The sequence below is a fragment of the Candidatus Methanoperedens sp. genome, from assembly GCA_027460535.1.
Taxonomy (GTDB): Archaea; Halobacteriota; Methanosarcinia; order Methanosarcinales; family Methanoperedenaceae; genus Methanoperedens.
The window spans coordinates 57,672-115,342 of the sequence record JAPZAR010000030.1 but is presented as its reverse complement, the minus strand read 5'-3'; the positions used below and the strand labels follow the sequence as shown (position 1 = coordinate 115,342).

General features: G+C 44.4%; 53 protein-coding genes (2 of these 53 cut by a window edge). 22 read left to right on the top strand and 31 right to left on the bottom strand.

What is annotated here, in order from left to right:
- Positions 1–776 carry the 3' portion of a tRNA guanosine(34) transglycosylase Tgt gene (tgt, locus tag O8C65_14175; protein ID MCZ7358068.1) on the top strand. It extends 376 nt beyond the left edge of the window, so 776 of the gene's 1,152 nt are visible here — the last part of the coding sequence; its start codon lies beyond the left edge, outside the window; it ends in the stop codon at positions 774–776.
- Here tgt and O8C65_14170 read toward each other — a convergent pair.
- Positions 742–1,140, bottom strand: a complete 399-nt coding sequence (locus O8C65_14170) for a response regulator (protein MCZ7358067.1) — start codon at positions 1,138–1,140, stop codon at positions 742–744. The genes tgt and O8C65_14170 overlap by 35 nt on opposite strands.
- A gap of 55 nt (positions 1,141–1,195) precedes the next feature.
- The gene (locus O8C65_14165) at positions 1,196–1,687 is read right to left on the bottom strand and encodes a hypothetical protein (protein ID MCZ7358066.1); all 492 of its coding nucleotides are present in this window, start codon (positions 1,685–1,687) and stop codon (positions 1,196–1,198) included.
- 332 nt (positions 1,688–2,019) lie between these two features.
- Here O8C65_14165 and O8C65_14160 point away from each other — a divergent pair, with 332 nt between their 5' ends.
- The 3 genes from O8C65_14160 (at position 2,020) to O8C65_14150 (ending at position 6,553) form a co-directional block, all read left to right on the top strand.
- A complete protein-coding gene (locus O8C65_14160) occupies positions 2,020–3,510 on the top strand; it encodes a hypothetical protein (GenBank protein MCZ7358065.1) in 1,491 nt (496 codons plus the stop codon).
- A gap of 143 nt (positions 3,511–3,653) precedes the next feature.
- Positions 3,654–5,831, top strand: a complete 2,178-nt coding sequence (locus tag O8C65_14155; protein MCZ7358064.1) for a PAS domain S-box protein — start codon at positions 3,654–3,656, stop codon at positions 5,829–5,831.
- Positions 5,831–6,553 (top strand): response regulator, encoded by a 723-nt coding sequence (locus tag O8C65_14150; protein MCZ7358063.1) that lies wholly within the window; start codon positions 5,831–5,833, stop codon positions 6,551–6,553. Before O8C65_14155 ends, O8C65_14150 begins: the two co-directional genes overlap by 1 nt.
- A gap of 2 nt (positions 6,554–6,555) precedes the next feature.
- Here the strand turns inward: O8C65_14150 and O8C65_14145 are convergent, their stop codons facing one another.
- The 3 genes from O8C65_14145 to O8C65_14135 form a co-directional block, all read right to left on the bottom strand.
- Positions 6,556–7,086: an epoxyqueuosine reductase QueH gene (locus tag O8C65_14145; GenBank protein MCZ7358062.1), complete on the bottom strand. Its 531-nt coding sequence runs from the start codon at positions 7,084–7,086 to the stop codon at positions 6,556–6,558.
- A gap of 73 nt (positions 7,087–7,159) precedes the next feature.
- Entirely contained in the window at positions 7,160–7,417 is a 258-nt protein-coding gene (locus O8C65_14140) for a hypothetical protein (GenBank protein ID MCZ7358061.1), read from the bottom strand.
- A complete protein-coding gene (locus tag O8C65_14135; protein MCZ7358060.1) occupies positions 7,414–8,415 on the bottom strand; it encodes a hypothetical protein in 1,002 nt (333 codons plus the stop codon). Before O8C65_14135 ends, O8C65_14140 begins: the two co-directional genes overlap by 4 nt.
- A 204-nt stretch (positions 8,416–8,619) precedes the next feature.
- Here O8C65_14135 and O8C65_14130 point away from each other — a divergent pair, with 204 nt between their 5' ends.
- Positions 8,620–9,381 carry a hypothetical protein gene (locus tag O8C65_14130; GenBank protein MCZ7358059.1) on the top strand — a complete coding sequence of 254 codons (762 nt, stop codon included), beginning with the start codon at positions 8,620–8,622 and terminating at the stop codon, positions 9,379–9,381.
- Positions 9,382–9,387: 6 nt separating this feature from the next.
- On the opposite strand, the gene O8C65_14125 is transcribed toward O8C65_14130, so the two are convergent.
- Positions 9,388–10,398, bottom strand: a complete 1,011-nt coding sequence (locus O8C65_14125; protein ID MCZ7358058.1) for a TRM11 family methyltransferase — start codon at positions 10,396–10,398, stop codon at positions 9,388–9,390.
- Between the two features lie 7 nt (positions 10,399–10,405).
- Positions 10,406–11,215: a tRNA pseudouridine(38-40) synthase TruA gene (gene truA, locus O8C65_14120; protein ID MCZ7358057.1), complete on the bottom strand. Its 810-nt coding sequence runs from the start codon at positions 11,213–11,215 to the stop codon at positions 10,406–10,408.
- A 334-nt stretch (positions 11,216–11,549) separates the two neighbouring features.
- Between truA and mdh the strand changes: the two genes are divergently transcribed.
- Genes mdh through fen form a run of 3 tightly spaced genes read left to right on the top strand, consistent with a single transcriptional unit; the run spans position 11,550 to position 13,856 of the window.
- Positions 11,550–12,482: a malate dehydrogenase gene (gene mdh, locus O8C65_14115; protein ID MCZ7358056.1), complete on the top strand. Its 933-nt coding sequence runs from the start codon at positions 11,550–11,552 to the stop codon at positions 12,480–12,482.
- Between the two features lie 60 nt (positions 12,483–12,542).
- Positions 12,543–12,830, top strand: coding sequence for a hypothetical protein (locus O8C65_14110; protein MCZ7358055.1), 288 nt, complete (start codon positions 12,543–12,545; stop codon positions 12,828–12,830).
- Positions 12,831–12,842: 12 nt separating this feature from the next.
- The gene (gene fen / locus O8C65_14105) at positions 12,843–13,856 is read left to right on the top strand and encodes a flap endonuclease-1 (GenBank protein MCZ7358054.1); all 1,014 of its coding nucleotides are present in this window, start codon (positions 12,843–12,845) and stop codon (positions 13,854–13,856) included.
- A gap of 36 nt (positions 13,857–13,892) precedes the next feature.
- On the opposite strand, the gene O8C65_14100 is transcribed toward fen, so the two are convergent.
- The 4 genes from O8C65_14100 to O8C65_14085 all read right to left on the bottom strand — a co-directional run bounded on the left by O8C65_14100 (position 13,893) and on the right by O8C65_14085 (position 17,232).
- Positions 13,893–15,224 carry a radical SAM protein gene (locus tag O8C65_14100; protein MCZ7358053.1) on the bottom strand — a complete coding sequence of 444 codons (1,332 nt, stop codon included), beginning with the start codon at positions 15,222–15,224 and terminating at the stop codon, positions 13,893–13,895.
- 24 nt (positions 15,225–15,248) lie between these two features.
- A complete protein-coding gene (locus O8C65_14095; protein MCZ7358052.1) occupies positions 15,249–15,515 on the bottom strand; it encodes a hypothetical protein in 267 nt (88 codons plus the stop codon).
- Positions 15,512–15,715, bottom strand: coding sequence for a hypothetical protein (locus O8C65_14090; protein ID MCZ7358051.1), 204 nt, complete (start codon positions 15,713–15,715; stop codon positions 15,512–15,514). The genes O8C65_14095 and O8C65_14090 overlap by 4 nt, the downstream gene beginning before the upstream one ends.
- 206 nt (positions 15,716–15,921) lie before the next feature.
- Positions 15,922–17,232: a glycosyltransferase 87 family protein gene (locus O8C65_14085; GenBank protein MCZ7358050.1), complete on the bottom strand. Its 1,311-nt coding sequence runs from the start codon at positions 17,230–17,232 to the stop codon at positions 15,922–15,924.
- A 256-nt stretch (positions 17,233–17,488) separates the two neighbouring features.
- Here O8C65_14085 and O8C65_14080 point away from each other — a divergent pair, with 256 nt between their 5' ends.
- Positions 17,489–18,307, top strand: a complete 819-nt coding sequence (locus tag O8C65_14080; GenBank protein MCZ7358049.1) for a DUF4062 domain-containing protein — start codon at positions 17,489–17,491, stop codon at positions 18,305–18,307.
- Between the two features lie 216 nt (positions 18,308–18,523).
- Here the strand turns inward: O8C65_14080 and O8C65_14075 are convergent, their stop codons facing one another.
- Positions 18,524–19,354 (bottom strand): hypothetical protein, encoded by an 831-nt coding sequence (locus O8C65_14075; protein MCZ7358048.1) that lies wholly within the window; start codon positions 19,352–19,354, stop codon positions 18,524–18,526.
- 75 nt (positions 19,355–19,429) lie between these two features.
- Here O8C65_14075 and O8C65_14070 point away from each other — a divergent pair, with 75 nt between their 5' ends.
- A complete protein-coding gene (locus O8C65_14070) occupies positions 19,430–20,788 on the top strand; it encodes a radical SAM protein (protein MCZ7358047.1) in 1,359 nt (452 codons plus the stop codon).
- Between the two features lie 17 nt (positions 20,789–20,805).
- On the opposite strand, the gene O8C65_14065 is transcribed toward O8C65_14070, so the two are convergent.
- The 12 genes from O8C65_14065 to O8C65_14010 form a co-directional block, all read right to left on the bottom strand.
- A complete protein-coding gene (locus O8C65_14065) occupies positions 20,806–21,222 on the bottom strand; it encodes a hypothetical protein (protein ID MCZ7358046.1) in 417 nt (138 codons plus the stop codon).
- An 8-nt stretch (positions 21,223–21,230) separates the two neighbouring features.
- Positions 21,231–21,395: a molybdopterin-dependent oxidoreductase gene (locus tag O8C65_14060; protein MCZ7358045.1), complete on the bottom strand. Its 165-nt coding sequence runs from the start codon at positions 21,393–21,395 to the stop codon at positions 21,231–21,233.
- 66 nt (positions 21,396–21,461) lie between these two features.
- Positions 21,462–22,994: a glycosyltransferase family 2 protein gene (locus tag O8C65_14055; GenBank protein ID MCZ7358044.1), complete on the bottom strand. Its 1,533-nt coding sequence runs from the start codon at positions 22,992–22,994 to the stop codon at positions 21,462–21,464.
- The gene (locus O8C65_14050) at positions 22,991–23,302 is read right to left on the bottom strand and encodes a hypothetical protein (protein ID MCZ7358043.1); all 312 of its coding nucleotides are present in this window, start codon (positions 23,300–23,302) and stop codon (positions 22,991–22,993) included. The genes O8C65_14055 and O8C65_14050 overlap by 4 nt, the downstream gene beginning before the upstream one ends.
- Before the next feature lie 90 nt (positions 23,303–23,392).
- Positions 23,393–24,376 carry a hypothetical protein gene (locus O8C65_14045; GenBank protein ID MCZ7358042.1) on the bottom strand — a complete coding sequence of 328 codons (984 nt, stop codon included), beginning with the start codon at positions 24,374–24,376 and terminating at the stop codon, positions 23,393–23,395.
- Entirely contained in the window at positions 24,377–25,498 is a 1,122-nt protein-coding gene (locus tag O8C65_14040; GenBank protein MCZ7358041.1) for an ABC transporter permease, read from the bottom strand.
- Positions 25,491–26,249, bottom strand: a complete 759-nt coding sequence (locus O8C65_14035; GenBank protein ID MCZ7358040.1) for an ATP-binding cassette domain-containing protein — start codon at positions 26,247–26,249, stop codon at positions 25,491–25,493. Before O8C65_14035 ends, O8C65_14040 begins: the two co-directional genes overlap by 8 nt.
- A gap of 64 nt (positions 26,250–26,313) precedes the next feature.
- On the bottom strand, positions 26,314–26,778 hold the full coding sequence (locus O8C65_14030) for a VTT domain-containing protein (protein MCZ7358039.1): 465 nt from the start codon (positions 26,776–26,778) through the stop codon (positions 26,314–26,316).
- 208 nt (positions 26,779–26,986) lie between these two features.
- Positions 26,987–27,154: a hypothetical protein gene (locus O8C65_14025; GenBank protein ID MCZ7358038.1), complete on the bottom strand. Its 168-nt coding sequence runs from the start codon at positions 27,152–27,154 to the stop codon at positions 26,987–26,989.
- 78 nt (positions 27,155–27,232) lie between these two features.
- A complete protein-coding gene (locus tag O8C65_14020) occupies positions 27,233–28,426 on the bottom strand; it encodes a hypothetical protein (protein ID MCZ7358037.1) in 1,194 nt (397 codons plus the stop codon).
- The gene (locus O8C65_14015) at positions 28,423–29,100 is read right to left on the bottom strand and encodes an ABC transporter ATP-binding protein (protein ID MCZ7358036.1); all 678 of its coding nucleotides are present in this window, start codon (positions 29,098–29,100) and stop codon (positions 28,423–28,425) included. Before O8C65_14015 ends, O8C65_14020 begins: the two co-directional genes overlap by 4 nt.
- A 54-nt stretch (positions 29,101–29,154) precedes the next feature.
- The gene (locus O8C65_14010; GenBank protein ID MCZ7358035.1) at positions 29,155–29,478 is read right to left on the bottom strand and encodes a hypothetical protein; all 324 of its coding nucleotides are present in this window, start codon (positions 29,476–29,478) and stop codon (positions 29,155–29,157) included.
- Positions 29,479–29,678: 200 nt separating this feature from the next.
- Here O8C65_14010 and O8C65_14005 point away from each other — a divergent pair, with 200 nt between their 5' ends.
- The 4 genes from O8C65_14005 (at position 29,679) to O8C65_13990 (ending at position 44,997) form a co-directional block, all read left to right on the top strand.
- The gene (locus tag O8C65_14005) at positions 29,679–29,855 is read left to right on the top strand and encodes a hypothetical protein (GenBank protein MCZ7358034.1); all 177 of its coding nucleotides are present in this window, start codon (positions 29,679–29,681) and stop codon (positions 29,853–29,855) included.
- A gap of 38 nt (positions 29,856–29,893) precedes the next feature.
- Positions 29,894–30,262 (top strand): helix-turn-helix domain-containing protein, encoded by a 369-nt coding sequence (locus tag O8C65_14000; protein MCZ7358033.1) that lies wholly within the window; start codon positions 29,894–29,896, stop codon positions 30,260–30,262.
- Positions 30,263–30,596: 334 nt separating this feature from the next.
- Positions 30,597–44,552, top strand: coding sequence for a DUF2341 domain-containing protein (locus O8C65_13995; GenBank protein ID MCZ7358032.1), 13,956 nt, complete (start codon positions 30,597–30,599; stop codon positions 44,550–44,552).
- A 229-nt stretch (positions 44,553–44,781) separates the two neighbouring features.
- Positions 44,782–44,997, top strand: coding sequence for a hypothetical protein (locus O8C65_13990; protein MCZ7358031.1), 216 nt, complete (start codon positions 44,782–44,784; stop codon positions 44,995–44,997).
- Positions 44,998–45,402: 405 nt separating this feature from the next.
- Here the strand turns inward: O8C65_13990 and O8C65_13985 are convergent, their stop codons facing one another.
- From O8C65_13985 to O8C65_13975, 3 genes are all read right to left on the bottom strand, one after another.
- Positions 45,403–45,840: a PIN domain-containing protein gene (locus O8C65_13985; protein MCZ7358030.1), complete on the bottom strand. Its 438-nt coding sequence runs from the start codon at positions 45,838–45,840 to the stop codon at positions 45,403–45,405.
- Positions 45,791–46,048 (bottom strand): AbrB/MazE/SpoVT family DNA-binding domain-containing protein, encoded by a 258-nt coding sequence (locus tag O8C65_13980; GenBank protein MCZ7358029.1) that lies wholly within the window; start codon positions 46,046–46,048, stop codon positions 45,791–45,793. The genes O8C65_13985 and O8C65_13980 overlap by 50 nt, the downstream gene beginning before the upstream one ends.
- 166 nt (positions 46,049–46,214) lie before the next feature.
- The gene (locus O8C65_13975) at positions 46,215–46,337 is read right to left on the bottom strand and encodes a hypothetical protein (GenBank protein ID MCZ7358028.1); all 123 of its coding nucleotides are present in this window, start codon (positions 46,335–46,337) and stop codon (positions 46,215–46,217) included.
- A gap of 175 nt (positions 46,338–46,512) precedes the next feature.
- On the opposite strand from O8C65_13975, the gene O8C65_13970 reads away from it, so the two are divergent.
- The 5 genes from O8C65_13970 (at position 46,513) to O8C65_13950 (ending at position 48,353) form a co-directional block, all read left to right on the top strand.
- Positions 46,513–46,740 carry a hypothetical protein gene (locus O8C65_13970; protein ID MCZ7358027.1) on the top strand — a complete coding sequence of 76 codons (228 nt, stop codon included), beginning with the start codon at positions 46,513–46,515 and terminating at the stop codon, positions 46,738–46,740.
- A complete protein-coding gene (locus tag O8C65_13965; protein ID MCZ7358026.1) occupies positions 46,730–47,119 on the top strand; it encodes a type II toxin-antitoxin system VapC family toxin in 390 nt (129 codons plus the stop codon). The genes O8C65_13970 and O8C65_13965 overlap by 11 nt, the downstream gene beginning before the upstream one ends.
- A gap of 289 nt (positions 47,120–47,408) precedes the next feature.
- Complete coding sequence (locus O8C65_13960) at positions 47,409–47,708, top strand: nucleotidyltransferase family protein (GenBank protein MCZ7358025.1); 300 nt, start codon at positions 47,409–47,411, stop codon at positions 47,706–47,708.
- Entirely contained in the window at positions 47,705–48,037 is a 333-nt protein-coding gene (locus tag O8C65_13955) for a DUF86 domain-containing protein (protein ID MCZ7358024.1), read from the top strand. Before O8C65_13960 ends, O8C65_13955 begins: the two co-directional genes overlap by 4 nt.
- Before the next feature lie 148 nt (positions 48,038–48,185).
- Entirely contained in the window at positions 48,186–48,353 is a 168-nt protein-coding gene (locus O8C65_13950; protein ID MCZ7358023.1) for a hypothetical protein, read from the top strand.
- A gap of 440 nt (positions 48,354–48,793) precedes the next feature.
- Here the strand turns inward: O8C65_13950 and O8C65_13945 are convergent, their stop codons facing one another.
- Complete coding sequence (locus O8C65_13945) at positions 48,794–49,303, bottom strand: MarR family transcriptional regulator (GenBank protein ID MCZ7358022.1); 510 nt, start codon at positions 49,301–49,303, stop codon at positions 48,794–48,796.
- A complete protein-coding gene (locus O8C65_13940; GenBank protein ID MCZ7358021.1) occupies positions 49,300–50,040 on the bottom strand; it encodes a hypothetical protein in 741 nt (246 codons plus the stop codon). The genes O8C65_13945 and O8C65_13940 overlap by 4 nt, the downstream gene beginning before the upstream one ends.
- A gap of 89 nt (positions 50,041–50,129) precedes the next feature.
- Here O8C65_13940 and O8C65_13935 point away from each other — a divergent pair, with 89 nt between their 5' ends.
- Together O8C65_13935 and ilvD are read left to right on the top strand one after the other, a co-directional pair.
- Positions 50,130–51,353: an amino acid permease gene (locus tag O8C65_13935; protein ID MCZ7358020.1), complete on the top strand. Its 1,224-nt coding sequence runs from the start codon at positions 50,130–50,132 to the stop codon at positions 51,351–51,353.
- A 1,510-nt stretch (positions 51,354–52,863) separates the two neighbouring features.
- Positions 52,864–54,525: a dihydroxy-acid dehydratase gene (ilvD, locus tag O8C65_13930; GenBank protein MCZ7358019.1), complete on the top strand. Its 1,662-nt coding sequence runs from the start codon at positions 52,864–52,866 to the stop codon at positions 54,523–54,525.
- Positions 54,526–54,969: 444 nt separating this feature from the next.
- On the opposite strand, the gene tatC is transcribed toward ilvD, so the two are convergent.
- Positions 54,970–55,677 carry a twin-arginine translocase subunit TatC gene (gene tatC / locus O8C65_13925; GenBank protein ID MCZ7358018.1) on the bottom strand — a complete coding sequence of 236 codons (708 nt, stop codon included), beginning with the start codon at positions 55,675–55,677 and terminating at the stop codon, positions 54,970–54,972.
- A 72-nt stretch (positions 55,678–55,749) separates the two neighbouring features.
- On the opposite strand from tatC, the gene thiL reads away from it, so the two are divergent.
- Positions 55,750–56,718: a thiamine-phosphate kinase gene (gene thiL, locus O8C65_13920; GenBank protein ID MCZ7358017.1), complete on the top strand. Its 969-nt coding sequence runs from the start codon at positions 55,750–55,752 to the stop codon at positions 56,716–56,718.
- Here the strand turns inward: thiL and O8C65_13915 are convergent.
- On the bottom strand, positions 56,715–57,671 hold the end of the coding sequence (locus tag O8C65_13915) for a beta-CASP ribonuclease aCPSF1 (protein ID MCZ7358016.1). It continues 957 nt past the right edge of the window; 957 of the gene's 1,914 nt are visible here — the last part of the coding sequence; its start codon lies off the right edge, out of view — the gene reads right to left on this strand; it ends in the stop codon at positions 56,715–56,717. The two genes, thiL and O8C65_13915, sit on opposite strands and share 4 nt — an antisense overlap.

Here is a 57,671-nt window from a genome sequence, read left to right as displayed (position 1 = left end):
AAATATGCCTTGAAAACCAGAAGATTTTGGAAAGCGATGTCGCCATGATACTGGATGAATGCCCTGCATATGGGAGTGATTATAGCGCAGTGGGGGCTTCTGTCGAGCGTACGATCCGATGGGCGAAAAAGGCAAAAGGAGTACAGAAAAACGAGAACCAGCTATTTTTTGCAATACTTCAGGGAGGTACCTTTGCAGATCTTCGGAAAAAATGCGCAGAGGAGCTTGTGGAGATGGATTTTGATGGATACGGGATAGGAGGGCTTTCAATCGGTGAGCCGAAGGAATTAATGAATGATGTGTTGAAACACAGCATACCTTTAGTTCCTGAAAATAAGCCGCGCTACCTTATGGGCGTGGGTTCACCCGTGGAACTGCTTGAGGCTATAGAATCCGGTGTGGACATTTTTGACAGCGCCTATCCCACGAGGAACGCCAGACACCAGACCCTGATGACAGGAAGGGGAAATATAGACATAGCCCGTGGGAAATTTGCCATGGATTTTGCGCCTGTTGATGAGGAATGTGGATGCTACACATGCAGGAACTACACAAGGGCGTATCTGCACCATCTTTTTAAGGGATCTGAACTTCTGGCGCTGCGTCTGGCATCCATCCACAACCTTTTCTTCATGCAAAAAATTGTGAAATCCGCGAGAGATGCAATACTTGAGGATGGGTTTATCGAGTACAAGAGATGTATTACCTCTGATTTTAAAACGCCTTGTGTACCTGTATCATCTATGCTGCCGGTACGGAAAAATACTGGTTTTTAGCTTTCAGCAATGATCTCAATTTAACACCCAATTCGCGTATCTCAATTGGTTTGCTCACGAAATCGTCTGCACCGGCCTCTATGGCTTTCATTTTGTCCTCATGCTCTTTCAAGGCCGTTATCATCACGACGGGTATGGACTTCGTCTTATTGCTGCTCTTAAGGTTCTTACAAACCGAATAACCGTTCATATTCGGCATCATTACGTCTAATAGTATAAGGTCAGGCAAGGTTTTTTCCACCTTGATCAAAGCCTCTATCCCGCTGGATGCTTTAATGACTTCGTAATCCTTTGAAAGGATCCCTTCCATCAATTCAATGTTCAACGGCTCATCATCCACAATAAGTACTTTTTGCTTTTTCATGTTTTCACTTCCTCTTTTATTTTTACTATTTTTAAAATGTCCATTTGATCCATTCTTAGTGTGCCTTTCCATCAACAAAACTTCCGATCTCGGTCAATATAAACATCAAAATCAAGTATGCCAGTATTAACGCTCCGGGTTCAGTCGGGATTTGGCCTGCCATAGCTGTAATGTTGGCATTCACTGCCATCAGCCCGCCAACGGTAATGGCAATTAAGAACCCATTAACGGTCCAGTACATATTGGGGGAATTGAGCTGAACAATATAAGTTGCAGCAAGAATTATGAAAGTAAGCCACATCTTGCCGGTCATTACACCCTCAATACCCCGGGCCATGAATAAAATCCTCACGATAGGGTTTGCCTCCATACCGATCCCTTTTGAGTTCATCATCAGCGCGCCTGTTATACCATCACCTATTCCAAAAGCAAGGAAGGCCGTAAGATAAAGGATATGCTGTAGCTTGATCTTCTTCATTGCAAGGATTATTAGCAGCCTTATAATATCAATGAGGTCGGTGGTTACGCCCTTCTGAGTATCTGCCAAGATGATCGTCTCCTGAAGAATTAAGCTTCAGCCAATCAAACAGTTACACAACAGAATATTGCGAATTGCTACAAGAGTTGGTAAATTCCGGGAGATAATGTGCATAATCCGGTAATATGGACCTAAGAATTGTAATTGAAAATATGAGGTGCCAAAATCCTGGTCTCATCCGATTCTGCAAATGTCAGGTAATAACTAAAGTTATTTTTATTACATATTTAAAAAATTTAAGATGAAAAAGTTATTAAGCAATTAATAATTATAATGATAATAATGAAAAGGGAAGATAAAGAGACTGATAGATTTCTCCGCCTCTGTTCATTCTGGTTTGATTGCACATGATTCTCAGGAAAAACATCTCTCTAAATGAAGAATATCTGGGAAAACTTGAACCACTGATGCAAAAGCACAATGGAAATCTCAGCGCGGTCATACGCGAGGTGATCGATCTCGCCGATGCTGCATTCCAGGATCCCGATTCCGTCAAAAGACTCATTTCGGGTTTAAGAAAGGAGCAAAACCTGACATCATCAACCCTTATATGGGCCCTAAAAAATCTTACAGGCAGGCTTCCCGATGATGAGACTGTTAACAATATCATCGGTGATTCAATTTCCTCCCTTTCTCTTCTGGAAAAGCGCTTGAATGAACTTGGAAGTGAGATCTATTGGGATTCGTCCATTAAGATCAGTTATGATAATGACTTTCAACCCGGAAGCGCCAGTGTGTCCATAACAGGAAAGAACCCTGATATTTCAAGGTTTCTGGCCGCTATCATTGCTGAATTCTCCGCAAAGAAATATGATTTAGGCGTATCAAAAATTCGAAACGCAAATGGCTCATTTGAAATGAACCTGATAAAAGGCGAAAATGGTTGGGCCAATAAAAGCGTAGCCGAGAATTTCGGGTACCTGGATTTTGCTTTAGCTGAATTGCAGAAAAAACACGATTTCTGGAACATAATAATACCCCTTTATGCAAGGATGAACTATGATATGGTGGCAATACCTGGGCAGCTTTTTGAAGAAATACTGGCAGGAAAAACCGCGCCTAAACTATCGATCTGCATTGAGCGGTTTTGCGGTTGTCCCATAAATCAGATCCCGCCCGAAGAATTATTGAAAAAAATCACGGTCCTCTATAAATCCACGGGTTTGATCCAGGACATGACCATAGATAAGGAATCTATAATACTACACCATGGGCTCTCCGACACCGATGCCATAAAAAAACTGGCCGACATGTTTGTTGAATTATTAAGCTCAAATGGTCATACATATAGTTCTACAATTGGTGAGAACCTTATAGTTCTCAAGCAGCTTCCCGAAATGGGCAAGATACTGCTACGAATGGTAGAGGACTTTAAAGCCAGGGATGAGTCAGGTACAGATTATCATAAAGACCTCCTGAAAATGTTAAATATGCTGAAGAATGTCCCATCGAATGAGGATTTCATAAAATCGCTTGGCGGCAAATTTGGCAAGAAAATAATACAGGATTACGAAAAAGAAAGAAAAATTGACGTCTGGGATGCTGCCATATTTTTGAAATACATGCAAGAGATGAGCACTGTCCTATCCCAGGAATCAAAATGGTCAAGCGTGAGCGAGAATGTCATCTGTGGTAAAATTGCCTCTTGCCATCTGGCAAAAGGTGATGCCAAGAACGATAATATCAATTGTACTTTCATAAAGGGATTATATGATGAATGGATTTCCCATGCTTTTGGGAAGCAGATTGAAAGAGTCCATACAATGTCGCAAACTACAGCTTCTGAAAACGAATTTTGTGAGATCTATGTCGCTTTCAAATTATCAAAATAAAGGTTGGCGGGGAAAAAAAATTGATATAGGGATGGATAGGAGACTATCGCCAACCTCTAACCACAATTATGCTGCACAAATGGATAATGAATGTTGAGAATAAAAATGCTAACAAACAAGTTGAATGAAGAGGACGGAGATCAATGGCTAGAACAAACCACATATTGACAGTGCTGATTATCATAGTTTCGATGCTGCTCATTGGGGATGTCATCGAAGCATACATGTCTGTTTCCCATTTAGTAAGCAACTATTTTGAAGTCGCAACACAGCTTTTACCAATAGTTCTGGCCTTTTCAATTTTTGCCATAAACTGGTTGGCATATAGCAAAAGCAGGGACAACCATTCGCTTTTCCTTGGAGCAACATTCTTGGTCATAGGGATATTTGACCTGTTCAATATGCTTTCTTACCCGTACATGCCGGATTTTGTCACACCTAACTCCGCGGTGAAGGCAGAAATGTTCTGGGCTGAGGCAAGAATCATCTCTTCGATTTTATTTCTTGCTAGTGTGTATATTTATAAAGATGCATTTCCAAAGATGATTAACAAACCCGTCATTTTTACATGTGCCGTGGCTTTGCCATTAATATCTATGGCTCTTATATTTCTATACCCATCCTATCTGCCCAGGATGCATAACCTGGATGGGGGCCTTTCCACTGCAGGGATAATGATATTGGTAGTATCTGGATCGTTGATCGTATATACGATCTACCTATACATACTAAAACTTCAGAAAACCGGACAGACCAGTATTATTTGTCTAATATACGGTCTGGTTATCATTGTTTTCAGTAATTCAGTATATCTCTTTTATGATTATTCAGGGCACTTGCTAAAAGCCGCTGGATTTTATTTTATATATTTTGCCCTTTTTAAATCTTCGATACAACAGCCGTATGAAAAGATAGCTGACGCAGAACACAAGCTTCGCTATGTTGCAGAGGAGAGGTATAGGAACCTGTTTGATAATGCCAATGATGCAATCATAATAACCGATATTGGGGAAAATATCACATCCTGGAATAGGAGCGCTGAAACCATTTTCGGATGGACGTCCGAAGAAGTAACAGGAAAAAGCCTATCGCCATTGATAGTCCCCTCACACCTTCAGTCAGAAAGGCAACGCATAATAGGCAATGTCCTGTCAGGAGGAGCTGTAGCTGGATTTGACACTGTACGACTGCGAAAGGATGGAAATAGCATAAATGTAAGCATGACTATTTCTCCCATTCGGGATTCAGATGAGAAAATAGCCGGGCTCTCAAGCATAATAAGGGATATTACTGAGCGTAAAAAAGCCGAGGAGGCGCTCCAGGAGAGTGAAGATCGCTTCCGCAGACTTGTAGAGCTTTCTCCTGATGCTATAGCTATTCATAGCTCTGGCAATATCATTTTCATAAACGCCGCCGGAGCCCAGCTTCTGGGTGCAACCGATCCTGGACAGCTCCTTGGAAGACCAATAATGGATTTTATTTATCCTGACCACCAGGAGATTGCGGAAAAACGATATCGGATGATAATAGATGATGGAAATGAGGCACCTCTGAAAGAAGTGAAATTTGTCAGGATAGACGGAACGGTAATCGATGTTGAAGAGGTAGCAATTCCATTCACATATCAAGGAAATCCTGCCGTACAGATGGTCATCCACGATATCACAGAGCGCAAGAGAGCTGATGAGCAGATAAGGTCATCCCTTGCAGAAAAAGAAGTTCTTCTTCGAGAAATCCATCATCGTGTCAAGAACAATATGCAGATCATCTCAAGTCTATTGAGCCTCCAGTCAGAATCCACCAAGGATAACAATGTTATCGAAATGTTCAAAGAAAGCCGCAACAGGATCATTTCAATGTCCCTTATCCATGAGAAGCTGTATCAATCCAATAATTTCTCAAAAATTGATCTTCGGGGATATGTAAATGATCTGGTAAGCGGTCTGTATCAGTCATACGGGACAAATGCAGCCAAGATCAAGCCTATAGTTGATGTGGAGGATGTATCGCTCGCTATAGATTCTGCCATTCCATGCGGATTGATCATCAACGAGCTTGTATCGAATTCATTGAAATATGCCTTCCCTGGAGACAGAACAGGGGAAATAAAAATTGTCCTTCGCTCATCAGGTGACAAATCTATTGAACTTGTGGTGAGCGATACGGGAATCGGTATCCCTAAAGACATGGAACTTAAAGATGTTAAATCACTGGGATTGCACATGGTCACGATACTGGCTGAAAACCAGCTTCATGGTAAGATAAATCTCATGCGCGACAATGGAACAGAATTTCAAATCAAGTTTAGAGGTGAGAATTGATGGCGGGAACACAGATAATGATAGTTGAAGATGAAGTCATTGTTGGAGAAGACATCAAGAGAAGTCTAATCAATCTGGGATATCATGTCCCTTCAATAGTGTCTTCAGGAGAGGATGCTATCCGAAAGGTAGAGGAGAATAGTCCGGACCTGGTGTTGATGGATATTTTGCTCCATGGTGAAATGGACGGAATTGAAACCGCAAGCCAAATACGTTCTCTTTTTAATATTCCGGTTGTATATCTGACCGCCTATTCAGATGAAAAAATCCTTGAACGTGCAAAGGTTACAGAGCCTTTTGGGTATATAATCAAACCCTTCAAAGAACGGGAATTACAGATAAATATCGAGATCGCGCTGTATAAACACAAAATGGAAGGGAAATTAAAGGCGAGCAGGGCATGGTATTACGTTACGTTAAAGAGCATCAGCGATGCCGTGATCGCCACAGACCCGAAGGGTTGCGTCCTGTTTATGAATCCAACTGCTCAGTCCATGACCGGATGGTCTCTTGATGAAGCAAAAGAGAAGCCTCTTAAAGATGTTTTCGATATTATAACTGAAAAACCTGATGATAAAATGGATCAGACTGTATTGATCAGAAAAAACAAAACCATGATACCGATTGAAAGCAGCGGCGACACCATCAAAGACGAGATAGGAAATATCATCGGCATTGTCCTTATATTTCGCAAAATTAAGGAAGGAAAAATTAGTGCGTGAACTTATTTTAACTTAAGATATCGTTCTTTTTCACTGAAAATACATCCGCAGTATTTTTGCATGTAAAGCTCAAGTCCCTTTGCCATTTCACGAGATTCTCTGTAACCATCCCTGAAATCTTCATAATAGAACTCAATGCTGTGTTCATCCGCAGCCTTCTCTCCCGCGTGTACAAGCATATCATGCTTCTGGTAGGGAGATATCAAAAGTGTGGTAGTGAAAGCAGAAAATCCCAGTAAGACTGCTGTTCTTGCCGCTTCACCTAGCCGGGAGGTATAGCAGAAAGTGCATCTGTCATCTGCCGCAAGGGCACCGCGAAGATAGCTTTCAAGGTCGTAATCATCCCTGTAGATTATCCGGGTTCCCTTCAGTTCCGCATATTTCTCAAGTGAACCCATCCTGTTTCTATATTCTGAATAAGGGTGTATATTGGGATTATAAAAAAAACCTGTCACCTCATGCCCTTCCTCAATCAACCGTTTGTGAGGATACGTAAAGCAGGGCGCACAGCAGATATGGACAAGTATTTGCATATATCAGGATTATGTGCCCCTTGGCTTAATCTTTATGTGTAATAAAAAAAGGGTAAACGCGAACGCGTTTACCTTATATCGAATCGGAGAAAGAAATATCCGCATTTGAGTCGGCGACCAGGGAATCCATCATTGTGAGGTCATTCTCTGTCCCGAACTGGTCTTCTCCTGGAGCCGCTGGTGTTCCCGTGGGCGCTACCGTTGCGCCGGCCGGGGACACTGAAGTCTCGACAGGCGGTACAGGAGCATTTGTGGATGTTTGCTTGTTGCCAACACAGCCCAGGGCCGAAGCTGCGACCACGAGCACAATTAAGATGTATATTGCTTTCATTTCTTAATCTCCATTTTCCTGCCTGAAAGGGATGTCAGTGTGCTGCCTGAAAGTGTCTGGGTCGGTGTTCCTGTAACCGTGGTTCCCGGCACGCCCTCACCGGACTTGCCCGTTCCGTCAACTGTGGCTTTGTTGCCTGCCAGTTTTCTGAAATCTCTGACGAACTCTATCAGTTGCCTGCTTGCAGCTCTCAGGTCTTTGATGGTTTCTCTTTGCGATTTATCGACCTGCAGCATGAATGCTGCTGCATCCTTGCTGTTTGTAACCGTGCCGTTGGGTGCAAATCCATTGGGGTTCGCAAGCAATACGGCAGTTGCCTGCTCACTGTTTTCTGCATTGTTCATTGAATTCTTGAAATTCGCTTCATCGGTCTCAAGTTTGGTTGTATCCTTCCCCTGTGATTTCATTTTCTGGATTGCCGCATCCAGTCTTGCCGTGGCATTATTTCCCTTTGTAATGAAATTGTTTATCCTTTCGTTGAGTATCAGTCCGAAATAGTAACGCGTTTCGAGCCTGATGGTGTTCCACTGCTCCTTTAAGGCCTTATTGGCGTCTTTCAGTTCCTGCATGGTACTGGCCTGCTGTACATTCGTTCGTATCTGTTGCAGCTGGGCAATATGGCCATCGATAATTGCAACCGCATCGGTTGGGATCGCTCCTTTATCTGTTTGATTTTGCGCCCTGGTTTTCAGGACTTCAAGATTTGCAATGGCATGATCTATCGCATTTTCAAGATAATCCTGGGTTTTCTGATTGAGCTCTTCCTGGGATTTATTATCTTTTGCATTCTTGAGCTGTGCATAAGCTTTGTCGAAAGATTGCTTTGCTACCTCGAATTTATCTCTTGTTTCCTCGTATCTCTGCTTTTGTATCTGGTATTGACCCTTTGCTATTTGTTCCCCGGACGACTGGGCTGCCGCAATTCCGGAGAACATGCTCAGTATGAACAACGCCGCAATGAGGGATGTTAATATACTGAGCCCTTTTCTATTTTTCATTTTTTAGTCCTCCTTCTTATTTTTACAATCGCTGGATTATCTTGCGATTGGGTACCCAATACTATAATGACTGGATAGATAAATATACTTTTATGCGATAGAAAAATTAAGTTTTTTAAACCATGATAATCCTTTACAAACCTTTATAAATGCTCTTTTTGCTTTATAATAAACTATATATACTTTATTTTAAAATTAGAATATGTGCGAACGAAACGATGGTTATTCCTTCTCATCTTGCTGTCAACCACTCTCATTATCCATGCACATGCAGCAAGAGTGTACGGAACCATCTACGAATGGTCTGATTTTGAAAAACCTTTTAAAAATACAATAGTTGAACTTCTTGACAATTCCACACGTGTTCAGGTCAATGTTTCGACAACAGGCATGTATTCTTTTGACAGACTTGCCCCGGGCAATTACACGATCAAGGCCAGATACTTCCATAACAACATCCTTGAATATGAAGGCGAAGAGAATCTCCTGATAACCGGTACAGATGTATCCGAAGACTTCAATATAGATCTTCTGCTTTTCCCACCGATCGATTCGGAGTACGAATATCTCGGCGATATGAATCTTACTTCTGACTTGGATAGAAAAAGTGGAAGTAATACATATACCTACATTATAATAATCGTTATTTTGATTGGTTCTGCCTTATCAATTTTTTTCTGGATCAGGAAAAAAAGGCATGGGGAACGAATTGTACACGAACCCGGAGCACAATTGGCTGAAAAATCCATAGAAACCAAAAAGATCGACCTTCCTGAAGACCTCAGCAATATCTATGATACCATAATAAAAATGGGGGGAAGAACGACCCAGAAAGAGTTGAGGAAAAAATCTGCCTTTTCCGAAGCAAAGGTCAGTCTGATGCTGGACGATCTGGAAAGCAGAGGATTGGTTAAAAAAATAAGAAAAGGCCGCTCTAACATAATATTAGCTGAAAATCAAAAATAGCGCTTGCTACTTTTCAAGAACGCATATCCGCCTTGTAAGACTCCTGTGCACTCTCTGCTGGTGAACCTCGACAATTGTGAAACCCGCCTCTATCGCGAAATCATCCACCGGACGTTCCGAAATAAAAACTGCCCTTTTTTCTTTCTTCAAAACCCTGTGTATCTCTCTTAATGAAGATAGAAGCAGGTGCTGAAGCGATTCTGCTTTGATAGCCGCTGACCTGCCGTATGGTGGATCGGTGACAACCGCATCCACGCTCTCATCGCGGAGCGCGAGGCGGCACGCATCCTGGTACATAAGAGAATAACTGACATTATAATAGTCCAGGTTCATTTTGGCGCCTAGCAGCAATTTTCTCTGCATATCCCCTCCGATCACTTCCATACCAGCAAGCCCTGCCTCAACGAGTATGCCTCCTGTCCCGCAGAAAGGATCGAACAAATTCCCATCCGGCCTTGCTATGTTCACAAGGGCACGGGCAACCCTCGGCATCAGGACGCCGGGATAAAAAAACGGCTTATAATGGGGTTTTCTGGCATCGTAAGCCCCCCTGTCAATCGAGCCGGCAATATATCCGAAAACGCTTTTATCTTCTGTGAGAAGTATCCTGAACTGTAATTCTGGATTTCTAAGGTCGGCACGAGCCCCTCTCCTGTAAAAAATCCCACCCAATCGCTGCTCCATCAATTCCGTATTTATCCCGGAGTATTCTCTCACACGCTTGACCCGGATACTGTATGTCCCATTAAAGTCTATGAACGATCTATTCACAGATTCTACAATATCTTCCTCACCCGGCCCGCCTATGTTCAGGACTTTGATGATATGATGGGTCATCGAGAGCCTTTTTGAGAGAATTTCAATGATTTTATCGGCATTATTTTTCAGGTCGATTATCAAACAAGCATCGAGTGCGAGATGAATCTGAAAATCAGCTTTCAATGCTCCAAGGCACGCAATAACCTCAGATCCCGGAATGGTTCTGTGCTCACCTGAAAGTTCAAAAGCCAGCAACATATGGCATCTATACGGTCATGCTTTCCTTAAATTCTCTGAGCATTTCAGCCATAACCCCATGCCATAAGAATTGCTCCCCGAGATTCTCAGAGATTACTTTTTTGGCGTAAGCATCCTCAACCCATGTTATTTCCTGGTACTCGATATTTTTGAAAACAAGCCCGTACGCCGGAGCTGGCTCAAGACCTTCACTGAACTCTGCCGGATCGAGCATCTGTTCAAGCCACGCAATATCCCTTGACCCGCAGCCAATCATTTTCATAGCTGTTGCTATTTTTCTTACCATATGCCAGAGAAAATAGTTTGCGCTTATCTCCATGATCGTGAATTCCCGTTCCACTCTCATCTTTATCTTTTCTATTTTGCATACGTTCGTCCTTTCCTTATCCGGGGTGGCAAAATTGGAGAAATCATGCACACCTTTCAGGAGCTTTGATGCGTTCCGAAGAACGGATATATTATATTTCCCGCACATGATATACTTGTATTCCCGGTTCAGGGCATCCCGGCGCGGGTCAAAATCCGATGGGACCTCTGCTCTTGCCCATGTCCAGATCGTAGATGGAAGGTTACTGTTGATGGCCCTTGGTATTGCAACATCGGGATTATCGGTATCGAATGCTATCACCTGGCCGAGCGCGTGAACACCTTTGTCGGTCCGCCCCGCCGCAATATAGTTGGCTTCATGAGGATTTTCTATTATGTCTGCCTCTTCAAGCGCCCTGAAAATTTCCCCTTCAATGGTTTTTACATCGGGCTGGACCTGAAAACCGTGATAGTCATTGCCGACGTAGGCAACTTTTAGAGCAATCCGCATATATTTTAAATTGATTCGTTGATATATAAATATTGCTAAAAAACTGAATATCTCCTGCAGCCTTTAGTCTGCATTGTTTTTCAGTTCCGTTAAATATCCCAAAGAATCGCAGAAAAATACACAAATATTATCATGTTTTGAATCCTCTAAGAAAACCAATGTGGATACACGTAGATGAACCTAGATTTTTTATCATGTGTATGCGTTCATCGGCGTTATGCTCGCCGCGACGCATAGACACGTATGGCTGAAGCCATACGTGGATGCGCCCTCCAGAGGCGCAACTCTGGGCGTTCATCTGCGGTTTAACATTCTAAGAAATAGGTGAATACATATGCCAAAAATCACAATAATCGGCGCAGGCGCAGTTGGCGCTACTGCCGCGCAAAGAATAGCGGAAAAAGAACTCGGGGACGTTGTACTGACTGATATCGTTGAGGGCTTACCGCAGGGCAAGGCCCTTGACCTCCTTGAAGCAGGGCCTCTTCTCGGATATGACTCAAAGGTGACAGGCACGAACGATTACAGGGATATAGAGGGCTCGGATGTGGTTGTTATCACGGCAGGCATTGCAAGAAAACCCGGAATGACCAGGGAAGACCTTCTGAAGATAAATACCAAAATAATCAAGGAGGTTTCGCAGAATATTGCAGAATATGCCCCGGATTCGATAGTTATTACGGTCACAAATCCGCTCGACATAATGACTTATGTCACAATGAAGACCACGGGCTTTCTGCCTAACAGGGTTTTCGGGATGAGCGGTGTCCTGGATTCGGGAAGGTTCGCCACTTTTATCTCGATGGAACTCGGCTGCTCCGTGCGTGATATAAGTGCGATGGTGCTGGGAGGGCATGGCGATACGATGGTTCCGCTTCCCAGGTTCACAACAGTATCAGGTGTTCCGATCACAGAATTAATGGATGAACCATCCATTCAGCGCCTTGTGGACAGGACTGTCAACGGCGGGGCGGAGATAGTCAATCTCCTGAAAACCGGAAGTGCCTTCTATGCGCCTTCCGCTGCTGTGACCAGAATGGTAGAGGCAGTGGTAAAGGATACTAAGAGGATCCTTCCCGTATGCGCCTATCTGAATGGCGAATATGGCAAAAAGAATATATATCTTGGGGTTCCAGTTAGGCTTGGAAGACGTGGTATAGAAGGGATAATTGAGTTAGATCTCAATGAAGGGGAGAATAAGGCTCTGGAAAGATCCGCAGAAGCTGTCACATCTGGAATAGCTTCTCTCAAAGAGCTGTCCGTATAGAAAAGGAAAAAGATATATGCATGACGTATATATAGATGAACATCATAATGAGGCAATGCGTTGAACCTTAAGATCAAGCCAATCGGAGTAATCAAAAAAGCTAATTCCGGATTATCTGACGTTTTAATATATTCCGATTTTGAACAGGTACTTTCCAGCATTATGGAAAAATTCCAGAAAGGGGCAAACCTGCTGATAGTACATAAGAACAATGATATCACAGATCAACATCAGGTTCAGGTTTCGGCCGCCGAATTGATCAACCGTAGAGGCAATCTTCTGACCGTAAAAGGTATAGAAGCAGATAACGATTCTGTAATAGATATCAGACTGGGCAATGTAATGTGATCTGAGGCAACTATGGGGGTTGACCTCGGGGATCTTTTTGAGAAAAAAGAAGTAGAGCTTTCAGATCTAAAAGGAAGAGTCATCGCCATAGACGCGTACAACACCCTTTACCAATTCCTGAGCATAATCCGCCAGCGGGATGGCATGCCGCTCATAGACTCGCACGGCGAAATAACCTCACATCTCTCGGGGTTCTTATACAGGACAACGAATCTCATCGAAGAGGGTATCAAACCGGTGTTCGTCTTCGACGGGGCTCCTCCTCAATTTAAAAATACGACCATCGAGGCAAGAAAAAAAGTCAGGATAGAAGCCGCGAAACGATGGGAAGAAGCCCGCGACACAGGAGATGAAAATGCGTTAAAATATGCCCAGGCATCATCTCACATAAAGGGAAATATGGTGGATGATGCCAAGAGACTTCTCGGATTAATGGGACTTCCGGTGGTCCAGGCGCCTTCCGAAGGCGAAGCGCAGGCTGCATTCATTGTGCAGAATAAAGAAGCATATGCGGTCGGCTCCCAGGATTATGACGCACTCCTATTCGGTGCACCTTTTGTCGTCAGGAACCTGGCTGTTACTGGAAAAAGAAAACTTCCCGGAAAAAGTGTATACCTCGATGTTAAACCTGAGATCATAGACCTTGAAAACGGGCTCCATAAACTTGAGATCTCAAGAAAGCAGCTTGTGGATATCGCCATCCTCGTAGGGACGGATTATAACGAAGGGATCAAAGGGATCGGGCCGAAGAAAGCACTAAAATCCATAAAAAGGCATGGCAGAATTGAAGGGGTGCTTGCTGAACTTAATGCCGATATCAAAGGGCTTGCAGAGATAAGAGAACTGTTCCTCAATCCCGACGTAACAAGGGATTATGAACTTAAATGGAAAAAACCCGATGCAGCAGCGATAACTGATTTCCTATGCCGGGAGCATGATTTCTCGCAGGAGCGCGTATCCAAAGCTGTGGAGCGCCTGCTTGATGCTTCCGACCAGGGCCAGCAGACGCTTGAGAAATGGTTTTAAGGGTCACGAAAATTACCATGTCCCAGTCTATTCGATTTATCGAAGCATTCTGAACACGCCATCAGTGACCGCTTCGAATCCATCAGCCAGCCTGACGTACCCGTTTTTCCTGAGCCTGTGCTGTATCATGCCTTTATTGATCGCAAACCGCAGTTTCACCTGCGAAAAATCGCCCCTGAACATGAGAAGATTATGCCCCGCCATCTTCCACTCATCGCGTGTAAGCCTGTCTTCAAGCCTCTTGTAAAGTGCTGTGCCGGGCAGGGGATACGGTAATGTGTAAGACAGGTAATCCGAGGGCAGGTGCGTGGAGAAGCGAATCGTCCTGAGTATGGTTTCTTCGGTTTCACCGGGATAGCCCACGATGAAAAATGTTCCTGCCTCGATCCCTGCCTTCTTTGCCGCAGAAACTGCACTTTGCGCTTCCGCGACAGTGAATCTCTTTTTCAGCATACTTAAAACCCCGTTGTCCCCGGATTCTATCCCGAAGAGCACCCTGGCACAGCCTGCATCACGCATATTCTTGAACAGCTCGAAGTTTACATTGTCAACCCTGCAAAGGCAGTCCCATCTGAATACAAGCCTGCGCCTTTTTATCTCATCGCAGAGTTCCATGATCCTTTCTTTATTGAGCGTGAAGACATCATCGGAAAACCATATCCTGCTGTAACCAAGCTCCAAAACCTCTTCAATCTCACTAACAACATCCTGGAAACTCCTCTCCCTGTAGCGGTTCCCGAACACGGGACGTGCGCAGTAGTCGCAATTGTAAGGGCAGCCCCTTGTTGTTAAGACAGGCGTGCAGGTATACCCAAATTTTTTTTCCCAGTACCTCATGTACTTCTTGTTCTCAAACAGATCACGGGCAGGATGCGGGATGGAATCGATGTTCTCTTCATACTCCCTCAAGTCCATTCTTATTGTTCCGCTCTCATCCCTTAGCGCGATACCCTTTATACCTGAAAATCCCTGCCCGGCAAGATGCGTTTTTACGAGCTCAAGCATGGTTTGCTCTCCCTCTCTTAAAACCACGATATCAAAATCATCAAGGAATTTTCCGGGCTCCGATGTCGGGAATGGCCCGCCTGCCACAAGAAGAGGCTTATCCGGACGATTTTTAAGAGCCCTCGCGATCCTGAGCGCATTATCTCTCATCGTGACCATGCAGTATATGCCTACCACGCCAGGTGAAAGCTCCTGGGCTTGTTTTATAAGTTCCTCCGGCGGCATGAATGTTCCATCGAGTATTCTGACGCTTATCCCGCTCTTCCTGAGAACGGAAGCCAGGTACCCGAGTCCAAGCGGCGGGAAAAGCCAGAGCTTTCTCCATCCCGGCTCGCTGTGAGAGTATGGATAGATGAGAAGCACATCAGTTCTTGGACTCGTAGTAGTTCACCTCAGGAAAGCGGTATGAATGGTTATCATTCTCAAGGCTGATAAATATTTCATTATTTCCTGTTTTTGCGGCGCTATCATATCAGCATACATTCCCTGTGACAGCACCATTGGAGATGGGTGCCAGGTGCCGTCGTCCCCATAGTAGTTCGGGCGCTCGATCGATCCCGAAAAATTGGCAGCCAGGAATAGAACGCCGTTTTCCTTTGAGATGGATATTCCGTTGAGTACCGGAGAGCCTTCTCTGATTTTTGGCGGTTTCATGTACTCTCTGCGGAAATGCCACCGGCGATGTTTCTGTCCCATGAACCCACAACCACTTCCTTGGTCCCATCTTTGTTCAGATCTCCTATTGCAGCAGAAGCAAATATCTTCCCTCCGGTATGTTTCGGAAATCCGGAAAGCGTAGAGCCGTCGGCCTTGAATGCATAAACACTGCCGCCCCAATCTCCTGCCCTGACCATAGGCTGGTAAAGGTATGAATAGAGGCTAAAATAAAAAGGAAGAGCTATGATAAGCGAGGCAAGTACAATCGGCCACAGGCCCTTTGATTTTTGAAACCTGCACCCCCGCGAATAAACATACTTAATGGTATTGCAAGGCTGAAATATCTGAAGGATCCCGTGCTGCAGTCAAGCTATGCTTCATATCGAAACTATTAATGCGACAATCAACTTTCGCTAAGTGAGGTGATTCTATTGAACCTGCTCCTCGATAAGTGCCGGTTCAATTTGATAACGATATACCAGCCCGTGACCTGCCACACCAGAACTGTAAGATAACCTGCCATCAGCCTTACGCCACGTATCTTATGGTCAATACCCGATAGGTCTCCAATAACCTGTGGATATATCAGTGCAAAGAGCTGCGGGATAGATGTATTTAAGAATGCAAAAACGAGAGGTACAGACCAGGCGAAAGTATAGACCTTCCATGATATGTTATTCAATGTCATCACAATTACCAGGAATGGTATGAGCAGGTCAAGATTGGGCTCTGAAACCCAGGCGCGAGTGAGCAGGAATATCAGGATTATGCTACAAGCGCCCCGTGTCATTTCCTCTGGCGAATTGAACCGCGGATGCAGGAAGATGTAGCCTAATGCTACAGCAGGTATCCATACAAACCCGAGCAGGTACATGGAATCAGGGATATGGTATGTACCCTGCAGGGCTTCCATGAAACCAAAGATGGATAAACCTCCTGCAACCGTTTCGTGAGCATCCCAATTTCTCAATACAGGCCCAGGATTCCAGTTTAACAGGTAGAACGGCACTACTGTTAGAACAAGAATCGATGCCAGAGAGATTATGAGATATTTTGCGCAACTTTTCATCGACCCACGGGCTGTGTATATTATCGGAAGGGGAAGCAGGGGCAGGGCAATAGGTTTCAGGGAAATAGCAAGCGCAAGCAGGACAGCAGACCTGCCGGTCATTTTGCGATGCAGGTAATGAAACGATAATATCACAAGGAAAGCAACGATCCCGTCGATCTGGCCCCAGGCAGAGGTGGTGATCAGAATAAATGGATTAAATAGCATGAGAAGCCACGCTCTTCTGGCTTTTATTCGATCGATCTTCAGATCGTGCAGCAGCATATTTCTTACAGCATAGGCAAGGAATATGTTTGCCGCTATTATAGGGAGCTTGATCGCGAAGTTATACAGGAACAGGTCATGGACGATTTTATAGGAAAGCAAATAGATGAGCCCAAGGATTATAGCCCACGGAGGAGGATACCCTATGCCTGGGGTTATTCCCTGGAATATCTCGTGATTGAAAATGCCACCAAGATAGTGCTGTTCATAGGGATTCAACCCCCCGGCAACAAGATACCCTGTCCCCATTGATATTCTTATGTCATAGAAGTGACCCAGGAAAAAGGCGAGGGGAATCTGTATCATCAGGCTCAGAAGTAAAGCCAATTCATCTCGCGGAAGTAATGATACAATCCTGTGCCTAACGGTTTCTGCGTACACGTTACATCTCTTTATTGCTGATATACTTAAGTCGATATCACCTTAGAATAAAGTTTTCACTATTTTTCTATTTCCTTTTAATAATTCTCCGGTTTCACTAGATATATCTATTATGCCCTTCGGGGAATTAGCGCATTTTTCAAATCCTTAAATAGATATATTGGAATAAGCCTTATTTACATATAGTCCATAGAAACCTCAGGGCTCTGTACGAAATGTGGAGAGCATCACTAAATAAGAATGGGTAAAAAGTAGGATGATCCAAAAAAGGAAAAAACCTCAGGTGTTTATAAGTTCAACGATAAATGAACTAAAAGATGAACGGCTTATTGTCAAAGAAAGCTTGAATCAGTTTGGATTTGAGCCTGCAATGTTTGAAGAATGGGGCGCCCGATCATCAGGACTTAGACAAACATATATTGATGAGGTCATGAATTCTGATTTGTACGTTGGAATATTTGACAAAAAATATAGTGGTCCCACCATTGAAGAATATGAAACAGCTAGAGCTCATAATATAGATACAATTATTTATATTAAGAAATTTAATCTAGGCCGAAGAGAAAAGAAATTGCAATCTTTCATAGAGTCGATTTCTGATCCCGATGAAGGACATGTTCTTTGTTATTTTGATGATATTATGGACTTGAGGGCGAAGTTAAAAAATGATTTGTCATGGTGGATTGCAAGAATTGTCGTTTGTAAAACCAGTAATAAATCAAAAGAAGACAGATATACTGAATTGGAGATGAAATTGGCCTTGGATTCGTTGATTGCGAATAAAATTATTATAGTAACAGACGATATATGTAGACTTACTAAAGATTTCCTAAATGAAATTCTTGAAAATTTAAGGATAGATATGGATATGACAAAAACGCCTTTCAATTCTGTAAATGTTAAAACGTGTCTGATTAAAGCTATGATTATTTCATTATTGAAGAGAATGAAGAAAATAGATCAGACAGTTTTACATTTTTATGTTAATATAGTTAGTATTATTCTTAGTGGTGGATCGTTTTCAGATTTAATAGCTGATATAGAAAATAAGATAAAGGATAATGTAGGAGGATAAAGCCCAGTAATGGCGAAGGATGATATATGTGTGTGTCTTTGAAAAATCCATAAGCCTTATTTCAGGTTGTTTTTACGTCAATCAATCAGATGTGCAACACATTGACCTAACTACCAACAAGAATTGAAACGGTCACCCGTTCGTCACTTCTGTTTTCAACCGCATTTTTTTGAACGGCATCGACTGCTTCATTGCCAGAACTGATCTGCGGGGATATTAGTTTTTGCTGAAAACATCCGTGATTTCAAGTGTGTAAGTGAAATCTCGAGTACCTGGCCTCAAAGAATAGTTCAAGCCAGACCAGGAGAGGCAGCGCTTCACATGCTCCCTCCCTGAGATCAGTGATGAGCCGTTGATCTTTTTAAGAGCGAACGTGAGTGACCCCTTAACATCAGAAAAGGAGGCATTTTCTGAAATCACTTGCCTCCATGCTTCGATCCTGTCGTCCGTAACCTCTTCTCTGTCAAAGTATCTCCTGAAAAAATCCCCATCCTGTTCGTTCAGGATCAGGATCTCTTTGCATCCCCGGGTATCCAGTCCTGTTAGATCGACCTTTATCTGCATACTGCTCGATAGAGTGTAGGTAATATTGACCATGCCCCTTGACCTGACCTTGACGAACTCAGTGCGCAAACCGAGCGTTCTCCTGAATTCAATTATCTTCTTAAAGATGGGGCGGCATTTGAACCTTAAATACGACCACGTAAAGATCCTGTGAAGAATGGAAAAAATTTGATCAACATACGGTCCACTGGTACCGAATCTCTTTCGTGATACCGAATCCATCAGAAAGGACTTCATTAGCACATTCGGCTCATATAAATATACCTTGGCAGATGTTGAGAAAAAAGTATGATCAGCATACCTGACGACAGGAGCCCCGAAGCCAGCTCCCTCACCGATCAGCTCTTTGCGATCATGCATGAGCACAACGCCTTTCTGGAGGTTTGCAATCTCCAGGTTGTGGGGTCTTGAATCCGGATAAAGTCTGAGGGATACTCTGTCGGATAGCCTGATAGTAATGGGCTCTGTTAGCTTTGTAGCCATTGAATGATCATCCGTTCATCTGCAGGGTATGAAATAAAGCTATTTGTAGGGATAGATGTATTGTAGCGAGGTCATATGAAAAGTGCAGTAACACTTGTCTATCCTTATATTCTACCTGACGGCGATAATTCGATATTCAGGTTTCCTCCGCTCGGGCTGGGATATATAGCAGCGTACCTCAAAGCGAATGATGTCGGTGCGGAAATCATAGATTGCACCTTCCTCAGTCAGGGAAAAGCACTGGAACGGATCAGGAATGCGGGTTCCAAAATAATTGGCATCTATTCGATGTTTTCAATGACCGAAAAGGCCAAAGATTTAGCAAGGCTTGTGAGAGACGATTGCGAGTTACTTGTGGCAGGGGGACCCCAACCCACGCTGAATCCGACAGAGTTCCTCAGATATTTCGATGTTGTTGTGATTGGAGAGGGAGAGCAAACCATGCTTGAGCTCCAGAGAGCAGTTGAAGGAAAAGGAGACCTGTCTGGAATAAGGGGTATAGCCTATCGGGATGGGAGCTGCATAAAATATACAGAAAAGAGAAAACCTGTTACTGAGCTGGATGACATTCCAATGCCCAGCAGGGAACTTTTTGACAACAACGGATATAAAGAGCATTATAAAAAAAAGTTCGGCTACACCATCACATCTCTGATGACCTCAAGGGGGTGCCCATTCAAATGCGACTTCTGCAGCCAGCCTGTATTCGGAAATACGTTCAGGGCAAGGTCGGCGAAGAATATCGTGGACGAGATGCAGAGCATCATTGCGCTCGGATATGATAGGATCTGGTTTGCTGACGACTGCCTGACCCTGAACCGCGGCAGGATACTCGAGATTTGCAGAGAGATAACTGAGAGGGGCATGGAAATCGAGTGGGAATGCCTGTCAAGAGTTGATACAGTGGACAGGGAAGTGGTTGAGAACATGAAGCGGGCTGGATGCGTAAGCATCTTCTTCGGTATAGAATCGGGAAACGATTCAGTTCTTGAACTTATGAATAAGAGCATAACAACTGCGAAGGCGCGAGAAGCCATACATGCTGTCAAGCAGGCGAATATCAGAGCAGGAGCATTCTTCATCATAGGCTATCCGGGCGAGAGCGATGAAACCGTACTTGATACTGTGAGGTTTGCCACATCGCTGCCGCTGGATTATCTGTCGTTTACACTACCCTATCCCATTCCAGGAACACCTCTGTACGAAAGGGTCAAGGACGATGTTATTTTAGCAGGCTGGGAAGAGCATGCGAGCAAGAGTATGCTAAGGCACAAATTGTTGTTCAGGTCGCGGTTTTCCGAGACCAAGCTGAAGTTCGCGATAGTTAAGGCTATGGCGCAGCACAAGCTGAGGAGACAATTTGGCGAGAGAGTCGAAATAATAGTAAAACCACTGGGGTTCATAACAGATGTTGTATTCAGGCTGATGCGTTAAAAGCACATGCCACGAGTTCAGATCAGCCCTGCGATCTGTAAATATATCAACAAGCCGAGAATAAAACTGGTGACCCATAACAGGAAACTCAGGCGCATCCACAATCGCAGATTCAGGGGCTTCTTATTCAGGATGAACGCCATACCGGTCGCGATTGCAGAGATTCCGGTCAGTACGTGCAGAGAGGTGGAAAACATGCTGAATGAAAAAATCTCAAGAGGCGATGTCAAGTATATAAAAAGCGAGGGAGCCATTACGAATATAAGTCCTGCGGCGTTCAGAATAACTACCGCAGTCATGATCCCTGAATGTTTGATAAAGCGCTTTTTAATGCCTGACATTGCTCCGAAAATGAGCGCTGTCAGGACTATAATTTGAAGCAGCAGATTGAGGTCAGAGGAGACCGGTGCGCCTGTGCCGATAATCGCGGACATGTACCAAATCAATGTCCTGCATTCCATATAATAGCTGGTGCAATGAAATTCAGTAACCTGTTCTTCACTTTCAAGCTTCGGAGTTCATCGTAGCTGATGGTGAGCGGTTTGCTCACAAGCCCATCGATTGTAAGCTTCCAGATAACGGGATCAAACGAAGGTACCTCCTCGATACTCCTTATCCTGAAATGTGTTTATTGTTTTTAGTCCTATACTTTTAAGCAGGCTTAAGCCTGCAATTATTGCACCAATAAAGATGCCAAGATATAAAAAAAACCTCCGCCGGCTGCCGCCGCAACAATAAGAATGCCTGCAACAGCCAGCTTCGGCATTAGGGAGCGGGGGATAGAATGCATGATAGTAAGCCCTGAAACATAGAAATAACCGATGACGTAGAGGGCAAGGAACGGTACCAAAAAATAGCTTCCCGCTCTAAGTGAAAAGTAAAGAGCGACAAGGGCATAAGCACCCAGGCCAGCCTCTATGACCGTGATCATCGGAAAACTGAGCTTGTATTTTTTTCCTTCCCACTCATCCGTATCCGTCTCGATTCCAAATTTTGGTGTGCGCTGGAACGTACCCTTCCTGTTAAACAGTCCTTCAATCACCGCTTTTGTGTTATTGACCGAGATTCCCGTCCCTAGGAAGGTCAGAACTGGAAGATATTTCATACGGGTCTTCCATCCTTTGTACAACTCCCTCTGGGAGAGAGCATACATGGTCAACGGCCCAAATGTCCCGATTGCTAAAAAGTTAAAATAATAAAGGGTGGAGAGGTGTTCACTTGCAAGCAAAATGAGAGGCAGAATCAGGAGCAAGAGCATTACCATCAAGGGATGGACAGCATAGTAGGTGAGGTGCACAAGCGCCTGGAACTTCTTAAAGATAGAGACATCGGAAGACAATACTCTGGGCAATAATTTCCTCGAACATTGTATTGAACCCTTGGCCCATCTGAACTGCTGGCGTTTGAATGCGTTTATCTGCACAGGCACCTCAGCAGGAGATACCACATCTCCCAGAAAGACAAGCTTCCATCCCCGAAGCTGCGCCCTGTAGCTTAAGTCCAGGTCTTCGGTGAGAGTATCATCTTGCCATCCTCCTGCATCTTCGATGCATTGCCGCCTCCATATTCCTGCTGTCCCATTAAAGTTCAAAAAAAGCCCTGAACTGTACCTTGAGTTCTGCTCTATCTGGAAATGTCCGTCTATTCCAATGGCTATCACTTTTGTGAGAAGGGAGTAATTCTCATTTATGTGTCCCCAGCGGGTCTGTACCATTCCAACCTGGGGGGCTGAAAAATGTGGGATACACTTAATGAGAAAATCACTATCGGGCAAAAAGTCTGCGTCGAAAACCGCGATGAATTCGCCGTGTGCGCCTTTCAAACCTTCCTTAAGCGCCCCAGCCTTGTATCCATCTCTTTTTGTTCTATGGAGACAGTAAATATTCAGCCCCTGATCCCGAAACTCACGGACGCATCGTTGTATAATGTCTGTGGTTTCATCCGTGGAGTCGTCCAGCACTTGTATCTCAAGATTCTCTCTCGGGTAATTTAACGCGGCAACTTTTCTGATCAGGCGCTCCACAACATAGAGTTCATTATAAACAGGAAGCTGGACAGTGACTGTTGGGCAGAAAGAAAAATTTGGTTTTTTCTCGGTTCTTTTCCGAGTGTACAGGTAGGCTAGCACGAAACAATTATTCCCATAAATGAAAAGAGTAAATAAGATGGCGATGTAAACCACAAGCAGCGCATCGAGGAGGGTCATATCCTATCCCCAAAAAGAGCATAAGCTTCAGTTTCATATCGCGGGCCCGCTGCTCCGTTGCATAAAAGCCGCCTTTTCGTTTCAGGGAGAAGGCATTCGCTTCCTTTCAGGCAATACATCCCTTCCTGATGCACTACTTCGGGCATGGTCTGGAGTTCCCGGAATACCGTCTCCTTCTGGATTTCTCCACCGATCAGAGTATTCGAGTGATGCAAAATGTTGAGAGCATACCCTCTTCTTTCTGCAAGATGCAAGGTCAAAAGAATCCTGGCTGCAAGATTGCTGTCTCTGTTTTCCCTGTTGAACATAATCACGTTTGGGTTTTTTACATTTTACAGGTATTGCAGATTTAATAAAGTATCTTTTTTGCCGGGCCGAGAAAATACTCAAGATTTCTCTTAATACAACCATCCAAATAATCTCTGTGAGAGCCCGATCTCCTTCACCTCAACAGGCGCCTGCATAGTAGTTGAATATACGGTATCTCCATCCAGGTTTTCGTATCTTATCACCGTGTCCACTCCATAGGTCTTGGGCACAGCCTTGCTATCTGCCTTTATTTTATAGCTGGCAACTACTGTATCACCGGGCTTTATGGTATAGAGGAATGCCTGGTCGTCCGTGGTGCTCAGGGGGTCTGATGGGTTGATTATTGCCTTTGCATTCGTTGCTTCTTCCTCCCCCGTATTTTTAATCGCTATCTGCACGACATCTTCCCTTCCGGGATAAAGGCTGCCTGTGGTTCGCACCACCTCAAAATCCGCCTGCGTTTTTACCTTGAATTTCAGGGTCTGGTTCTGGCCAATCATCGAGTACCAGTAGCTTGCATCGTATGTTTGCGCAGTGGCATTGGGATTTGAGATCTGCACATATTTCTGATAATCATAGGTTAGATTTAAGTAGAGATTATATAAGCCTGCCTTGGCTTTCTTGGCGATTTTTATATCGAATTTTACCGGAGAAAGCGTATTCTCTCCGCTCTTTATTGAACCGACCTGCTGGGCGGGAGACATGACTTCAAGCGGACCTCTCGGATCAACTGAGAGCGCTACAACTATGCCGGTTGCATCCACTATCCTGCTTTCAAGCTTTATCTGGGTCTGAGCGGCATATATTTCATCAGCTGTTGTAGGGGTATGGTCTCTCTCAAATCCTAAATATTTGCCCCGGTTCATTAAATCAATAGGCAGAGTAATGGTCTGGTCCCTATCGAATTCATTGGTGCCGACAATGGTAGCATTAATATCCGGGCTGCCGTATGTATAATAGTAATGTGACCCAAAATCAAAGCTTCTGGGCACATTATATGTGCTGGGGGTATCAGCGCCCGCTGCTGCGGACATCAAAACCAATAGAAATAAGGTGATCAAAATTTGTTTCATTTATGCTTCCCTCCTGAAAAGATAGACACCTAATGCAAAATAAAGAATCGCAAAGAAAATAAGTATAATCAAATCATTGGCTATAAAAGCTAGACCCTGACCCTTGATCATAATGGTACGCATTGCATCGTTAGCATACGTGAGAGGCACCATATACGCTATCCAGCGCATCCAGTCGGGAGCTGAGCCCAAAGGATAGAAAACGCCTGTGGCAAACATGGAAGGAAATGCGACTAACATGCTTATCGCCTGAAAAGAGATCATGTCCTCTGATATGGCAGATATAGCCATTCCAAGACCTACCGCGCCAAAAGTGAAAATGATAAGCACCAGAGCCACGAGGAGCCAACTTCCATTCATAGTGACGCCGAGGAGAACAATTGCGCCGAGTATCAGTACCACAGCCCTGGCAAGCTGCAATACAAGCTGATGCAGAGTTTTGCCGAGAATAATTGCACCCCGGCTCACTGGTGTCATCATAATACGAACCAAAGTGCCGTCCTGCCGCTCTCCTGCTATCGCATAACCCATGGTCTGAATTGTGCCGAAAAATACTGTAAGTGCAATAACAGCAGGTGTGAGAAAGTCGATGTACTCCAGCTTTCCGTAAATATCAGGAATATTCAACGAAACAAGCGAACCTGACGTTCCTGCAAATAACTGTTTCATGAAATTAATGATTATGCCGCTTGATGTGGTGTCTGAGGAATCGGTCAGCAGTGTCAGGGTCACGTTCTCATTTTTTGCAACGCGTTCACTATAATCCGGCGGAATTATGAGGACGGCTTTATACAACCCACCGTCTATTTTTCTCTCAGCCTCGGATTGGGACATATCCTTCGTATAGGTTATGGAGAACATTCTGGGATCCCCGTATTTGGGGATGAAGCTTCCGATTTCCTGGACAAGGGAACTTGAAGCTGTACCTATGTCATCATTGATAACGAGAATGTCGGCATTTTTGATTGTGCCGCCCATGCCATAGCCGAAAAAGACGATCATGACTATCGGGAACATGAACATCGGGATCATGAATGCTTTTTTCCTGAGGATCTGCCTGAACTCCTTTATCATAATTATCCAGGATTTCCTGATTTCCTTTTTTAAATCCAATTCAATCACGTATCTCCTCGCCTGTCAGATGAATGAAAACTTCTTCAAGACTCGTGCTATTTGAAGCCTTCTTAAGATTCTCAGGCGTATCTAAAGCCATCAGTTTACCTGCATTCATTATCGCGACCCTGTCGCAGAGTTTATCTGCCTCGTCCATATAATGTGTAGTGAAAATAAGAGTTTTTCCTTCCTTATTGAATTTCCGGGCAAGTTTCCAGATAGCTTGTCTTGTCTGCGGGTCAAGCCCTGTGGTCGGCTCGTCCCAGAAGATTATCTGCGGGTCGTGTATCACTGCACTGATCACGGAAAGGCGCTGCTTCATGCCGCCTGAAAAGCCGCCTGTAAGACGTTCTGCATGAGTTTCAAGATTGACCAGTTTCAGGTAGTACTCAATCCTTTCTTCCTTGACCTTTCTGGGCACGTCATAAAGGTTTCCCATAAGCTCCAGGTTCTCCCTGGCTGTAAGGTCAGGGTAAAGGCTGAGTTTCTGGGGAACTATACCTATGAAGGTTCTTATCCTGTCATCCTCTTTTTCAACATCAAAACCTGCAACTTTTATACTGCCTCTTGTGGGTTTTATTAACGTGGTCATCATGGCGAATGCGGTGGATTTGCCCGCCCCGTTGGGCCCTATCATACCAAAGATCTCGCCTTTGAATATATCGAAACTGACATTATCCACTGCCGTTATCTTCGCCCTTCTTGCGAGGAAAACCTTGGTAAGATCCCTGACCTCAATAATAGGTTCCAATAAGTTCAAATCTCCTTCTCGATTATATTAAGACTAATACAAAATAAAAGCTTGTGAAATATTTCTTTAATATTTATTTCATAAATAACGTCCACCAGTTAATTATACTGATAGATAGAAAAACAATTCCTATGCTCTTAATAATATTTGCAATTGAAATCACGATCAAGAACCGTTTTGAGTCATAGTTTTCTATTCCAGCCGCAATAGGAGCAAGGTCAACCACAAGAGGAATCCATGGTGAAATTAAAAGGAGCAATGCACCATGCCTATGAAAATACATCTGTATCTTTCTGTCGTTTTCCTTATTACGAAACTGGATAATTTTTGTAAGTCCATGTTTTCCCATAAAATAACCTGCAGATGCTCCGAGTATTGAGCCAGATGTCAAAATTATGAATATCAGATCAGGATTTCCTCCAATACCAAGCAGCCCAAAAACTACTGGCTCTGTAGGTATTGGTATGATAGATGAAATAATGCTAATGATAAAAAGCCCGATCATGCCATAAGATATGAATAAATCGAATAATGTCATTTCTTATCCCTATACTTGCATTAATATTTTATAAATCCCTCATGTAAATTGAGCGAAAAGTGGAATATGATATCTTCATGATATTATCAGGTTTGACCAATCAATGCTGGCAAAAAGCTATTTCATATCGAATGTCTGCCTGGGTTGCAGAACCTCCATTTCTTATCAAGAAGGATACTATGTCCTTCTCTTTTTTCTGAAAGAGTGTCTATGAAGGAAAAAAGATAGCCAGATATTCATTGTTCAAACCGCAGTGCATCCACAGGGTTCTTCTTTGCCGCCGTCCAGCAGGCACAACACCTGAGATCACGCCCACGAACACGGAGAATACAAGTGCAAATATTATAAGCTGTGGCGTGACAATTGCGTTCATCATCCCCAGGTCCGCATATTAATCCCTATTGGTATCCGTATTAAAACGCGGGATTCTATACGGGATCTCCATATGGGGCATCTATCCTCCTTTTGGTTTCCGGAAATAGGAAGTTATTTTTCTTCGCTGCCAGTATAATACCACTATAATAACAGCCGCCAGCAGCCATGTGGTATAATTTGTGCTGCTCTGTGCTCTTGTCCCTGCCTGGGTCGATGCCAAATCCGCAGCAAGATTTTTTGTAATGGCATGTCTTACTCCACTGGTGTCGGTGTACTGAATCACTACATCGAGGTTGTTTCCTGCTCCTGGCTTTTTCGAGATCTGGAATATTGCGGATGTGTAATCACCCGGATTTAAATTCCCAAGCACGGCAGAACTGCTCCCCGTCGAAGTGAAGTTCTTTTGGTTCGGTATGCTGACGGTCACGGCACTTGCGGGATTTATCCCCACATTGGCAACATTGAGCGAAAATGAGCCCAGAGTCACCTGGTAACTTATCTCAAAATCAGTTGTTCCTGCGACAACCAGCCCTACGAAATCACTGGATGAAAAATTGTCCAGGCCTGTAAATGTCAAAGGCAGATTATACACCCCCGGACGTGCGGCAATGTCAACAGCAAGGTCGAACGTAATACTGGCTTCGTCCCCGGGCTTGAGGTTGCCGAGTGAAAATTTTGTTCCTCCTCCCAAAATTGAAAAAGATGAGCCGGAAACATCTAATTCACCCACAACATTCTGGACAGTACCTGTGCCTGTATTCTTGAGCAGCAGTGTTTCGCTATTAATGCTCATCGGTTCAACAAAACCGAGCGTTGAATTTAGCAGAACTAATACGGGCTTTCCCTTAATGGTTAATATCTGATCCTCAAGCTTTGTGGTTACCGGGGTCGGTTGAGTAGCGGCGCTGGTCAGCTGCCCCGTTGAAGTAATATAGACGTCGAAAAGATAATTTCCTTCCTTCGAATCAGGGTTTACATGGATCCTGAACCTGGCAGTTCTCTGATCCCCCCATTTATCGATAGTTCCCAGATAAGCTATATCGTCCAGCAAGCTCACGGCATTTGCTGAGGCATTGTCCTTGGGTACTAGCCTGACTGTTACATCTGTCAAAAAGTTGCCAAATCCAAGGTTCTGTACAGGCACGTATATGTAGGTCGTATCCCCCGGATAAACCGGCGCCGTGTCAGTTACAAGAAACTCAGAGGCGGCAGATGCAACATGTACCAGCAATAATGCTAACATAGTCAACAAAATCAAATTTATTCTTCTCATGCTTCACCTACTATTTTCCCATCCAGCATTTTCACAACTCTTCCTGCATATCCCGCTATTCTCGGGTCGTGAGTTATCATCACCATGGTCAACCCTTCGCTGTTCAAGCGTTTGAATACCTCCATAATTTCACTGCCTGCCTTTGTGTCAAGATTCCCTGTAGGCTCATCAGCCAGGAGGATAGAAGGACCTGTAGAGAGAGCACGAGCTATTGCCACTCTCTGCTGCTGCCCGCCCGATAGCTGGGCAGGGAAATGATATCCGCGATCCACCAATCCGACAGTAGCCAGAAGGTTTTGCGATATCTCTTCTACCTCTCTTTCAGAGAACTCATGAATTCTCATGGGGAGCCGGATGTTCTCAAGAGCTGTCAGTGTAGGATACAGGTTAAAAGTCTGGAATACAAATCCGATTTTCTTGCCTCTTATGCGGGCAAGTTCATCCCTCTTGAATTCCGATATGTCCCTTTTTTCAAGCAAAACTTTTCCCCGGGTAGGCATATCCAGGCAGCCTATCATGTTTAACATCGTTGATTTGCCGCATCCGCTTGGTCCTGTTATTGCAACTGCTTCGCCTCTTTTGATTGCAAGGTTTATCCCGGAAAGCGCAGTTACCTCAACTTCTCCCATGCGGTAAATTTTCCAGACGTCTTGCAATTCTATTATAGTTTCCATTAGGTCACCCTAAAAAACGGTTTATGTGCCCATAGGTCGGGCTTTTGGTGTTCTTCATCCAACCGCTTCATTATCTCCCCTTTTATATATTACCTTGCTTCTATCAATATCAAATAGGGTGGCAGAGTATATACTTTCATCGGTAGAAAACAAAGGGCCGACTTCTTTATTTCCAGTTTGAATTGACAATTCATGTATGCCCAAATAGGTAAATCCCGGAGGTGTATTGGTTTTGGCCATTAAATCCGGACCTGTGGTCTGATCACTTTGAGGGCTTTCTATATTTTTATGGAAGATATTTACTGATATTAAAGCCGCTGCAATAATTAAAGCGATCGATAATACAAATTTATTTGCCATAATAATCTCTTTTTGCATTTCATGTCACAGTGAACTAAAAAATACATGTTCCATTCTCATTTTCTGAGAATCATAGAAATCATTAACTAAGATCAATACTTTATACTAAATACGGAATTGGAATCAGGCATTCCTGGAAAACTATGACGCCATACTTAATCATCGCCATTCGATTTCTATTGGGTTTAATTCTAATGATCTTATCATTCCGAGCATTTTTGAAAACAAAAGCAAGTGCCATGTTTTACCTCGCCTTGGGATTTTCCCTGATAGCAGTAGGAAATCTATTTTCTGCCATTTACTATATTAATGACGTTAGGATGGACAGATTACTTGCAAATATTTTCGATATACTCGGGCTGATTGCATTGATAATAGCGGTGGAAAAAAGCTAATAATATTGGTGGAAGAAGGTAATTGGAATAGATCAAATATGAGCAAAGAAGAGTTGCTTTTTGAGCTCCTGGCAAATAAGTACTCACGAGCAATAATATCCCTGACATCCATAAAAGAATGTTCAGCCATCCAATTGAGCCAGGAACTCGAAATACCGCTTGCAACTGTGTACAGGAAGCTTAAGCTTCTGGAAAGTACGGGGCTCATTCAGCATGTGAAGACGATCATAAATCTTCAGGGTAACGAGGAGAAATATTATCGCTGTGCAATTCGCGAGGCTGTGGTGCATATCAATGGAGGAGAGCTTTCTCTCGACCTTAAGAAAGAAGATCGTAGCGAAAAGATCATCAGACTATGGAAAAGGCTCGCTCATCCAGATAAGGAAGATGTCGTGCCAAGTCGCTGATATCGATAAAGGCAAAACTCAGCTAAATGCAGGAATAGTGGATAGAAGGGAAGGGAGAAGTGGATATCAATTTAATAATAATTAATCTATATTAAAAATTTCGGAAGGTTTTAATATCAGTTAGTTAATAGTCAAACCATCATGTATATGATGGCCGCTCAAAGGAGTGGGCCATGGTGTGGTGAAAGAGGTGGGAAAATTATCAAGGAAAAGATTGCAGTTGGCTTGCCCTAAAAGAATGGTGATGGCCTTGTTGTTGGCGGGCATTTGTGAGGAAAGGGGGCATGATGCACAGGTCTGCTGATAGTTTTATTGATTGCATTGAGGTGAGAAAGTGAAATCATCAGACTTGTTGTCTCAGATATTATCAATAGCATTAATAACTCTTATATTGAATTCATCTATTCTTTATGTACCTGTTGTATCGGCTGCTTCAGAGCTTGATGGAACATTAAGCACTACGCCCAACCCGACCTATATACCGAGTAATTATAATGGCCAAGTGAGTTCCACACCCAAGGCCAATGATGGACCTAACTCGAATATCGGTGCTGAGAGCAATGCAATAGACCATGTCTACTCCCCTCCTGAAATAAATGGACGCATGACCGGTGGAGGCAGCGTGTTCAATGGCAGCATGCGAGTAACGCACGGCTTCGAGCTGAACTGCGATGCCAGCACGAACCCGAACAACCTCGAAATTAACTGGGATAAGGGCAATAAGTTCCATCTTGAAAATCTCACCACAGCCTCGTGCACTGATGATCCTGCCATCAAGCCCAATCCACCTTCTGCCGGCTTTGATACCTATGAAGGTAGCGGTACCGGCATCTATAATGGTGTGCCCGGCGCCTCCGCGCACTGGATATTTACCGATGCTGGAGAGCCTGGCAATAAAGATTCTGCTACAATTTATATTTGGGATGCCAAAGGCAAACTCGTCCTTTCGGTCTCTGGCAACCTGAAAGGTGGAAACCACCAGGCTCACGGATCAACTTCTGGTACATTAGTATCGATCGCAGTTACTCCTGTAAATCCAACCATAGCTCTTGGCCAGAATAAACAGTTCAACGCTAATGGAACTTATTCCGATGGCAGTACAAAGGATATTACTGCCAGTGCAACCTGGTCGTCGAGCAATACCAGTGTAGCTACCATTGATGCTTCTGGATTAGCTACGTCAAAGGCTATTGGAAATAGCCAGATCACAGCTTCCAGTGACGGGATAACCAGTCCTGCACAAACTATGACCGTGACTTCTGCCAAATTGGTATCGATAGCAGTAACCCCTATAAATCCAGCCATAGTATTGGGTGAGACCCAGCAGTTCACAGCTACTGGAACTTATACTGATGGCAGCACGGAATACCTCACCTCCACCGCAACCTGGACATCCAGCAACCATAGCGCAGCGACCATAGCTGCATCAGGGTTTGCAACGTCAATCGCGGCAGGAACTGCTGATATTACTGCTGCCGCGGGAGGAATTACAAGTCCTGCCCAGACTTTGACCGTGACGGCAGCTAAACTGGTATCCATTGCGCTCACACCAGTAAACCCGGTAATTGCACTTGGACAGACTCAACAATTCATCGCTAATGGAACCTATTCAGATGGCAGCATTAAAAACATCACATCCACTGCAACCTGGAAGTCAGACAATTCAAGCATAGCAACAATAAGCGATACTGGATTGGCAACGTCAGTCGCCGCAGGTACTACACAGATCAATGCTACAAGCGGCGGTATTTCAAGCCCATCGCAGACCTTGACCGTAACTTCTGCAAAATTAGTATCGATTGCGATCACTCCTGAAAATCCAACAATAACTCTGGGTCAGACTCAACAATTCACAGCTAATGGAACTTATTCAGATGGTAGTACAAAGAACATTACAACTACTGCAACCTGGTCATCGAGCAATACCAGTGTAGCTACTATAGATGCTTCAGGATTAGCAGCATCGGTTGGAGCAGGAACAACCCTTATCACAGCTACCAATGAAGGAATAACCAGTCCTGCGCAGACCTTGACCGTAACATCCGATATATTATGTAATCAAGGCGGCTGGCAGTATTACCGTGATCTCACAATAAACAACACCGGCAGCGCCCTGACCGATTATCAGGTGCTTGTAAATCTCACAGGAAGCGCCTTCCCGACCAGCGCGCAGCCCAGCGGCGCAGACCTGCGATTCAGGGATGCGGGCGGCGCCGAGTTGAGTTACTGGTTTGAGAAATGGGATTATGCAAACAGGAGCGCGCTGGTGTGGGTGAATGTTTCAAGCATACTCGCAAGCGGAGACACGAGCATGCGGATGTATTACGGGAATCCGGGCGCGGTGAGAGCGAGCGATGTAGATGCAACCTTCTTGAGGGTGATCGACAATGTTAAGCCAGTGATGGGAAGCTGGCATTTTGATGAAGGTTCGAGTGTGACTGCTTATGATACCTCTGGAAAAGGAAATAATGGGGCTTTAGTTAATGATCCGATGTGGCTTACCGGGAAGTTCGGAAAAGCGCTGAGTTTTGATGGCTTGAAAGATTATGCAAATGCTGGGAATGATACAAGTCTGAATATTCAGAATGAAATTAGCATCGAAGCATGGGTAAACGCATCAAGAGGCGCGTCTCTGGAAAACATACGCGCGATTGTGGATAAAACTGGAACGGGTAATTTTACAGACCCGAATTCATGGAGCTTCTACGATACAGCAATTCAAAATTCTAAATCAAAAGGCTTCATTGGTGCAGTCTTTGACGGGAGATACGTCTATTTTGTACCATACAATAACGGCGTTTATCATGGTCAGGTTACAAGATATGATACAAATGGTTCGTTTAATGACTCAGCTTCATGGAGTTTCTATGACACAGCAGCGCAGAATCCTAATTCAAAAGGCTTCTATGGTGCAGTTTTTGACGGCAGATATATTTATTTCGTACCAGAAGTTTGGGACACCTACACCTATCACGGGCAGGTTACAAGATATGACACAGCCGGATCTTTCACAGATCCGAATTCCTGGAACTTCTATGACACGACAGCTCAGAATTCAAATTCAATAGGTTTTATTGGAGCAGTATTTGATGGTAGGTATATTTACTTCGTGCCAGCACCTTCCTATACAGGTAAGGGTGGCCAAGTAACAAGATATGACACGACAAGCTCTTTTACAGACTCAATCTCATGGAGTTTCTATGACACAAGAGCTCAAAATCCAAATTCAAGAGGCTTCTATGGTGCGGTTTTTGACGGTAAATATATCTATTTCGTACCATACGGAGATCCGGGTACGGGTCATGGACAGGTAACAAGATACGACACTGGTGGTTCGTTCACAGACCCGAATTCCTGGAACTTCTATGATACGAAAGCTCAGAATTCAAATTCAATGGGTTTCTCAGGAGCAGTTTTTGATGGCAGATATGTCTATTTTGTACCTATTGTTCTTGATAGGGTAACGAGATACGATACATTGGGCTCGTTCGCAGACCCGAATTCCTGGAACTTTTATGATACAGGAATTCGAAATTATGGTAAAAAAGGCTTCCATGGTGCTGTCTTTGACGGCAAATATGTCTTTTTCATTCCTTACTATGACGGTCGGGTAATGAAATACGACACAACAAATTCATTCATGGACTCGAACTCTTGGACATTTTACGACACAGGAGTGCAGAATTCAAATTCAAATGGAGGCTTTGGTGGTGGGGTTTTTGACGGCAGAAACGTCTATTTCGCGCCGCATAATGGTCAAGTCACCAGATACGACACAACCGGCAGCAACGCATCTTACAGCCTCCTCTACGGCCTCGGTCAGAACAGTTACGGAAGCACTCCCTTCGGCTTCGGTATGCGCATCAACACAAACAAAGGCATATACTCCGTGTTTGACAACAGGATCCAAACAAAAGGCTGGCATCACGTAACAGGCACCTATAACGGCACAAACCTGGTGCTCTACGTTGATGGAATTCCTGTTTCAACCGCAAATGCATCCGGCACCATAGCTGCAAGCGATGTTCCATTAACGATAGGCTCTGTGCTTAACAGTTATTTCAACGGCACAATCGACGAAGTCCGCATCTACAACCGCGCTTTGAATGCAGATGAAGTTTCAGACCTCTACAACAACTACGGCTACACCACATTAAATTATCCCGGCAGGGTTTTGGTCCGCAAATACACGTCCCCTGAGCCTTCGATCAGCGTGGGCGCGGAGAAAGGATTTTGTGATGCAGCGCCGCCTGCAAGCATCACTGACCTGACAAACGTAAGCTATGCCCCTACTTACATCAACTGGACATGGACTGATCCTGCGGATACTGACTTTGCCAGTTTGAGCGTCTGGATAGATGGAGTATTTAGGGATAATATCGCCAGAGGCGTGCAATTCTTTAATGCAACTGGTTTTGACCCGGATACAGAGCATAGTATTGCGACAAGAACTGTGGATACGAATGGCAACATAAATCAGACCTGGGTAAATCGCACCACAAAGACGGCGCCTGAAATCACATCGTGCACCCAGGACGGCTGGCAGTATTACCGGGATATAACGATCAATAACCCCGGCAGCGCCCTGACTGATTATCAGGTGCTTGTAAATCTCACAGGAAGCGCCTTCCCCACCAGCGCGCAGACCAGCGGCGCAGACCTGCGATTCAGGGATGCGGGCGGCGCCGAGTTGAGTTACTGGTTTGAGACATGGGATTATGCGAACAGGAGCGCGCTGGTGTGGGTGAATGTTTCGAGCATACTCGCAAGCGGAGATACCAGCATGCGGATGTATTACGGGAATCCGGGCGCGGCGAGTGCGAGCGATGGAACAAAGACTTTTGAGTTTTTTGATGATTTTTCGAGTCCGATTCTGGATTCATCTTGGCAAGTATTGTCAGGTCAAGGTAGTTATTCACTAACCGATAACCCAGGATACTTAAAGTATATCCTTCAAGGCCCGCTATCTCATGGAGGAGGATGGACGGGACAAGGATGTAGTGGTGGCTGGTGCCCGAGCCTGAGTTTGGTTCGTCCTTTTGATGGGGATAACTGGATCTTGCGTACAAAAGTGACGTATAATTTTAACTATCCCGGAACTGGTGCACAAAGTCAAAAGCTGATAATTCCTTTAGGAAATGGTATTAGTGATTACCTCTTGATCGACCGCGGTACGGATCAGTGGTATAATTATAACGATATAACCGTATACCTTGTAAATAATGATACCAACCTCGTTAATAAGAACAATCTGGTTGCTCCTGATGATATAGTCAATAATGGTTGGGTCAGGCACACCTACTGGTATGAGGTCACAAGGAACGGACAACAAATTGCGTTACGTTATAGCTATGACGGAACAAATTATCTAGATGTGTTTTCAGCTACATTAACCACACCAGTCGAGGCAACCCAAAGAGTGGTTATTTCTTCTACTGTCTGGGCAACTGCAGGCTCGTATGCCGATTGGGATTATATTTATGCCCGCAAATACACCTCCCCCGATCTCTTGGTCGGCGTGGGCGCTGAGAAAGTATCATGTGATTCAACACCACCTGCCAGCATCACTGACCTGACAAACGTAAGCTATGCCCGGAACTATATCAACTGGACATGGACTGATCCTGCGGATGCTGACTTTGCCAGTGTAAGCGTCTGGATAGATGGCGTATTCAAAGATAATATCGCCAGAGGAGTGCAATTCTTTAATGCAACTGGTTTTGCTCCGGATACAGAGCATATTATTGCGACCAGGACTGTGGATATTTATGGCAACATAAATCAGACCTGGGTAAATCACACTGCAAGGACGGCGCCTGTAACTGACACAACATCCTGCCCGAGCATAACCAACCTGACAAACAAAAGCTATGCTCCGACCTATATCAACTGGACATGGACAGAACCGGGAAATTCGGATTTCTCAAAGGTAATGATATACATCGACGGCATATTCAAGACCAATGTTTCAAAAGGCGTTCGATTCTACAATGCAACAGGTTTTTCACAGGATACAGAACACACCATATCCGCCAGATTAAGTGATGTTGTCGATTGTATCGAGCCGTGTTCGAACTGGACGGTTGAAAGTGGCATCAGGCTGGATGGTGGCTGGGCAAGTAATCCCAGTATCGTCAAATTGGCAGATGGAAAATACAGGATGTATCATTCAGATGCTTCATCCGTTCCCCCTTATACTTATCCGACGAACATACGAAGTGCGATTTCTTCAGATGCTATGAATTGGACAAAAGAAAGTGGCATTCGAGTTGGGGAGGGTTATGGAGGTCAGGAAGGTTGGGCAAATGAACCGGAAGTATTAGTTCTTTCCGATGGAACCTACAGAATGTACTATGATCATGAATACGCATTTGGAGGATGGGTACGAGGGGTAATTTTAAGTGCGATATCTTCAGATGGTTTAAACTGGACTAAAGAGCAAGGAACAAGGATTGACTATGGTGGAACTTATGACACTGTATTAGCAGAGGGTCCAAATATCGTAGAGTTATCAGACGGGACCTATAGAATGTACTATCAGGGTTTGAATTCTCAATATGGTAATTACCGCATTCTTAGCGCTGTTTCCACTGACGGCTTTAACTGGACAAAAGAAGAAGGAATAAGAATCAACATTGGTGGAACCTATGATAGTTTTGGTGTATCATCACCTCGGATAATTAAATTTTCAGATGGAAGATTTGTCTTGTCTTATAGTGGTGCGGATGCACAATGGAACAGTCGCCTTTTGACCGCTGTATCAGCAGACGGTTTAAAATGGAGTAAAGAATGCGGCATCCGCATAGATAATAAGGGGCTTGAAGGCGGCCCTTATAGTATCGTATCGCCGGGAGAAATTGTTAGAATATCTGATGATCAGTACAGGATGTACTTCACAGGGGATAGATATCCACCGACGTTTTATGGAAATCGAAATGCTATATTAAGTGCTATTGGTACGTTCCGAAATATACCCCAACCTTGCGGGAGTATCAACCAGACATGGGTCAACCATACCGCAAGAACAGCGCCATTGCTGGATAATTCGCCGCCGGCAAGCATAACAAATCTTGCATCCATCAACGGGACGACATGGATAAACTGGACATGGTCGAATCCTCAGGATTCGGATTTCAACCATACGATGATATACCTGAACGGGAGCTGGAAAGATAACATCTCCAATCCGTACTACAATGCAACAGGTCTTGCTCCGGATACAGTTTACGAGATAGGAACGAGAACAGTCGATATAGCAGGAAACATAAACGCTACATGGGTAAATGAAACAGCAAGGACTTTGAATGTTACATCTGCCAGATTGGTATCGATAGAAGTTACACCCAAAAATCCAGCCATAGCGCTGGGTGAGACACAGCATTTCACGGCCAATGCAACATATTCAGATGGCAGTACAAAGAATATCACATCTATTGCAACATGGTCATCGAGCAATACAAGTGTAGTCACTATAGATAATTCAGGAACAGCGACATCGGTATCAGCGGGAACAATAAACATTACAGCTTCAAGCGAAGGGATAACCAGTCCGGCTCAAGCTTTGACTGTAACTTCTGCAAAATTGGTATCGATAGCAATTACTCCTGTGAATCCCACAATATCCCTGGGTCAGACTAAACAGTTCATGGCAAATGGAACCTACTCAGACGGGAGTATAAAAAACATTACTTCCACAGCAACCTGGTCATCAGGCAATACCAGTGTAGCCGCTATTGATGTTTCAGGATTTGCGACATCAAAAGCAGCAGGAACTACCGGTATCACTGCTTCAAGCGCCGGGATAACCAGTCCGGCTCAGGTCTTGATTGTAACCTCTGCAATATTAGTGTCTATCGCTATCACTCCGTTAAATCCCACGATAGCTCTGGGTCAGACTCAGCAGTTTGTCGCAAATGGAACTTATTCAGATGGCAGTATAAGGAACATTACATCATTTGCGACATGGGCATCGAGCAATACAAGCGTGGCGACGATCAATGCCGCCGGATTGGCTACTTCGGTAGCGCCCGGAACTTCCCTGATAAATGCAACCAGCGATGGAATAACAAGTCCTGCCCAGACGCTGACCGTAACTTCTGCAAAACCGGTTTCGATAGCAGTAACACCCGTGAACCCGATCATAGCTCTGGGTCAGACCCGGCAGTTCATAGCAAATGGAACTTATACAGATGGCACTGAAAAGAATATCACATCAATTGCAGCATGGTCGTCAAGCAATACCAGTGTAGCGACCATCGATGCCTCAGGATTGGCGACATCTGTTTCACCGGGAAATACCCTGATAAATGCAACAAGCGAAGGAATAACCAGTCCGGCAGAGATCCTGACCGTAACCCCTGCGAAACTGGTTTCAATCGCAGTAACACCTCTAAATCCAACCATATCTCAGGGTCAGACCCAGCAATTCACCGCCAACGGAACCTATACAGATAGCAGCAGTAAGAACATCACCTCTTCAGCAATCTGGTCATCAAGCAACACCAGTGTAGCAACGATCGATGTCACCGGATTGGCTACTTCGGTAGCACCCGGAACTACCCAGATAAATGCAACCAGTGACGGGATCATAAGTCCGGCCAGGACACTGACAGTAACCTCTGCAAAACTTGTCTCGATCACAGTTACACCAGTAAATCCAACCGTAGCTATTGGTCAGACCCAGCAGTTCATTGCCAATGGAACGTATTCAGACGGCACTAAAAAGAATCTCATATCAATTGCAGTCTGGTCATCAAGCAATACCAGTGTAGCATCAATCAATGCCTCTGGACTGGCGGCATCTGTGGCACCGGGAACTACACTGATAAACGCAACCAGTGACGGAATTTCAAGTCCAGCTCAGACATTGACCGTCGCGCCTCCGGCAGGCCCGGATTATATCCGACCTGCAGTTGAGGTCATCGTAATACCGCAGGCAAATGTTGGTGAACCCGTCACAATAACCGTTAAAGCCACAGATAATGTAGGTGTGATCTCACGATCTTTGACCGTGAACGGCGTACCTGTTGCGCTTGATGCTTCATGGAATGCAACATATAGCTCTCCAGCTGTGGGTGTCTTCACCGCTGTTGGCACTGCACTCGATGCTGCGGGAAATGAGGGACTGGATAAAGCAGAATTCAGGGTGCTCTCTCCTGGAGATATAATACTGCCCACGGTGGGGATCACTTCCCCTGCTGATGATTCAAAGTTCTCCTTTCCCACAAATATCACAGGCACTGCCAGTGATGCAAATCTTATCAGCTACAGGCTTGAGTACTCGGCCAAAGATAAAAATGAATTCATCACCTTCGCAGGCGGGAATTCATCGGTAACGAATGGTGTCCTGGGCAAGCTTGACCCGACAACGATGAGGAACGGTCTCTATGATATCAAACTCACTGCGGAGGACGCAAGCGGGAATACGGCTTATGTCATAAAGACATACCAGATCGATGGCGAGATGAAAGTCGGTGCTTTCACCATCAGCTTCAATGACCTGACCGTCCCGATGGCAGGAATACCCATCACGGTCACCCGCACATATGACAGCAGGGTCAAATCAAAGGGAGATTTCGGCATCGGATGGACTCTTGACTTTGAGTCGATAGAGCTTCAGGAGAATCGCGTACCAGGAGAAGGATGGGGGCTGTATTGTAAGAGATCATTATTTGGTACGTGCCTGGAATGGGGAGTAAGCGCGAGCAGCAGTCATACCATAGTTGTGAGTATTCCCGGAACCCGCGACCAGGAGTTCGATGTCCAGGCAGTGACTTCGTATGCAGATGAATCCGGTATTGCTCAGGGCTATTTCACATTTGCTGCTCAATCCGGAACGTTTTCTACTCTTGAATCACTTGATCCTGTAACATACGATTACCTTCAAGACGACAAACTGTACGATGCAGATTTCAATGAGATCAATCCCAACCGCTACAAGCTCACCACGATGGACGGCGCGGTTTATACCGCCAACCAGCCGACCGGACTTGAGAGTATCAGGGACACGAACGGCAATACCATAACCATAGGCGCAGGGGGCATCATCCACTCCGGAGGAAAGAGCGTCACCTTCACAAGGGATGCACTGGCACGGATAACAAAGATCACTGACCCGATGGGCAGCACGATACGGTACGAGTACGATTACTACGGCGATCTTGTGAGCGTCACGGATCAGGAAGGACGCACCACAAGGTTCACCTACAATTCCGATCACGGTCTTGTGGATATCGTCGATCCGCGGGGAATCAAGCCCGCCCGGACAGAATACGATAACGATGGCAGGGTAATCGCGCATACGGATGCTGACGGGAACAGGATCGAATACACCCACAACATCGGCACACGGCAGGAGATCGTGAAAGATCGCCTGGGAAGCATCACAGCCTATGACTATGATGACAGAGGAAACGTGTTGCAAAAGACCGATCCGCTTGGCGGGGTGACAAAATACACGTATGATGCCAGGGACAACAAGCTCTCAGAGACCGATCCGCTGGGATATACGACAAACTATACCTATGACAGCAAGGACAATCTTTTGAGCCAGAAAGACCCGCTGGGAAATACTGTCGCGTACACCTACAACAGCCGCGGACAGATGCTGATTACCACTGACGCCATGGGTAATGTCACCACGAATACCTATGACGCTAACGGCAATCTGCTGAGCACGACCGACCCGCTGGGATATGTGACCGCCAACCTGTATGATGCGGCAGGGAATCTCATCAGGATGACTGACCCGCTGGGCGGTGTGACATCCTACACCTACGATGGCGCGGGCAATATGGTAAGCCAGACAGATACGCTGGGGAATGTTTTCGCCTACACTTATGATGCCAACGGGAACCGGTTGAGCGAGACTTCGCCAACAGGTGGTATTTCGCAGTACGATTATGATAAGTCAAACAGGCTGGTGCAGACCATCGACCCGTACGGAAACACGACCGCGACCGAATATGATGCTATCGGAAAAGAAGCTGCCACGATCGACAAGCTGGGCAACCGCATGGAGCGCGAATATGATGCGAGGGGCAATCTTGCGCGCCTGGTGAATCCTGACGGTACTGATGAGAGCTACACCTATGATGTCGAGAACAGGAAAATCACATCAACCGACCGTGCGGGGCGGACGACCAGTTACACGTATGATAAGCTGGGAAAGATGACCAAAACCACCTATCCAGACGGGAACTTCACGCAGAGCGAGTATGAGGCAGCAGGCAGGGTCACGCAAGTTATCAATGAGCGCAGCAATCCCACGCGATACACTTACGATGCAGCAGGCAGGCAGATATCGGTCATCGATGCGCTGGGCGATACAACCACATACGCATATGATAAGAACGGAAACAAATTGAACGAGACAATGCCTTCAGGGAGTATTACGAAGTACGGGTACGATAAGGCAAACCGGCTGGTGCAGACGATTGATCATTATGGCAATTTGACCACTACAGAATATAACGCTAATGGGAAAGAAGTTGCCACGATCGATAAACTTGGCAACCGCTTGCAGAGCGAATATGATGCAAAGGGTAACCTTGTTAAAATGGTATATCCGGATGGCAGAGATGAGCGCTATACCTATGACGTCGAGAGCAGGAAAAACACATCAATCGACCGTGCAGGGCGAACGACAAGGTACACCTATGATAAGCTGGGCAGGATGATCAAAACCATTTATCCAGACGGAAACATTACGCAGACTGAGTACGATGCAGCAGGCAGGATCACGCGAGTTATCAATGAGCGCGGCAATCCCACGAGCTATACATACGATTCGGAAGGCAGACAAATATCAGTCATCGATGCGTTGGGTAATACAACCACATACGCATACGATAATAACGGCAACCAAATCCAGATGACCGATGCCAGAGGCAGTGTTTTCCAGTACCAGTACGATTTCAGAAATAGAAAAATAAAGACAATATATCCCGACAGCACTTCAACTGCGATAGCATACGATGCTTCGGGAATAAAGGTCTCAGAAACTGATCAGGCTGGAAATGCTATGCAGTTTGAATATGATGCTCTGGAAAGATTGGTGAAGGTCACTGATGCGCTTGGACAGGTAACAGCCTATGCTTATGACGAATCCGGGAACATGGTCTCCCAGACAGATGCCAACAACCACATCACCTCATTTGAATATGACAAGCTCGGCAGGCGCACAAAGCGCACGCTTCCGCTTGGGATGTCTGAAACCGCAGCCTACGATGCGGCAGGGAATATGGTATCGCAGACCGATTTCAATGGGAATACCACGACATTCACCTACGATGCCAACAGTCGCCTCACCAGAAAGAGCTTCCCCGACGGCAGTTCTGATATATTTACCTACACTGCCAGCGGACAGCGAAAGACAGTGACCGATAGCAGAGGCGTTACTTCGTATGAATATGACGCCCGTGACAGGCTGGTCAAACAGACCGATCCAGATGGCAGGAGCCTCTCTTATGCATATAACGAAGCCGGGAATCGGGTATTATTGACCATTCCTTCAGGCACTACGAGCTATACTTTCGATGTTCTGAACAGGCTATCGACAGTGACCGACCCTGATGGTGGTGTAACATCATACACCTACGATGCCGTGGGCAATCGTGACAGCGTGACATATCCGAACGGCGCAGTGGCGGAATATACATATGATTCACTGAACCGCATGACAAATCTGCTGAACCGTAAATCTGTCGGCGGGGTCATCTCATCCTATTCCTACACACTCGCACCTGCAGGAAACAGGATCAGAGTTGTAGAAGATACTGGACGGAAGGTGGACTACAGCTACGATAAGACTTACAAGCTGACGAATGAGAGTATCAATGATCCGGTATCGGGATTGCGGATGATCAACTATAGTTATGATGCTGTAGGGAACCGTTTGATAAAGATGGATGATGACGCCAGTAGAACGTATACCTATGATGCCAATGACAGGCTGCTGACTGAGTGGGACAACAGTTTCACTTACGATAATAACGGAAACACGCTGAAAAGAATCAATGCAACAGAAAATGTGCTCTACAGATACGACTTCCAGAATAGATTAGTCAAGGCAGATATAACTGATGTTTCAGGAAGTTCTGTTGTGGAATATGCCTATAATGGAGATAACATTCGAGTCCAGAAGATAGTTGATGGATCAGATACTACAAAATATCTGGTGGATGGAAATCAGCCATATGCTCAGGTACTACTCGAAACTGACGGAGTAGATATGCCAATTGTCAGCTATGTTTATGGGGATGATCTCATCAGCCAGAATCGAAGTGGTTCAATATCTTATTATCTATACGATGGCCATATGTCCGCAAGAAAGCTAGCGGATTCCAATGGAACAATAACAGATAGTTATATGTATGACGCTTTTGGACTTTTGTTACAACAATTTGGCTCCACAGCCAACAACTATCTTTATAATGGAGAACAATATGATCACAATGTAGGGTTCTATTATCTTAGAGCAAGGTATTACAATCAGGCTATTGGGCGTTTCATATCAATGGATTCCTATAAAGGCGATATTTTCGATCCAGTTTCATTACATGAATACCTTTATGCAAATGCTGCCCCTGCAGATAAAATTGATCCAAGCGGGCAAATTTCTCTAAGTGATGTAATATTAATTTCGCCTATGATGGATATATTTGATAAATATATGGCGAGGAGTTCAACACACCTGACCCCCTATCGAATTGTATACGACCCAGAGTTCTTTTTTGAACTGGATGGTGTTCAACTGAGCCCAACTCTGTATAATCATGTGAAATCACTTTCTGATTATTTGCTTATAAATCACCTTGTTTCCGGTAATATTAAGTTTGGCGAAGGAGTACGCTCGCCTAAAAAAGCCCATCTGTGGAGTACCGCATGGTCCATTTTGAATAATCGAGTGCCGATAGAAAACCTGAGAGCGCACCCAGTAGATGAGGACGGCAACTTATGGTATAAACCCGAATGGAAGATTTTTGACCTTATTGATCAGTATGTCTTAATCAGACAGAATGCAATAAGCAAATATGTAGGTAACGAGGCTGCAAAAGGTAACGAGGCTGCAGAAGGATATAAAATAGGTGATTCTCACAGGGCCCCAAACACTTATCCTGGTGTTAGCAATCATTGTTCTGGAAATGCTATGGATGTAACTATTCCTTGGAGAAGCGGCGGTGGCACGGATGCAAAGGCTAATGGTCTCGTTGCACTGTTTAATTTGAAAAGGCCCGTTCCAAGTGAACCCAGGCATCACTTTGAACTCCAATCGTTCTTGGTAATTTAGGTATAAAGGTGAAAGGTTGAATGATATACGGCGCTGCTTTCGGATGGCGAGATGAACGCGGCGGAGGACAGCGCCGGCCGGGGATTCCATGCAGCCAATCTGCGCGAATCTGCACAATCTGTGGATTTTATTCATCGTGAAGATTGAAAATCCGGTTTGCACGATGCGTCGATGGTTGCTTGGGGGACGTTTGCGCGCAGAATTTTATAGTTAGAATGTAATAAATATCTTGGTAGTCCTGTGCCGCTGGTTATTCTGTCCCCTGCTCCCTCCAGACGGATATGCGGTGCTGCTTTCGGATGGCGAGAGGAATGTGGAGGAGGATAGCGCCGGACGGAGGGGTTTTTCCAGGCAGCCAATCTGCGTTCATCGGCGTTCATCTGCGGTTTTTATTTTCAGTGCTCTTCAAAAATCTGGTTTTCACGATGCGCTTGAGGTTGCATAGGGTCAGGTCGGCGCGCGGGATTTTATAGTTAGAATGTCATAATTTATGATAAAACTGAACTGCTAAACATAAATCACCGCAAAGTGCGCCAAGAACGCAAAGCGTAGCAGCAAAATCTTTGCGCCCTTTGCGTTCTTTGCGGTAAGAATTCGCGATACAGCGCTGTCATAGGTTATTCTGATCTCAGGTGCCCCCCAACGGATATGCGGCGCTGCTTTCGGATGGCGATCTGACCGCTGCGGAGACTAGCGCCGCCCGGAGGCATTTTCAAGATATTTGTTTTTCTCTGTGTCCTCTGTGCGCTCTGTGGTTTTTATCTTTAGCGCTCATAAAAAATCTGGTTTTCACGATGCGCTTGAGGTTGCATGGGGTCATGTCGGCGCGCGTGATTTTATAATTATAACATCATAATATGTTAAATTCTTCTATCGCTTCATTAATTTTCCAGACTTCAATTAGTTTCATGTTTTTTATCTTATCAAAATGCTTATCATTGCTGATTAAGACTGCATCATATTGGAGACATGTAGCTGCATGAACAACATCAGCCATTTTATTTTCAGGAAAGTATTGTTTACAGTCTTTTACATATTCTTCTGACGGATTTAATACCACAACAACACTGGATACCAGTTCTAAGAATTCCGGCGCTCCAAGTTTGAGCGTGAACTTGCGGTATTCTCCGATTAAAACCTCGTTTACGATCAATTCTATTTCAGTGCTCGTGAGCAAATAAAGGAGCAAATCAGTACTCTTTGCCCACTTTTTTATTGCTGATATGAAAAGATTAGTATCAACTAAAAACCTTCGGATACTTTTTCTTCGTAATCTTATTTCCTTCATCTTCTATTTGTCGTTCGAGTTTTTCAAGATCGAGTCCCTTTACTCTATCAATGATATCTCCCAGCATTTGTTTGACATTCACCTTCTTAAGCAAGATCATTTCTTTCCCTGCATTTATTATAAGCAATTCTTCACTGGGTTTGAGATTCATTTCTTCTCTGATCTCTTTTGGAAGTAGAACCCTACCTCTTTCATCCATCTTTGTCATAGGCATAATCCCATATATCCCACTTATGGGTAATAACTTTATTGATGAGCACATGATAAATCCAGTTCATCCTGTTATCCCGTACATATTTACTGGTTTTATGGGTGCAAATGTCGCATCGGAGAATAGCTTGCGGTACGGATTCTTGATAGTCCTCTGCCGGAGGTTATTCTGTTCCCCCTGCCTCCTCCCGGCGGATATGAGGCGCTACTTTCGGATGGCGAACGCGGCGGAGGACAGCGCCAGCTGGAGGATACCATGCAGCCAATCTGCGTTCATCTGCGTTCATCCGCGGTTTTTATTTTCAGTGTTCTATAAAATACAGTTTACACGATGCGCTTGAGGTTGTATAGGGTCATGTCGGCGCGAGAGATTAGGTAATACTCTTTTAATTTTCTTCTTAAGAAAGGGCTATATTCAAAAAATGCAATAAGTAAATTTATACATTGGTGATTTATCTCATTATGACCAAACTTAAAAGGCGAGAAATAATAAAACGACTTGATCGCTTACCCACCGAGATACAAATAAAAATTCTTGATCTGGCCGAAGCAGCAGCTCCATCCCCGCAAAAAGGTGTTTCGGGCAAGAAACTCCTTCGTTTTGCAGGTATATTAAATGCTGATGATGTCAATGATATGACCCAGGCAATCGAAAAAGGGTGCGAAAAAGTTGATATTAATGAGTGGTAGATTTATTCTTGATACAAATATTGTAATTGCCATTTTCAGTGGAGAAACATCAATAAAAGAACATCTTTTAAAAGCAGATGAAGTATTTATTTCCAGCATTGTTCTTGGAGAGTTATTTTTTGGTGCTTTCAAGTCGAAACATTCTAAGACCAATTTAAAGCGAATATCAGATTTTGCGGATAGTATTACCATTCTTACATGTGACAAGAATACTGCATATCAGTATGGAATGGTGAAAAATAAACTTATAGATAAAGGAAAACCAATTCCTGAAAATGATATTTGGATAGCTGCCGTTGCCATGCAAAATGATCTTATACTTGTTACTCGTGATGGTCATTTTGGTGAAATTGAGGACTTGAAATATGAAAAATGGTAAATTGAATTATCTGAGTTGCGAAGATAGCATCGGATAACGATTGTGGTACGAATTCTTGATTCCGCGCTGCCAGAGGTTATTCTGTTCCCCGGTGCCCCCGACGGATGGATACGCGGCGCTGCTTTCGGATGGCGAACGCGGCGGAGGACAGCGCCAACCAAGGGTTTTTATCAACAATTCGGACAACAGAAACGCTGCACATTGTTTTTTCCTGTAACTGTTTGATCTGGAGTGGATGGAATATAGGGCTCAGCAAAATTCTTATTTGATGTGCACATACATATATAAAATGAAGAAGATGAACATTGCAGAGTTATTAAAAGTCAGGCGCAATGAAATCCTTCGCATTGCTGCAAAATACGGCGCCCGGAATGTCCGACTTTTTGGCTCTGCCGCGCGCGGCGAAGCTTTGCAGGATAGCGATATTGATCTTTTGGTTGACCTTGAGCCCGGACGCAGCCTGTTTGATCTCGGTGGGTTGTTGATGGATCTTCAGGATTTACTTGCCTGTAAAGTTGATGTGGTGACTGAAAGGGGATTACGACCACGTATTCGTGAGCGAGTACTTAAAGAGGCTAAACCTCTATGAGAGAGGTGCGTGAAAGGCTACTGGATATTCTGGAAGCCATTGAGCGAATTGAAAAGTACGCAAATCGTGGACGCGATGCTTTTGAGCACGATGAACTGATTCAAACGTGGATTGTTCATCACCTTCAGATAATTGGGGAAGCGGCGCGTGCTCTTCCTGATAATTTCAGAGACAAATATCCTGATATCCCATGGTCTAAGATCATTGGAATGAGGAATATATTGGTCCATAATTATTTTGGAATTGATGTAGATGTTGTTTGGGCTGTGATAGTGAACGAGCTTCCTGATCTCAAAGAGAAAACCATGGCGATCTTGAAAGAAGAGTGATTCTCTTGAATATCCCGATGATAAGGGGCATAAAAAAGTAATAAAGGAAAAGCTATGAAAAATCACCCCTACAGATGTAGCCCTGAAAATAGCTGATTACCTGCATCACCGCATCACATTGCCAGAGCTTGTGGAATGGTCAGAAAATATGATGATGGAAGCGGATTTCGAAAGCAATGATTTTAATGCCCTTCGCGAGGTTGTCAGCAGGCTTGGCCTGGCAGATGTAAAAGCATTAGGAATGACATGGGAAGATTACGAGTACTTTTTATCGCGTCTCGGATATCAGGCACGCGTAGTAGTGGTTCGGAGATGACATCTGATGAAGGCTAAGCTCTTCCATGCACGTGGACTCTTTCCATCCTATTCTTGACGATTCTTTGGTTGGATTCACAAATACTTGCCAATTTCTTATTGATTCAAAGAATTTTGGCTGCTGTATAATTTTCAGAAATGTGCTGTTCTCATTTTTTGAGGATGGATTACATCCTTTATAATCCAGGACGACAGTAAAAAGATCTTGAAAAGCGAAAGCCGGGAGGAACGATGGCATGACCACCTCTTTTTCCTACCCCCACCACCACCATCCTATCATGCTATCCCTCAATCCAGCTTTTTATAGTCCCGTATGAAAAAAATTGAATTGGAAGAGAAATTGATGAATCCCATCATTATCTAATTCACCTGAATTAGCAAATTGCGAAAATGCCGGAATTGCAGGAATGCATCAACCTCAAAAAATTGAAATCAGCTGAATTATTCCTTTTTTAGCAAAATCCTGTTCCCCATCCCATCCCTTCGGCGTATTACTAATCCTCTTCTCTCAATCCTGTCAAGAAGCCTGCTCACTTTCGGCTCAGAAAAACCAGTCTTTAGAATAAGATCTCTTTGCAATATCCCGTCGTTATCCAGAATTTCTTTGAATAATATCTTCTCATCCCCTTCAAGCAGATTGGCTGCTAATAGCGATGTGTTTTTATTTTCCTGGGTTGCTTTGATATCTTCTTGTATTGCGGGCGTTTCTTTTGAGAGCAGAACAATGTAAAGGAAAGACATGCCGCCAAGCCATGCTGTTATGATGAAAAACAACACATCATTTAATGAAAAATATGAGACTCCCTCTACCGGGACAGCCTTGCCATTTTCTATAATAAGCTGCACGGGACCTGTCGCCAGCAATCTATCGACCAGTAAAAGAACTGAAATTACTAATACGATAGCAGATATCAAAATACCGCGTCTCTCAATATTTATTTTGCTGGTCATTTTATCGTCCAGTCTGAATCTCTCTTTCTCTCTCTTGTATACTCATATAGAATAATGCTCAGGAAAATAACTATCACAATAACGCCAAAGACATATGATTGTTTGGCCCAGTAATTCCCCCAGGTCAGCAAAAGACCCATCTCATCTATAAGCAGACCCAACCCGCCTCCATAAAGAATGGCTGCTGCCATTTTATATTTTCTCCTGTTTCCTATTAGACTTATCCAGCCACTTATTGATAAAGTAAGAATACCAAAGAAAAAATGGTGTATATGATAATTTCCTATCCACAGTTCAAGAGAGGGCTGTGATTCGCCAGAAAATACCACGAGCGCTCTTGATGCTGTAAATGTTATCAAAAATGAAAGTGTAATGAGGAATTGGAGCTCAAGAAGCTGGCTGTGCACCTTTTTTTCCAGGTAAACGGCCTGGCTTCTTTTCAGTTTTTGGAGAAAAAGTTTGAAGCGATATTCTGTCAGATACATAAAAGTGTACAATAAAATACCAAATATAACTAACCCTGTTCCTAAACCCAACAGTATCCAGGTCTCATCAAGTTTGAATTCATCGGATAGAGCATTAGGATTGTACAAAATTGTCCCGATCAGTCGGCTGGTGCCCTCGGGATTTAACAACGCAGCAATGATAAAGCCAATTCCCATGGCGATGAGAATACGTACCAGGCCGAATTGAATAAGATCCCAATAATGTTCGATCCGGGAGTTATCCTGAGACATTTGAATCCTTAATGCATCTCCAGATACATATATTAATGGAAAATCCTAATATTCATTGAACGATCAATTGAAAGCTGGGGGGATAAATATTGACGGAATTGAAAAAAACGCTTGGCCTATTCGATGCGATGGCTATCGGAATAGGGGCCATAATAGGTGCCGGCATTTTTGTTGTGACAGGTATAGCTGCGGGTCTCGCCGGTCCCGCGCTCATCATATCCTTGCTTATCGGTGCTATTATTTCCGCTTTCACGGCCCTGAGTTTTGCAGAACTGGCTGCCTTCATCCCGAAAGAGGGGGGAGTTTATGAGTTCGCCCATGAACTCATCTCACCTTTTGCCGGTTTTATTTCGGGGTGGCTCTGGCTTCTCGCCAATATCGTTGTGGGCGCCGTGGTAAGCCTGGGTTTTGCAAGCTATCTTGCGATATTCATCCCTCTTCCTGTGAATATGATGGCTGCTGGTGCCTGCCTTGTTATTACCCTGATCAATTATCTTGGAACAAAGGAATCCGGGCTTGTAAATGACATATTGGTGGTGATTAAACTCCTGATCCTGGCCTTTTTTGTGGTTATTGGCATAGGTGCCATGAAGTCTGGAAATTTTTCACCTTTCATGCCCAATGGAGAAAGCGGGGTAATGCAGGGCGCTGCGATAATATTTTTTGCCTATTCCGGGTTTGCGAGGATCACCATCATCGGAGAGGAAGTGAAAAACCCCAGAAAAAATATTCCGCTTGCTATAATACTTGCCCTTGGAATATCCACCCTGATCTATGTGCTTGTGAGTTTCGTCGCTGTGGGTCTTGTAGGATACCGGGAACTCGCATCCACCGGTTCTCCACTTGCCGATGCCGCAATGTCTGAAAGCAAGAACGCGGCTTTCCTTATTTCCATGGGCGCGCTCGTTGCTACCCTGAGCGTCCTTCTCACCACGCTTCTTGGATTATCCCGCATTTCCTTTGCTATGGCAAGGAATAAGGATTTTCCTGCTCTGTTTGCAAAGCTAAATCCAAGGAATGCGATGCCTTCCAACGCCATTCTGGTTTTCGGCCTGATAATGACGATCTTTGCGGCATTCACTGATCTGATGCGGGCAGCCGCGATATCCAATTTCGCCTCACTTTTGTATTATGCTATTGCCAACATCTCAGCGCTTAGATTAAAAAAACCTGTATATCCTCGTATCATACCGATACTTGGATTGATAACCAGCGTGATGCTTTTATTTTTCCTTGCAAGGGATGCCTGGATAATAGGGCTCATTGCCTGTGCAGCAGGAGTGATGTATTATTATTTCAGGAAAATATGGTAAATGCGAACCTTGCAGATGATAGGTAAAACCATTTGATCAAAAGCTCCCTGATTGGAAGGATGAAGTAATGGGGATATATTCCTTGGAAAATATTTAATGTAGTTGAGATACTGCATAATGCGGCAGATGAACTCTTTTGATCATGATATCCCCACTCCCAAACCTGCCCATTTCCACCCCAACCTGCTGACACTTTCCAATCATCAGTCTATCAGAGTACAAACATTTGATTATCGAGTTCCTATCTATCCTACCATTTAACTTGTGTAGTAGTATCGATAAATAGATGGGTGTTATTTAGGTACTACTACAGTAGTAATACCCCAGTGTTTCCTGTAGAGATTTTAATTTGATTGGTAGTATACAGCATATCTTAGTCAGACATTATAAAAATAATAAAAGTGATACCATAATATTTTATCTAAAAAAAATATTCATGATAATCTTTTCTCATAACCAAGCTGAATAGATTTCCACCGGAAAAAGATTTATTAATACGAGGGTTTCATAGATTTTTGTCCTTGATGACTAATTTTGCCGTGATGAGTAAACTGGAAAACACCATGGAGAGAAAACGATATTTATCTAAGAAAATATTCCCGCGGAAATACACAACGAATTGGGAGTGGTGGGTTAAGAGACGGAATTTAAAGAGTTGCTTATCCGGCATACACTATGTAGGTAATGGAAAAATCATGAATGAACCTCAATCAGGAGAGGCGTGTCTAAATTCCCGACATATAATAACAAATAGAATAATATGACTGATGCCTGAAGCATGGATTTAACAGCATAGGATTATTGGGCATTCAGATTTTATAACGATAGTACAATTCTTTTCTCACCGGGCAGGTACAAACCTGAGAATAACCAAAATAGGTTCGATATTTACAAAGATTTTCCTCTTTGTGCTTGATGAAAATTATTTCCCCCATGCATTCTTCAACTTTACAGACCTGTGTTATTTCACCACATAAACAGGAAAACTTTTTTCCACATTTAGTAGTCTTTTTTATAATATCGTCATCTATTTTAATATTCATCGGTATGAAATCCGTTTTTCAGAAAATACCATTTCCAGGGGTATGCTCTAATTTCAATTATAAGCAATGGTTTATTTATAGATTACTAACGGATTAATAAAAATTATTAGATCCCTATCCCCTTAATCGATTTTTTCGATATAGAGAAGCATCTCCGTCGATGCCTCCGTTTTTCAAAATCAGGGTCCAAGAAAAGGACTAATTAAATAATCGGCGATATTCGTAAGGTTTTTATTGGCCTGGGTTATCATGGGCTAAAATATGGATTTCAAAATACATCTTGCCAATCATTTGCGATATTATACCCGGAAAGCTATTGGATGCCCCATTAACTGCTTTTATAGGCTTGTTTAATGGCTTATCATATGGCCTTTATCGGGCTTCCGGCTTATCCAATGGGTTTAATAACATAGCTAACCTATGCGATTGCGAATATTCAATGTTGAAGTAACCTACACAGGAATACCATGAGAAGCGATAATATAAAATCAGGACTTGAGCGGGCCCCGCACAGGTCTTTATTAAAGGCAGTCGGGTTGACCGATGAAGAAATGATCCTTCCCTTCATCGGGGTTGTGAATTCATGGAACGAGCTGATCCCGGGTCATATTCACCTTGATAAACTTGCAGAAGCCGTAAAGGCAGGTATACGCATGGCAGGGGGCGTTCCTTTTGAATTTAATACAATAGGAATATGCGACGGCATCGCAATGGGGCACACGGGAATGAAATACTCACTTCCAAGCCGCGAAGTAATAGCTGACAGCATAGAGCTCATGGTTGAAGCGCACCAGTTTGACGGCATGGTCATGATACCAACATGCGATAAGATCGTACCGGGGCACCTGATGGCAGCAGGGAGACTTGACATCCCTACGATTGTGGTCACGGGTGGACCGATGCTGCCGGGAATCGTTGGAGATGAGCCAAGGGATGTAATTTCGCTCTTCGAGGCTGTTGGACAGCGGCGGAAAAATGCAATAACCGAGCAGGAGCTGAAAAATCTTGAAGACTGTGCGTGCTGCGGCGCTGGCTCATGCGCCGGACTATTCACAGCCAACACCATGGCATGCGTGACAGAAGCGCTTGGATTAAGCCTGCCAGGATGCGGGACCGCCCATGCTGTAGATGCCAAGAAGATAAGGATAGCCAAGCAATCCGGTATGAAAATTCTCGAACTTGTCAGGAATGGAATAAATGCCCGCCAGATACTTACAGAGGAATCGCTTGATAATGCTATACGGGTCGATATGGCTATCGGTGGAAGCACAAATACAACACTTCACCTGCCGGCCATAGCTTCGGAATTCGGACTTAACCTGCCTCTATCAAGGTTTGATGAATTGAGCAGGGAGACGCCGCATCTCATCAATTTGAGGCCTGGAGGGAATCGCTATCTTATCGATTTCGAACGTGCCGGGGGCGTCCCGGCCATACAGCAGAGGCTGCAGGAGAAATTAAACCTGGATACATTGACCGTTACGGGAAAAACCCTGAGAGAAAACCTTGGTAAGGTTGTGATAATAAATCCGCGCGCCAATAAAGAGATCATTGCTACTCTTGATTCCCCTGTGCACCCCGAAGGAGGAATAGCTGTTCTCAGCGGAAGCCTCGCCCCACGGGGCGCCGTTGTCAAACAGACCGCTGTAAGCCAGAAAATGTTAAAGCATTCAGGACCAGCCAGGGTTTTTGACAGTGAGGAACTTGCCATGAAGGCTATCATGGGCAACAAGATCAAACCTGGTGATTGCGTGGTTGTCAGATATGAAGGGCCAAAAGGCGGACCGGGTATGCGTGAAATGCTTTCCCCGACCGCCGCCATCGCGGGGATGGGTATGATAGATTCCGTGGCTCTCATCACAGACGGTCGCTTCTCGGGAGGAACAAGGGGCCCCTGCATAGGCCATGTATCGCCTGAAGCGGCTGATGGAGGACCTATATCCATTGTAAGGGAAGGAGATATCATCGATATCGATATTCCAAACCGGATATTGAACCTGAGGCTCAGCCGGGAAGAAATGGATGAACGAATGAGAAGGTGGAAGGCCCCTTTGCCCGAAATTAAAGGGTATCTCGCAAGGTACCGGAAACAGGTGAGTTCGTCTGATAATGGTGCGATTTTCAAATAAACTTTCGATTTCAACTGATGCGCGGATAATTTTACAGAGTTGCGGCAGGATGCATGAAACCGATCGATGAATAATATCGGTTCACGCTGTTACTATGCTTTTGCCAACCCCTTTATTTCGGTTGGAAAATAAAAATCATCCTACTTATGATAATGATGGAAAATTTTCTATAAAAAATCATTCGTTACCATTCGGTTTTAAAAATTTTCGAGCTCATCTGGAATCAAAATAAATCCCTTTTTCTATGCGTTACATTTATGACTAAAACCTGCAACCTCCATTTCCTCTGGAACACTCTTAAAATCTGAATCCAATATGTGAACTTATTATTCAAAAAATAATAGGAGGATAGTGGGCGAGTGGGGATTATGGTGGTGTAAAAAAGTTAGTCTTGCCCACTATTAGTTCGTATATATGCGAACATAGTATAAATAGTTTGTCGTTTTAAAAAAACCTGGCCACAAGAAGGCTGAATTCAAATAATAGGACAAGCACAGCAGCCACGATCAATTCGGAAAGGGCGGAAGGGTCAGGTGACACGAATAAAGCAAACGCAATAAGTGCACCATATATTATCTTTCTCTTTCCTCTGAGCGACTCAAGTTTCAAAAGTCTCATTTTTATGGAGTATATCAGAAGCAGAGGGAACTGGAAAATGAGGCCGAAACTCAGGGCCAGCGTTGTTATGGCGTCAATTGTTTTTATCACAGATATCTGAGGGGCCGCCACATCAATTGAATAAAGTATCGTATATTTAAACATGAGTGGTATAACAATAAAATAGGCAAGGGCGGCTCCTGCTGTAAAGAGTATGAACGAAAAAGGAACGACCCTTATGAAAAACTTCTTTTCGTTCGGATAAAGCCCTTTCCCTACGAACATGAATCCCTCGTAGATCACAACAGGTATCCCAAAAAAAAGCGCGCACATAAGTGAGAGCGTGAGCTTGGCAATGATCAATTCCATCGGGGAATACACGGTCATGGGGACAGGAACAGTCTGCTTCCATATCATCTGGAGCAATTGACCCGAGAAGAGAAAGGCAATCGATGTAATCAGGACTATCGGAATTGCGGCAATGATCATTCTTCCGCGAAGTTCCTTGAAATGCTCAACCAGGGGCATTTCCTGGTCGCCGGGTACTGTGTTCATCGCTATTTTTTTTATTTCTTTTAATATGGCGTCCTATGATGTTATATAGATTACGTGGGAATAATTGCCTGAATGAAAGTCAGCGAACTGGGCGAGCGTGAATTGATATCGCGTATCGCAAAGCTACTTGTAAAATCAGGTGACAATGTAATTGAAGGCGCAGGCGAAGATGATTGCGCTGTCCTGGACATCGGTGGAAAGGATTATCTTCTCATTACCACGGACATGCTGCATCGAAAAACTGATTTCCCTCCCCAGATGACAGCCCGCCAGATCGGCTGGATGTCGGTCGCGGTAAATTTGAGCGACCTGGCTTCCAAGGGTGCACAACCTCTTGGATTATTGATGGCAATGGGAATACCTCCTGACACCGAGGTCGGATTTGTTGATGATATCGTAAAGGGAATGGGGGAATGTGCCTCAAAATATGGCACAGAGATCATCGGCGGGGATACTGATTCTCATGATGAACTCACAATTACGGGAACAGCGCTCGGACTGGTAAAAAAGGAATTGCTCATTCGAAGGAGTGGGGGAAGACCTGGAGATGCTGTATGTGTGACAGGTCGCCCGGGTCTGGCTGGAGCCGCTCTTCTTGCACTATCTAATGGAATCCCGGTCAGCCAGGAGATATCAAAAGCTTTGTTCGAACCTATTCCAAGGATTTACGAGGGCATCGCGCTTGCCGAATCCGGAGCCGTCACTTCAATGATGGATATCAGCGATGGTCTTGCTCTTTCGCTTCATGATATGGCCAAGGCAGGAGGGATTGGTTTCAAGATACGGGAAAATAAACTTCCAGCTCTGCCCGAGATTACGGGGTTGGGAAAAGAAATATTGCGGGACGCCGCTTTATTTGCGGGCGGGGATTTTGAACTCCTGTTCACTGTTGCGCCTGACAGGATGACACAGGCAAGAAAAGCCTGTCCGTTTGCGATCATAGGTGAAGTCATCAAGAACGGGGTTTTTATTGAAGGAAAAACAGGACTCGCGGACCTTGAACCCAGAGGATATGAACATTTCAGAATAAAGAAACCTTAAGCCAGCCTTATCGTCTCAAGGTTCATCGGGGCGCGCGTTTCTATCTTGTACTTTCGGTATATAGAGCTTGCCAGGTCCATGCAGTTCTTCTCATCCCCGTGCTGGGTGATTATGTGTTCAGCCCGGGGTCTCATCCTTCGGACATACTCCATAAGCTGTATCCTGTCTGAGTGCCCTGAGAATCCGTCAACCGTATCTATATGCATGTTGATCTTGACAGTCTCTGTTCTCCCTCCGCCTGCATGCATTGGTATTTCTTTCCATCCTTTCTGCAGTCGCCGTCCAAGAGTTCCTTCTGCCTGGTAACCTACAAAGACCATGGTGTTCTTTTCCTCCGGTCCAAGAGCTTTTAAGTATTCCATAACAGGGCCACCATTCAACATGCCTGAGGTCGCCAGGATAATGCACGGCTCCCTGTCTTCGATTATCTTCTGGCGTTTCTCTTTTGAATCCACCTGCACAAAACATTTCGAAAGAAAAGGGTTCATTCCTTTATGGAATATCTGATTGCGAAGCTCGTTATTCAGGTATTCGGGATGCGTGGTATGGATCGCTGTCGCCTCGGTTATCATACCATCAAGATAAACAGGAACATCATCTATCAAACCCTTACGGATAGCTTCCTCGAGGACTATCATGACTTCCTGGCTTCTCCCGACGGCAAATGTCGGGATAAGGAGATTCCCTTTATTTTCAAGCGTCTCCTTCGCGATTTGCTGCATATGCCTCTCAGCATCTTTCCTTGAAGGCTGGATGTCCCTTGAGCCACCATAGGTCGCCTCCATTACAAGCGTTTCCACGCGCGGGAAGTCGGTGTTTGCAGGATCAAAAAGACGTGTTTTCTCAAACTTGAAATCTCCTGTAAAAGCAATATTGTACAGACCATCGCCCACATGGAAATGCGCTATCGATGACCCCAGAATATGCCCTGCATTATGGAATGTCAGCTTCAT

Excerpts from the sequence above, each read along its gene's own strand:
- O8C65_14025 (MCZ7358038.1), bottom strand. The coding sequence starts at position 27,154 with ATGATGAACGCAATTGTCACGCCACAGCTTATAATATTTGCACTTGTA.
- O8C65_14065 (MCZ7358046.1), bottom strand. The coding sequence starts at position 21,222 with ATGTCCGCGATTATCGGCACAGGCGCACCGGTCTCCTCTGACCTCAAT.
- O8C65_14020 (MCZ7358037.1), bottom strand. The coding sequence starts at position 28,426 with ATGAGAAGAATAAATTTGATTTTGTTGACTATGTTAGCATTATTGCTG.
- O8C65_14075 (MCZ7358048.1), bottom strand. The coding sequence starts at position 19,354 with ATGGCTACAAAGCTAACAGAGCCCATTACTATCAGGCTATCCGACAGA.
- O8C65_14140 (MCZ7358061.1), bottom strand. The coding sequence starts at position 7,417 with ATGAAAGCAATATACATCTTAATTGTGCTCGTGGTCGCAGCTTCGGCC.
- O8C65_14170 (MCZ7358067.1), bottom strand. The coding sequence starts at position 1,140 with ATGAAAAAGCAAAAAGTACTTATTGTGGATGATGAGCCGTTGAACATT.
- O8C65_13955 (MCZ7358024.1), top strand. The coding sequence starts at position 47,705 with ATGAGAGAGGTGCGTGAAAGGCTACTGGATATTCTGGAAGCCATTGAG.
- O8C65_14030 (MCZ7358039.1), bottom strand. The coding sequence starts at position 26,778 with ATGACATTATTCGATTTATTCATATCTTATGGCATGATCGGGCTTTTT.
- O8C65_14155 (MCZ7358064.1), top strand. The coding sequence starts at position 3,654 with ATGGCTAGAACAAACCACATATTGACAGTGCTGATTATCATAGTTTCG.
- O8C65_13940 (MCZ7358021.1), bottom strand. The coding sequence starts at position 50,040 with ATGTCTCAGGATAACTCCCGGATCGAACATTATTGGGATCTTATTCAA.
- O8C65_14150 (MCZ7358063.1), top strand. The coding sequence starts at position 5,831 with ATGGCGGGAACACAGATAATGATAGTTGAAGATGAAGTCATTGTTGGA.
- O8C65_14135 (MCZ7358060.1), bottom strand. The coding sequence starts at position 8,415 with ATGAAAAATAGAAAAGGGCTCAGTATATTAACATCCCTCATTGCGGCG.
- O8C65_13960 (MCZ7358025.1), top strand. The coding sequence starts at position 47,409 with ATGAAGAAGATGAACATTGCAGAGTTATTAAAAGTCAGGCGCAATGAA.
- O8C65_14055 (MCZ7358044.1), bottom strand. The coding sequence starts at position 22,994 with ATGACCCTCCTCGATGCGCTGCTTGTGGTTTACATCGCCATCTTATTT.
- thiL (MCZ7358017.1), top strand. The coding sequence starts at position 55,750 with ATGAAAGTCAGCGAACTGGGCGAGCGTGAATTGATATCGCGTATCGCA.
- O8C65_14000 (MCZ7358033.1), top strand. The coding sequence starts at position 29,894 with ATGAGCAAAGAAGAGTTGCTTTTTGAGCTCCTGGCAAATAAGTACTCA.
- O8C65_13980 (MCZ7358029.1), bottom strand. The coding sequence starts at position 46,048 with ATGACAAAGATGGATGAAAGAGGTAGGGTTCTACTTCCAAAAGAGATC.
- O8C65_14045 (MCZ7358042.1), bottom strand. The coding sequence starts at position 24,376 with ATGAAACAAATTTTGATCACCTTATTTCTATTGGTTTTGATGTCCGCA.
- O8C65_14010 (MCZ7358035.1), bottom strand. The coding sequence starts at position 29,478 with ATGCAAAAAGAGATTATTATGGCAAATAAATTTGTATTATCGATCGCT.
- truA (MCZ7358057.1), bottom strand. The coding sequence starts at position 11,215 with ATGCGGATTGCTCTAAAAGTTGCCTACGTCGGCAATGACTATCACGGT.
- O8C65_14070 (MCZ7358047.1), top strand. The coding sequence starts at position 19,430 with ATGAAAAGTGCAGTAACACTTGTCTATCCTTATATTCTACCTGACGGC.
- O8C65_14050 (MCZ7358043.1), bottom strand. The coding sequence starts at position 23,302 with ATGTTCAACAGGGAAAACAGAGACAGCAATCTTGCAGCCAGGATTCTT.
- O8C65_14125 (MCZ7358058.1), bottom strand. The coding sequence starts at position 10,398 with ATGTTGCTGGCTTTTGAACTTTCAGGTGAGCACAGAACCATTCCGGGA.
- O8C65_13965 (MCZ7358026.1), top strand. The coding sequence starts at position 46,730 with ATGAGTGGTAGATTTATTCTTGATACAAATATTGTAATTGCCATTTTC.
- O8C65_14015 (MCZ7358036.1), bottom strand. The coding sequence starts at position 29,100 with ATGGAAACTATAATAGAATTGCAAGACGTCTGGAAAATTTACCGCATG.
- O8C65_13970 (MCZ7358027.1), top strand. The coding sequence starts at position 46,513 with ATGACCAAACTTAAAAGGCGAGAAATAATAAAACGACTTGATCGCTTA.
- O8C65_13945 (MCZ7358022.1), bottom strand. The coding sequence starts at position 49,303 with ATGACCAGCAAAATAAATATTGAGAGACGCGGTATTTTGATATCTGCT.
- O8C65_13975 (MCZ7358028.1), bottom strand. The coding sequence starts at position 46,337 with ATGAACGCAGATGAACGCAGATTGGCTGCATGGTATCCTCCAGCTGGC.
- O8C65_13950 (MCZ7358023.1), top strand. The coding sequence starts at position 48,186 with ATGATGATGGAAGCGGATTTCGAAAGCAATGATTTTAATGCCCTTCGC.
- O8C65_14090 (MCZ7358051.1), bottom strand. The coding sequence starts at position 15,715 with ATGGTCAGGGCAGGAGATTGGGGCGGCAGTGTTTATGCATTCAAGGCC.
- O8C65_14095 (MCZ7358052.1), bottom strand. The coding sequence starts at position 15,515 with ATGAAACCGCCAAAAATCAGAGAAGGCTCTCCGGTACTCAACGGAATA.
- tatC (MCZ7358018.1), bottom strand. The coding sequence starts at position 55,677 with ATGAACACAGTACCCGGCGACCAGGAAATGCCCCTGGTTGAGCATTTC.
- ilvD (MCZ7358019.1), top strand. The coding sequence starts at position 52,864 with ATGAGAAGCGATAATATAAAATCAGGACTTGAGCGGGCCCCGCACAGG.
- fen (MCZ7358054.1), top strand. The coding sequence starts at position 12,843 with ATGGGGGTTGACCTCGGGGATCTTTTTGAGAAAAAAGAAGTAGAGCTT.
- mdh (MCZ7358056.1), top strand. The coding sequence starts at position 11,550 with ATGCCAAAAATCACAATAATCGGCGCAGGCGCAGTTGGCGCTACTGCC.
- O8C65_14080 (MCZ7358049.1), top strand. The coding sequence starts at position 17,489 with ATGATCCAAAAAAGGAAAAAACCTCAGGTGTTTATAAGTTCAACGATA.
- O8C65_14145 (MCZ7358062.1), bottom strand. The coding sequence starts at position 7,086 with ATGCAAATACTTGTCCATATCTGCTGTGCGCCCTGCTTTACGTATCCT.
- O8C65_13985 (MCZ7358030.1), bottom strand. The coding sequence starts at position 45,840 with ATGAAGGAAATAAGATTACGAAGAAAAAGTATCCGAAGGTTTTTAGTT.